Genomic DNA, 41,894 nt, shown 5'->3' on the forward strand with positions numbered 1-41,894 from the left:
CAAGGTCTTAACAGGCTTGATGCGTTGATTGACCTGTTTAACGGAACCCCCTTTATCCCTTCCATGAATTAATTCAGCCCATTTTTATAGGCTGAATAGTTACGAATTAGGTATGTTTACCCACTCACTTAATCGATGTTATGACAGGGGATTCTTTCTACATCAGCGTCAGTTTAACGACAAGTCAGATGCAAAAAAAAATGCTTAATGTTAGCATATTAGAGCATGGTAACCGGCAACCTAACCGAGAACAGTTTAATGACACAACTATCTTCACTTAAAAAAATTGCACAAACACCGTTGAATAAAAAATCTGATAATAAATTGCAAAGCTTGTGGCAAAAGATTGAAAAGCATCAAAAACGCAATGCTTCTTTTACCAAAAAACTGGCCATTAATTATCAGCAATTTGAAGAGGTCGTGTTGCCTTATGAACAAATGCAAATAAGGTGGCTGAGCTCAAAAGTGGATCACCTTGCCAGTTTTCTTCCTCGTAAATCCTTGTCAGAGACCGAGCGCGTAGAGTTGACTGATTGGATCTTAGAAGAGTTGAGTTATTTACAGGATCATCCTTTTAACTCTTCAGAGGAGTTTGAAGCGTTAAATACACGAGTAAAAGCACTGCTAGTGATGAGTCAAGAGCAACAACTTGACAAAATGTCATCAACTGAAGTCGAACTTATGAAAGCCTCACTAAACGCTGAATTTGAGATTGATTTCGACTTGAGTGACGAACAATTAAAAGCATTGATATTAGATCCTCAGAAAATATATGAGTATCTGGATGCGCATGAGGCGTCTGAAGAGGCTGAAGAGATTGATGAACTTGAAGAGGATGATGAAACGCCCTTTGACGACCATTTTTTCGACGATTTCTATCAACGCTTCCATCAAGATGATGAGGAAGACAAGGCAGAGGAACAACTTAAACATAGTGAGTTAGATAAGCTGTTTAAAGGGAGTCAGCTCAATAAGATGTATAAACGGTTAGCGTCTAAATTACATCCTGATAAAGAGCAAGATCTCCAAATAAAGCAACAAAAGCACTTACAAATGCAAGTCCTTGCTGAAGCACGTCGACATAAAGATGTCTTTGCCATATTGCAATTATACCTCACTCACTTTGACGACGATCCGACGTTTGATAAAGCAACATTAGCCAATCTGTTGCCTTTATTAGAGGAAAAAGTACGGAACCTAAATGCAGAATATCGCGCGTTACAACATAATGATCAAATTGAAACCGTAGTTTGGCGCAAGTTTAAAGCGCGTAGTAAAAAATTGGTCCAAGAAGGGATGGAAGCTCATTGTCACGAATTGGACTGTGAGTGCGCAGCAATAGATGGATTTATTCGTGACTGCACCACGGTAAAAAGTCTTAAAGCTGAGTTACGAGCGCGGATCAATGATAAAAATGCTTTTTATGATCCCTTCTCTGATTATGAAGAGATATTTAAGATGTTCGTTTAAGTCTTCAGGTGACGGTATTTACACCGCTATACTTTATTAAAAATGTCTTGTTTGGTTTTGCTAAATTGAATTAATGACCAGAGAAAGCGCGCTGTAAAAGGGGAAAATTCAAAGTGGGGGAAGGTGGATATTGTTGTTGAACGAGGTGTCCACTTTTTTATGGGCTTAGCTTATCGATTTTGTATAGATTGGAACTCTATAAAATCTGAACAGATCAACAAAAAGCATTTGAACAATAGCAAATTTTTTAATAACAGCTATTTGATCACGTATGACGATGATCGAATAGCTGTTTATTAAGCAATAGTTACTCTTAAAAAATAAGCAACTATTACTGTTAAAGAAGTACTACTATTAATCGATATATGACTTACTGACTCGACGGGTTAGACCGCAAAATAAGGTGTAGGAGATGGTATCTGCACATTCTGCAACTTGATTTACGGTAATGTTCTCACCCCAAAGTTCGACATCAAACCCAATACAGCTTTCTTGCTCAAACATTGATAAGTCTACCATCAACATATCCATAGAAACTCGGCCTAATATTTGGCTTTGTTTACCATTGATTAATACCGGCGTTCCAGTTTTAGCATGTCTGGGGTAACCATCTGCATAACCAATTGACACTGTGCCTATTTTAGTTGTTTTATCCGCTGTCCACAGGGCGTTATAACCGACGCTTTCGTCTTTACTGATGGTACGCTCCGAGATCACTTTTGCTTGAAAAGTCATTGCTGGTGCTAATGGCTTTTCTAACTTACTTTCATCAATAGGTGATGCGCCATAAATAACAATACCAGGGCGTACCCATTGGCTTCTGTTGGGGATAGCTTTTCTCAACACTGCCGGTGAATTAGCGATACTGACTTCTCCGGGTAAATCACCAATTGTCTCTATAAATAATTTAGTTTGTTGCTCAGTTAGTGATGACGTTAAATCATCCGCCGATGAAAAGTGACTCATATGGACAATATTATTCACTTGACTCATGGCTGCTAATTGTTGAAAAGCATCTGCATACTCTTCAGGTAAAAAGCCTAAGCGATGCATACCAGAGTCCATTTTTAACCAAGCGTTAATCGGCTGGCTAAGTGTTGCTTGTTTTAAGGCATCTAACTGATACTGATGATGTATTGCGCACCAGATGTTATTTTCACTGATGTAGCTGAGTTCATCAGCGGTAAAGAAACCTTCGAGCAATAAAATAGGTTTTTTAATCCCTGCATCACGTAATTCTTTGGCTTCTTCAATACAGGCGACACCAAATGCATCGGCAACATCGGCTAACGCATTGGCTACTTCAATCGCGCCGTGTCCGTATGCATTAGCTTTGATTGTTGCAATCGCTTTAGCTGGAGCAGCAAGCGATTTTGCATATAAATAATTTTGTTTAATCGCACTTAATTTAATAACTGCTGTTGCTGATCTAGCCATGATTTCCCCTAACGTGCGTATCTATCTACTGATAAACCTTCGCTATCAATATCCGGTGTTTGACTATTGATAACATCACTTACAAACTTCGCTGAACCGACTGACATTGTCCAGCCTAACGTACCGTGACCTGTGTTCAAGAATAAGTTATCAATTTTTGTTTTACCTAAAATAGGTGTGCCGTCTGGTGTCATCGGTCTTAAGCCCGTCCAGAATTCGCCTTTTTGTAAATCACCAGCATGAGGGAATAAATCAGCTATAGAAAACTCGATATTTTTACGACGTTTTTCTAATAATGCTAAGTTATAAGAAGTGATTTCAGCAGTGCCACCTACTCGAATACGTTCACCCAAACGTGTGATTGCTACTTTATAGGTTTCATCCATGATAGTTGATTCAGGTGCTGCAGAGTAATCTTTTATTGGCAGGCTCAGTGAATACCCTTTAATTGGATAAACAGGTACTCTTATGCCTACATTTGCGAGCATGTGTGTTGAGTATGAGCCTAGTGCCATTAAATATGCATCGGCAGTCATTTCACCTTTACTGGTTGAAACACTGGTGATTTGATTTCCTTGTTTATTAATTTTTTCAATCTTAGTATCCATGACAAACTTAACACCTAATTGTTCACACTTTTTCGCTAATTCCGTAACAAATTTGTGGCAATCACCTGTTTCATCATTGGGTAATTGAATACCACCAACGATTTTATGGATAGTATGTTTGAGTGCTGGTTCATAGGCTAAGCAATCGTCGGGTGTCAGTATTTTATGTTCAACGCCACATTCAGCGAGTACTTCGATATCTTTTTTAGAGCTTTTTACTTGGCTGGCGGTACGAAATACTTGTAACGTGCCTTTTGTACGATGGTCATATTGAATATCAATTTCTTTTCTCAACGCACGTAAACAGTCACGGCTGTATTCAGCTACTCTCATCATTCTAGATTTATTGATGTGATAATCTTTAGTATTGCAATTGGCGACCATTTTAGTCATCCAACCTAATGTCTCGGTATCGAGATCTTTAATACTTATTTTTAGCGGAGCAAGTTCTTGCATCAACCATTTCATCGCTTTAACTGGAATGCCTGGCGCTGCCCAAGGTGCTGAATATCCAGGGGATATTTGACCTGCATTGGCAAAACTTGTTTCATTTGCAACACTTGACTGCCTGTCAACCACGGTTACATCATGGCCTGACTTAGCTAAATACCAAGCGCTCGTTACACCTATTACACCAGAACCTAATATTAAAACTTTCATCTTTTATCCTAAAATGATCATGTATGAGAAAATGCATCATAAATGATATTCGCAATTATTAATGATTGTATTTAGTTTACTTTCAGCATAAAAAACTAAAAAAAAGAAAAATTCAGAGTTTTAAACTGAATAGGCTTTTTTAATTTATGGTTATTGTTATGGCTGTGTTCAAGTCGACCGATCTTGCCTATAAATATCAACTGTTTAAAGCCTCGTTTTAGCATTTTAAAAGTACTCGCTTTAATGCTTTTACCTAGTGTTAAAATAGTTAACTTCTAGCAATAGGCGTTATGTTGTGTAATTGTATCGATTGCTGTTGGTGAATGATATCAGCTCTGATATTAAAGCAATCCTTTAAGTTTTTTTGACTTAAAACCTTTACTGGTGAACCATCGGCGACGATGCAAATATCACCCTGTTGATCCTTACCCAATAATATTAACCGTGAGCAATAACGTGCGGCTAAGTTTAGATCATGGATGGCTGTGATTGCTAATTTACCCTGCTTAGTTAATGACTGGATCAAATCTAGCGTTTCAAACTGATGGCAGATATCTAAGCTTGCGATAGGTTCATCCAATAAAATACATTTACATTGTTGCGCCAAAGCGCGTGCAATTATGACGCGTTGTTTTTCACCACCAGATAGTTGATTCACTTTACGATCTTGTAGATGCACTGTATCTGTAATACTTAGTACTTCTTTTACAATGCTTTGGTCATTGTTTGTTGCAAGCTGAAAAGGCCCTAAATAAGGGTTTCTGCCCATCATCACAATTTCTTGAACGGTAAATGCAAAGGGCAGGTCAAATGATTGTGGTACAAATGCGATTTGCTTGGCTATTTCTCGTCGCTTTAGTTTTTTGAGTGTTTGTCCGTTAACTTCAATACTACCTTTATTTACCGGTAGTAATCCAAGTAATAGTTTAAGGAGTGTACTTTTTCCTGCTCCATTAGCGCCAATTAAGCCAATAAATTCGCCCGAATAACAGGTTATGTTAATGTTTGAAAGTTGTGTGTTGCTATCATAGGCAAAACATAGATCTTGAGTTGATAAGAGTGCTGGTTTTACTCCTTGCGGTAATAGGGGCGATTTTTTCAGGATCATTAGTTTATCTCCACACGTTGTCTAATCAGTAGAAATAAGAAAAACGGTGCGCCAAGGCCGGCAGTAATAACTCCCAATGGGATTGCAGATGCTTTAAAAAATAATGTTAAAAATAAATCTGCACTGAGTAAGGTAATTGCACCACCGAATAAGCAGGCGGGTAATAAATAACGATGCGACGGCCCAAGTATCAAGCGTAATATATGTGGCACCACTAAGCCTATGAAGCCGATCCCTCCCACCACAGAAACTGAAGCGCCTACCATTGCAGTACTAATGATCAATAAATTACGACGAGTACGCTTTACATCGACACCGACGGATAAAGCGTGCTGTTCACCAAGCAATAGTAGATCCAGAGGTTTATTGTAAAACAGTAATAATATGAAGCCACTACAGATGATTGGGAGGATGATAAAAACATGATCCCAGGTTCTGCCGTCTAAGCCGCCCATGGTCCAATAAATAATCATTCGTGCAACATCCCAATTACTCAGTGATAACCCTAATAACAAAGAGATAGCAGCGACATTTAATGCGCTGATAGCAACCCCTGCAAGCAACAAGGTGGCGATGTTCGCTTGCCCCTGATTAGATGCGATACGGTAGACAATGCTCAATGAGAGACCCGCACCAATAAATGCAAATAGTGGTATTGCCCATGCTGAAAATAAAGAAAAACCGAAGTAGATGGCAATCACCGCGCCTAATGATGCACCAGATGATACGCCTAATACAGAAGGGGATGCGAGAGGGTTTCGGAACATGCCCTGCATTATTAATCCGCATAGCGCTAAGCTGGCACCGGCAAACATTGCAATGATCACACGTGGTAAGCGAACATCAATAATAATACTTTGTTGCCACTTCAGAATGTGTTCGGGCAAATAATTAACGAGCTGTGCTTTGAGTATTTCGACCACAGTGTTGATATTCAGATCTACAGGACCTTGCAATATAGCCAGTAGCGCTAAAACTAAAAATAAAGCGGCTAATAATCCGATAAAAAGTTGTTTACTGAGGGGACTATTGAGCATGGTTGTTCTCATCATATTGGCTAATATTGGGATGAAGAATAGAAGCTATGGCTTCTACGCCTTTGATTCTATGTTGTGAAACACTACGTAGCCAGGTGCCAGGTACTGCATAAACTTGATTATTTAGGACGGCAGGTACATTTGCCCAGGCTTTTTTGTTGATTAGGATATTTACGGGACTTGCTTGTCCTTGCGATTGATTAAATACCCATTCATTCATAATAATCACATCGGGTTGCAGTGAGATGGCTAACTCTTCACTGATTTTATGTTCTCCATCGGGTATTTGACCCTCTGCGACGTTTATTCCACCTGAAATATTGATGGCCTCATTCATCAAAGCATTTCCACCTACACTATAGCCATTTAAATCATAATATAGCACGCGTGGCTTTGGCAGGGTGCTTACTTGCTGCTTGATAAAGCTTAGTCGAGCGCGTAAGTCTTTGATTATTAAACTTGCTTGCGCTTGGCTTTCGGTAACTGTTGCAACCAACTCAATATTATTAATGATATCGTTAAAGGTATTAAATTCACTGAGTCGCACTACTGCAATCCCTGTTCTTAACAGATAGCGCACTGTTTCTGGATCGCTATAAGAGGCGACAAACACTAAGTCAGGTTGTCTTGATAAAATCGATTCTATTTCTGTTTTGGCACGTACAATAGTTGAGTCATAAAAGTCCACAATATTGGATAGGCTAGGGTAATCTACGTAACTGCTTACCCCGACTAAACGCTGCTGAGGAACTAAATCTGAGAGAATATGATCCGTTGCGAGAGTGGTTGATATTAAACGTTGTGGCGGCGTTGCTAGTGTATATTGAATACCACTTGGATCATGTAATGTTAGTGGAAATTTTTCACCTTCCACTTGGGTGGTAAAGTTAGTTTGTGTAGGATTTAATAATGCAAATAATTGACCCTGCTTTGTATTAGTAAGCACTGCCAATACAATGATAAGGAGAATAAAAATAACGAGCTTTTTGTTGTTCATTTTTATCTCCTTAATTTAGGCCATGATCCTCAACCATTCACTATTTAGTGATAGCTGATTATTAAATGGATAATTAATCATTAATTGACTGTTGAATTACAGTTGTGCGCCTATTGTAAATTGCACTGTTCTGCCTTCCGCATTATACCCATTATGCAGTTGCTTATCATTGTCAGTAATATTGTTTAGATTAACTCCAAGGTTAATATGCTGATTTAACTGATAGGTCATTGCTAAGCTGAGCAGATGCACTTCTTGTAACTCATCAGAGGATGTCGTACGTTTGCCTACGTAGGTGTAGGTAAATTTAGGTTTAAGCTTGTTAGTGAGATAATATTCAACGCTTGAAGAGCCAGACCATTTTGGTACGTTATCTAGTTGCTGATTAGTGTCTTGATCAATACTTTCAGAGTAAGCGACTGCAATATCAAAGGCATAGGCATTGGCACTATACTGTGTATAAAGCTCCGCACCTTTTATTTTAACTTCACCTATGTTAAACGGAGACCAATCCCAAGAGCCCACTGAAATAGGGGCCCACTGAATTTTATTATCTAATGAACCGGTGTAAAAATTAAGTTTTAATGGAATGTAAGCATATTGAGTATCGAAGTCATGTGTTAATGAAAGTTCTAAAATTTCACCTTCTTCTGACTCTAAATCTGGGTTGCCGCTGCCTGGCCAATATAGGTCATTATAAGAGGGAGCGGTGAAAGAAGTTTTATAGTTGATGCTGGCCGTTTCAAATAATGAAAATCCTGCAGAGTAGGTTAGGGCATCACCAAAATCAGAATAATGATCATGACGAATACCGCCTGAAATATTCAAATAATCTGTTAAGTAGTGGCTGAATGCTAAGTATACTGCACCTTGATCACGGTCATTACCATTTTCATTTGATTTGTAGGTGGACTGTATGAACTCACCTCCAAGATTAACCGTTAACCCTTGCCAGTCTCCTTTTAAGTGAAGTTGGAATAAGTTTTCTCGTGTTGAATAATGATCAACATTACTTGCATCCGGGTGGCCGGCCTTCAAATCTACTTCTGCTGTTGATAGCGTAACTTCAGATGATAGGTTTTGTGTATATTGTTGAATATACTTACCGGTAATTTGTAATGTATCTTGTGATGTTTTAGCTTTACCGACAGTAGGATATGACTCATAGATTTCTAGGTCAGAAGTCGCATTATTGATCGCGATTGAGAAGCGGTTTGTCTCAGTAACATAAGCTGCATAACTGTTCATCGAATAAGCGTCATAACCAAAGTCATCATTTGAGTCTTCAATAAAATCGTACCCATCTGACTGATCTCTATCAAATGAAGTCATGAACTGAAAATTATTCCAATTATTAGCATAAGCAGCACCAACTCGCTTAGTATTGTTAGATCCGGCACTGATATTAAGTTGTGTATCTGCCATGTCACCTGTTTTAGTAATGATATTGATCACACCGGTTAAGGAGCTTGAACCGTACAAAGATGCTTGTGCGCCACGGATAACTTCAATTAATGCAATGGATTCCATGGGAATAGTTGGAATGTTCTGGCTACCAAGGGTTGACGTTGGAAACGGCACACCATTTAATAAATACAAAGTATATTTATCAGAAAGGCCACGGTGATAATTGCTGGCATTATGTTTGGCTGTCCCGGAATTGGTATGAACAAATCCTGGCGTATTTTCCGCAATTAATTGATCTAAAGTTTTATTAATATCACTGTCACTAGGCACGATGCTGACAATATTCTCACCACTATAGTTTTGCGTGGTTGCATTAGGTGCACTAAACCCTTTGGTAATTAAAATATTTTTACGTGGGCTAGTTTGTGATGATGTTATTTCGTCATCTGCCAATGAGTTTGCACTGCAGATACTTAATGCGATAACAGCTATCGAAGTATAACGAAGGGTAAACATGTTTCTTCCTTGGGTTTAGTAATGGAGAAAGTTGCTTACACAGTGATAGCAGAAGAGGAATAGGACGAGGGCATTAAAAATGTAGTTATAGGATGGTAATACAATCATTAATAACAGCATTACCTAACAACAATATTTAACAATACCGTTTTACATCATCATTCAACATAACAGTCACTGAGCAGCAAAAACTTTCTTTGGCTCGTCACCATTACGCCCATCTATTATTAATAAATGCGATTTTACGTTCCATAACGGCCGACCCGCAGTATGGACAGTGACGTTATTACGCTGGTATCTGGCTGGGTGATAATCGCTATTCAAATAAATAGTGAGTCATACCTTCACAGTTGCGGGGGCAGCGCATGATTTATTCAACCAATTAGAAATCGAGTGTTGAACATGCTTCCCATTTAAGCTCATTAGACTATCAATTTCATAATCACAAGCACGTAATAAGGAGCGCAATTATAGGGCAATGACATAACCTGTCAATTATTGCGAGGTGTTTTATTAGTTTTATTTTTTTATTAAATGTTGGCTTTCAAATAACTCACATCGCTAGCTAATAAGTGCTTAGAGCATAAGGGGAACTTATGAACGAGGCATACTTAAAGGTATTAAATTAGCCTTAATCTAAATTTTGAGTATCTATTGACGCACACAGCAGTATCTTGTATCTTTGATATTGCATACAATATACAGTATTCGAAATGCAGGTTGCAAAGTAGCTATTTGCTATTAGTCATTAGAAATAGATAGCTAAAGTCCTAATTATTTAAGTAAAAGATTGAGACTATTTTGAGCTTTGCTGAAACTTAAATTATTTTAAAAATTTTAATAATAAACTCATTAACAAAGGATTAAAAAATGAATAAAGATATTTTTTATGGCGTAATACCTGCTCTTATGACCCCTTGTAAAGACGATCGCACACCTGATTTTGATGCTCTGGTAAAAAAAGGCTTGGAAATGATATCGGCTGGAATGTCTGCTGTTGTTTATTGTGGTTCTATGGGGGATTGGCCTTTATTGACTGACGCTGAGCGTATGGAAGGTGTTGAGCGTCTTGTTGATGCTGGTGTACCAGTTATGGTGGGAACTGGAGCTATTAATACCAAATCAGCTGTAGCCCATGCTGCTCATGCTGAGAAAGTCGGAGCTGCAGGGCTAATGGTGATCCCTCGTGTGCTATCCCGAGGTTCAGTGATCACAGCACAAAAAAATCACTTTAAAGCGATTTTATCTGCGGCTCCATCAATACCAGCTATCATTTATAATAGTCCTGTATATGGCTATGAAACTAAAGCTGATTTATTTTTCTCTCTTCGAGAAGAGCACAAAAATCTGATCGGTTTTAAAGAGTTTGGTACTAAAGAAGCTATGCGCTATGCTGCTGAAAATATTACTTCTAAAGATGAAGAAGTTTTATTGATGGTGGGTGTCGACACAAGGGTTTTTCATGGTTTCGTAAATTGTGGTGCTACAGGTTCAATCACTGGAATAGGAACCGCGCTTCCAAAAGAGGTTCTTTTACTTACTCGGTTGTCTATGTTGGCAGCTGAAGGGCATACAGAAGCTCGTATTCGAGCACAAGAACTTGAAGAGGCGATTGCAGTCTTAGCGAGTTTTGATGAAGGTCCTGAACTTGTTCTATTTTTTAAATACCTCTTAGTATTGAATGGTGAAAAAGAATATGACCTCCATTTTAATGAATCAGATAAACTAAATGCTGAGCAGCGCGGATATTGTGAAAAACAGTATAAGTTATTTAAACAATGGTTTGCTCAATGGGTCAAACAAGGTGGAGTTATTGCTGAATGTCGTTAAAAAGCTAATCTAAAATATTAACTTTTTGGAGTATGGCTTGAGACCCTAATACTTAAGCCTTAAACCAACTCTACATACTAAGTTCTATGACTTAAAGTGACCCCTATAAAATTGGAGGATATATGAGTGATAATGTTAGTTTAAGCTTGACTGATATTCGCCAACTCAGTGAACAGATATTAAGACACAATGGTTTTAATCAAGATCACGCCAGAGCTATTGCGGATATTATCTATACATGTCAACGAGACGATTGCCACTCACATGGCCTTTATCGACTACTTATGTGTGTGGAAAGTATTAAATCAGGGCGTGTGAAAGGTGACGCGATACCAACCATCAGCGATGTCAGCTCTTCTATTGTAAAGGTGAATGCAAACCACGGTATTTCGCTACTCGCCTTGCATGCCGCTCTTCCTTTACTGATAGACAAAACAAAAAAAAATGGTATCGCTGCATTAGCAATTAATCGTTGCTATCATTTTTCAGCATTATGGCCCGAGGTGGAAAAATTGTCTGAAGCTGGATTGGTTGCTATTGCTATGGTGCCTAGTCATGCCTGGGTGGCTCCAGCTGGAGGTACTAAGGGATTATTAGGAACTAACCCATTGGCATTTAGTTGGCCTCGTAATGGCAAGCATCCATTTACCTTTGATTTTGCAACTAGCCAGTTTTCTAGAGGTGAGATCGAGTTATATCGACGAGCTGGAAGATCATTACCAGATGGTGTCGCAATAGACAAAAATGGAAACCCAACGATTGATGCTGAAGAGGCGATTGATGGTGCTATGTTGACATTTGGTGGATATAAAGGTTCCGCATTATCTATCATGATTGAGTTATTAGCAGGTCCTTTAATAGACGATCTTACTAGTAAAGAAAGCATGGCTTTTGCCGAGGGCATACCAGAGGCTCCTTTTCATGGAGAGATCTTAATTGCTTTAGACCCTAACTTATTGAGTGGAGGAAATGTAATTGTAAATGATGAAAGAGCTGAACGTCTATTTGCTGATATTGTAGCTCAGGGGGCACGTCTACCTTCACAAAGACGCTATGCAGCAAGGGAACGCAATATTAAAAACAACACCGTGTCAATTCCTAAAGATCTACATGATGATCTTTTGAAATTACTTGAAAATTAGTAGATTAAAATCACTGCCATGATAATGCTAATTGTTATGGGGAACTATGTTTACAAGTATTTTTGCAGTATCTGGTGAATGATTAGAGAATGGTTTATGAATTAAATATGAGCATTTATGGTTTAATCTTTCTATTAATGGTAGTGGTTTTTGTGGCAGATTTTGTGTTGGACTGGATTTCAGTTGTATTGATTTTTGTACCAATCTTTACATCCCTGGCACTATCTATTTTCTATTTAAACAGCCCGTGAGCCCAATCTCGTTCGTTCACGGGCGAGTTAGCGATTAAACTAAATTCTCTTTAATTATTTAGATGTCTTAATTACTTTTTCAGTTGGCGGCTCTTGTTGGTTTTCGATATACTTTTTAATAACATCTAAATTAGCAGCTCCACAAGAAACAACGCAGTAAGATGGACTCCCAAAATGATTGCCCCATAATTTACTTTTTACTTGCTGCCTGTGATTACGCCTTATCATGTATCAAGACTTCACTTTAAGTTTTCCTACTAAGTTAGATACTGCAACCTTTGGGTGGACTGATACCATTAAATGAATGTGATCACCTTCACCTGATAGTTTGGTTTCTGTCTTCCATGGTTTAGGATTATCCTTTTGATGATTGGTCTTATTATTTTTTGCGTTTATAGTCAATAAATTAGTATTTTGCTATAAAAAATTTTACAATAAATCTTAAATTGACATTTTTGTAGAGATAATCAACGCAATGTTTTTATTGCCTTATGCTATTTAGCAATTTCACTCTCATTCATCGCTAATATTTATAGGCGAGCTAGTTTATGCCTAAATAGGCATTTATATCTGTTTTAAGACATTCATTTTTATGAATGTCTTTTTTGTAGGAATTATTAAAATATGAAAATTGCCATCGCGGGTACCGGTTATGTAGGTCTTTCCAATGCAATGCTTTTAGCACAACACAACGAAGTGATTGCAGTTGATATTGTTGCAGAAAAAATCTCCCTGTTAAACAATAAGCAGTCACCTATTGCTGATCTTGAAATAGAAGATTTTTTACAAAATAAAGCACTTAACTTTACTGCGACACTTGATAAGCAAGCCGCTTATGAAAATGCTGAATTTGTTATCATTGCTACGCCAACCGATTACGATGTTGCAACTAACTATTTTAATACTTCTTCTGTAGAAGCTGTGATTAAAGATGTAATGAGCATTAATCCTGACGCGATCATGATTATTAAGTCGACGGTTCCTGTTGGTTACACGCAGGGTATTAAGCAAACAATGGAGTGTGATAATATTATATTCTCTCCTGAGTTTTTACGGGAAGGTCGCGCTTTATATGATAATTTACATCCTTCTCGTATTATAGTTGGTGAGCAAAGTGAACGTGCAAAGGTATTTGCAAACTTACTAGTACAAGGCGCGATAAAAGAAAATATCGATGTGTTATTTACTGACTCAACCGAAGCGGAAGCTGTAAAGCTATTTTCTAATACCTACCTTGCTCTACGTGTTGCTTACTTTAATGAATTGGATACTTATGCTGAATCGCATGGATTAAACTCTCGTCAAATTATCGAAGGGGTAAGTTTAGATCCGCGTATTGGCAATCACTATAATAACCCTTCTTTTGGTTATGGTGGATACTGTTTACCAAAAGATACCAAACAACTACGAGCTAACTTTGCAGACGTACCCAATAATTTGATCGGCGCAATCGTTGATGCCAATACCACTCGTAAAGATTTTGTTGCGGATTCAATTATCGCTAAAAAACCTAAAATAGTGGGAATTTACAGACTGATAATGAAATCTGGGTCTGATAATTTCCGCGCATCTTCAATTCAAGGGATCATGAAACGCATTAAAGCGAAAGGCATTGAGGTGGTCATTTATGAACCTGTTTTTGAGGGAGATGCCTTTTTCAATTCTACTGTTTATAAAGATTTAGCTGAATTTAAAAATATTGCCGATGTGATTGTCTCTAATCGCATGAGTGATGAGTTAGATGATGTCGCTGACAAAGTTTATACGCGAGATTTATTCGGGGCTGATTAAAGGCTGCTGACTTTTATATCTAATTTATTTGAACCTAACTTATTTAAACCAATTTATTAATAAACCGAATAATGGATTATAACAATGACTAGAAAATATTTTGGCACTGATGGTGTCCGTGGCAAGGTAGGGGAGTATCCAATTACTCCTGATTTTGCATTAAAACTTGGCTGGGCTGCGGGAAGAGTATTATCTCGCCTTGGCACAAAAAAAGTCATTATTGGTAAAGATACACGTATTTCTGGCTATATGCTTGAGTCTGCTTTAGAAGCTGGCTTGTCGGCTGCTGGTATTAGCGCTGTATTAACTGGGCCGTTGCCAACTCCTGCTGTAGCTTACTTAACGAAAACTTTCCGTGCTGAAGCTGGTGTAGTGATCAGTGCTTCTCATAATCCCTATTACGATAATGGGATCAAATTCTTTTCAGCGTCTGGTGAAAAATTATCGGATGAGATTGAATTAGCGATTGAAGCCGAACTAGATAAACCAATGGGCTGTGTCAGTTCTGAATTGCTAGGAAAAGCATCGAGAATGCAAGGTGCAGCGGATCGTTATATTGAGTTTTGCAAGGGCACATTCCCTTCTGCATTATCATTATCTGGCCTTAAGTTAGTTGTTGATTGCGCGAATGGAGCTGCATACCACATTGCTCCTTCTGTTTTTGATGAACTCGGTGCAGAAGTCATTGCTATTGGCAACAAACCTGATGGTTTTAATATCAATGATAAGTGTGGTGCAACATCACTTGGGTTATTGCAAAAAACGGTACTTGAAAACAAGGCTGATTTAGGGATTGCACTTGATGGTGATAGTGACCGAATCATGATGGTTGATAGCCAAGGTAATATTGCAGATGGTGACCAGTTGCTTTATATCTTAGCAAAACAGGCACTTATTAATGGGCAACTTAAAGGTGGCGTAGTAGGCACCTTGATGTCAAATATGGGGCTTGAAGTAGCCCTTGGTAAATTAGGTATTCCGTTTGTACGCGCTGGTGTTGGTGACCGTTACGTGATGGAACAGTTGCTGCAACGTGAGTGGTGGTTAGGTGGTGAAAACTCTGGTCATGTTATTTGCCGACATTTGGTCACCACTGGTGATGCTATTGTTGCGGCATTACAAGTATTAGCCGTGATTAAGCAAAGTGAAAAAACACTTGAGCAATTACTTGATGATATGCCGATGATGCCGCAAATATTAATTAACGTACGTTTTGCGGGTGATAATCAACCATTAGAAAGCGAATTAGTGAAAACAGCGGTTATTGAAGCTGAAAAAGCTTTATTAGTAGGCAGTGATACACCTAAAGGACGTATTTTACTGCGTAAATCTGGTACTGAACCCTTAATTCGAGTGATGGTTGAAGCTGAGTCGCAAACCTTGGCTGAAACATGGGCTAACCATATTGCAGATGCCGTTAAAGCGGTATAAAAAGCCTTACTTTTTTAACTAATTTCATTTTACAGAATGAAAATTAATTTTTTAAATCATTATATTTTCAATTAGTTAATTGTTTAGAGTGAACTTTTTAAGTTAAAAACCGTCAATTTGAGGCCATTATTTATGCAAATAATGGCCTTTTTGTTTTAGCTTAAAATGACTTTTTTATGGTAATTTTTGATTAAGTCGGTATCATGCTCACGTTATTTTTCTTTTTTAAAGTTGGTTTTTATGATAAATATCTTAATTGATTTAGCATTTATATTTGTTTTTTCAATGACAACGCTATTTGCTTTGCGAAAGTTTGCTAGGTATATCGGTTTAGTTGATAAGCCGAATGAGCGTAAATTTCATAAAGGTACTATCCCTCTAGTTGGAGGCTTATCTATTTGCCTCTCTATATTATACTTTTTATACAACAACCCAGAAATGCTTCCTTATTCCCATATATATGCACTTTGTATGGCTATTTTAGTTGCTGTTGGTGTAGCAGATGACCGCTGGGATATTAGTTTTAGATTACGTTTATTAGTTCAAGCTGGTTTAGCCTTATTGATGATCCACTTTGCTGGGGCTTTACTTACAAACCTTGGTAATATGTTTGGTTTTGGTGAGGTCTTGTTGCCAAGTGCAATAGCGCAGATAATTACTATATTCGCTGTGATTGGTGCTATTAATGCATTTAATATGGTTGATGGAATTGATGGTTTATTAGGTGGACTTGCATCGGTAACCTTTGCTGCGTTGGGTGTTATTTTCTATTTACATGGAGAAGCTAATTTAGCTTATTTATGTGCAGTATTTATTGTAGCGATGTTGCCATATATATTGTTTAACCTTGGTGCATTTGGCCGTACTCGCAAAGTGTTTATGGGCGATGCAGGCAGTATGTTAATTGGGTTTACTGTTATTTGGTTATTATTATTAGCCTCGCAGTCGGCTACTGGTGATGCTTCAGAGCAAACGGCAATGCGCGCAGTAACTGCGTTATGGATCATTGGTTTACCTTTAAATGATATGGCCGCTATTATGATTAGACGGATACGCCGTGGTGATAGCCCATTTAAACCGGATAGAGAACATTTACATCATATCTGTCAGCGCTTGGGATTAAATCCAACACAAACTTTATTGGCTATTTGTTTTATGGCTAGCTTGTTTGCTGTTATTGGTATTTATGGTGAGTTAGCTAATGTAGCTGCACCGATAATGTTCTATGGATTTATTTTAACGTTTGTTATTTATACGTTATTACTTTCCAATATTTGGAAAATAACAACAAAAATTCGTAGTTATTCCAAATTGAAACGTATTAAAAAAATTCGTTACAAAAAAGTAAACAGCATTCTTTAAATGCTATTTATTTTTTGATATCTATACTACGCGGCATATTAGCCGCGTTTTTTTTATTAAAAATTCCTTTGGATAGTATAGAACTTTTAAAAAAATTGTTTTTAGCTCTTGAAATCAATCTAAGTGTCTCCATCTCTTAATTATCTAAGTAACACCAATAACCACTTGTTTAAGAGAGAAATAGAAATATGGAACATCAACAAAATCATGCGTTCAGTGCTGATACTGGTAAACTTCTTAAATTAATGATCCACTCTTTATATTCAAATAAAGAAATTTTCCTACGTGAGCTTGTTTCAAATGCCGCTGATGCCGCTGACAAACTACGTTTCAAAGCATTATCTGATGGTAGCTTGTTTGAAAACGATGCTGATCTACGAGTTCGTTTAAGCTTTGATGAAGAAGCAAAAACCATCACTATTAGCGATAATGGTATTGGTATGACGCGCGATGAAGTTATTGAGCATTTAGGTACGATTGCTAAGTCTGGTACTAGTGACTTTTTCGAGCAATTATCTGGTGACCAAGTTAAAGATTCACAACTAATCGGTCAATTTGGTGTTGGTTTCTATTCTGCATTTATTGTTGCTGATAAAGTAACCGTTAACACTCGTAAAGCGGGTGATGATGCTTCTCAAGGTACATGTTGGGAGTCTGCAGGTGAAGCAGACTACACTGTTGCTGATATTGAAAAAGCAGATCGTGGTACTGAAATCATTCTACATTTACGTGATGATGAAACTGAATTTTTAAATGATTATAAATTACGTAGTGTCGTTTCCAAATATTCAGATCATATCAGTATTCCTGTGCAAATGTTCAAAGATGCAGTGCCTGAATCTGAAGGTCCTGATGGCGAAAAAGTACCTGCTGTTGAAGCTGCTTGGGAATCAATTAATAAAGCAACGGCTTTATGGAATTGTTCAAAAAGTGATTTAAAAGACGAAGAATACAAAGAGTTCTACAAGCATATCGCTAATGACTTCGAAGACCCTCTAACATGGTCTCATAATAAAGTTGAGGGTGAGCAAGAATACACGAGCTTATTGTACATTCCTAAGCGTGCTCCTTATGATTTATGGAACCGTGAAAAAGCGCATGGCTTAAAATTATACGTGCAACGTGTTTTCATTATGGATGACGCTGAGCAATTCATGCCGACTTACTTGCGTTTTGTTAAAGGTGTGTTGGATTCAAATGATTTACCATTGAATGTATCTCGTGAAATCCTACAAGATACACGTGTTACGACTAAGTTACGTAGTGCTTGTACTAAACGTGCGCTTTCTATGCTAACTAAGTTTGCTAAGAAAAATGAAACTGAATACAACGCATTTTGGGCTGAGTTTGGTCAAGTATTAAAAGAAGGGCCTGCCGAAGATCCAAGTAATAAAGAGCAGATTGCTAAGTTATTCCGTTTTGCATCAACTGAAGCTGATGTAGCGGAACAAACCGTTTCTTTAGATGCGTATATTGAACGCATGAACGAAGAGCAAGATAAAATTTACTACATTACTGCTGATAGCTTTAATGCGGCTAAAAATAGTCCTCACTTAGAGATCTTACGTAAGAAAGGTATCGAAGTACTATTGCTATCAGACCGTGTTGATGAGTGGTTATTAAGCCATTTGCCAGAGTATGATGGTAAAACATTTGTCAGCGTAACTCAGGGTGATTTAGATCTAGGTAAACTTGATTCTGAAGAAGAGAAACAAGAGCAAGAAAAACAAAACACTGAATTTGCTAGCTTCATCGAACGTACTAAAAAAGTGCTTGGTGATAAAGTGAAAGATGTCCGTTTAACACAACGTCTAACTTCTACACCATCTTGTATTGTTGCTGATAATGATGATATGAGTACGCAAATGGCTAAATTGATGGCACAAATGGGTCAACCCGTTCCAGAAAGTAAGCCAATTTTTGAGCTTAACCCTGAACATGTCATGATCACTAAATTAGCGGATATGACTGATGAGGTATTATTTGCAGAGTGGGCTGAGTTGTTATTACAACAAGCAGTACTTTCTGAAAAGGGTAGTTTAGATGACCCATCAGAATTTGTAGCTCGAATTAATAAACTTTTATTAGGATAATCTTCTCATAAATGTGTCGAAGGCCTGCTTATGCAGGCCTTTTTTGTTGATATTCTTGAGAAAATTGCCACAAACGTGTAAATTTCGGTCTGGAATTTATTAATTACATAGGAAGCTATAAATGCGCATTATCTTATTAGGTGCACCAGGTGCTGGTAAAGGTACACAAGCTCAGTTCATGATGGACAAATATGGTATCCCACAAATATCTACGGGTGACATGTTACGTGCAGCTGCGAAAGCGGGCACAGAGCTTGGATTAAAAGCAAAAGAATTAATGGATGCAGGCCAATTAGTCTCTGATGAGCTAATCATTGGTTTGGTTAAAGAACGTATTGCACAAGAAGACTGTGCAAAAGGTTTTTTACTAGATGGTTTCCCTCGCACTATTCCACAAGCTGATGCAATGAAAGAAGCAGGTGTGATTGTTGATTTCGTACTTGAATTTGATGTGCCTGACGAAGAAATCGTTAAGCGTATGGCTGGTCGTCGTGTTCATTCTGGATCTGGCCGCACTTACCACGTTATTTACAATCCACCACAAGTGGAAGGTAAAGATGATGTGACAGGTGATGATTTATCTATCCGCCCTGATGATGAAGAAGCGACAGTACGTAAACGTTTAGATATTTACCATACACAAACAGCGCCTCTTATTGCTTACTACAAGCAAGAAGCTGCACAAGGTAATGGTGCTCATCATAAGTTTGATGGTACTAAAGCCGTTGATGTGATCAGCGCTGAACTTGCCGAAATTTTAGGTTAAGCTTTTAAAGCTTTAAATAGATACTAAACTTTGGGGCGTAAGCCCCATTTTTATTTTTGATAAAAATAACGGTGATGAGTCTATTAGAATGTGAGTTAAACGAGTGGAGTAAGTTTATGCTTTGGGTGTTAAAACGTCATAATTTTCAATCAAGGTCTGATTTTAAGTCCGAACCAACTTCTAGACTGAGCCATAAACTAAGCTGTAAATTAAGTTATAAGTTAAGTTTATTACCTTTATTATGCCTTTTAGCTGCCTGTTCATCAAAAACTGACCATCAAAATAATACCTCACTTAATACTAATACCTCCTCAATAACAAACAATGCCTCTTCTGCCATTACTTCAAGCTCAAATAAAACCTCAGCCGCTAATATGCAGACCGGAGATCTATTATATTTATTGTTACTTAATGAGCATGAGTATTGGGAAGGCAGTCCCTATCGATACGGCGGTAATAGTCTACATGGTATTGACTGCTCAAGCTTAGTGCAAAAAGTCTTTAAAAATAGCTTTAACATCCAATTGCCGCGTACTACTGAATATCAAGTAAGAAAGGGTTTCTCAATTAAAAAAAGCCAGTTGAAAGTGGGTGATTTGGTTTTCTTTAAAACAGGTCGGTCTAGTAGGCACGTAGGTATTTATATGGGAGAAGGGGAGTTTTTTCATGTTTCGACCAGTAAAGGTGTGAAAATATCAAAACTTTCAAATCCATATTGGCGCAAGCATTATTGGCAATCTCGTCGCGTTATTTATTAAATGTAAATAATATGTCGGGATAATTGAATTAGGTTGATTTTTTTCCTCTGAGTTTGTTGTTCGATTTACTCATTATTTTTGTAGCATTCTGGTTCCACATGTTCGGTGTGGGGATTTGTGCTTTTTTATATGAGTTTTATCTCGTCTGCGCTCGTGGTGTTATTTGAATAATTATCAACACAGGTTTCGCCTTGTCGGCGACCCTACTTTCTTTTGTCAGAAAAGAAAGTAGGCAAAGAAACTGACAGCGGAGCGTTTTCTGAACCAACCTAAACCGCCATTTTAAACGCATCATGTCAGGATGACCGTCCATGGTCATTCTGACATTATCGCAAACGTCCTGTTTGCGATTGCTAAAATGACAGTTTAGCTTGGGAAAACTTTACGCTGGGGTTTTACTTCCACCATGATTTAAGTGTTACCGTTATATCTAGTTATATGAATTGATTAAAATTACTTCCTTTGCGTTAATAGATTTAGTTTATTTTCGTTCCACATGTTCGGTGTGGGGATTTGTGCTTTTTTATATGAGTTTTATCTCGTCTGCGCTCGTGGTGTTATTTGAATAATCATCAACACAGGTTTCGCCTTGTCGGCGACCCTACTTTCTTTTGTCAGAAAAGAAACTATACCCAGAGAATTCAAAGAGACTGACAGCGAAGCATTTTCTATTTCAGTAATAAAAGTTAGTTAATCTGGTCGTTTCAAGCTAAATGGGGCGGTGATCGATGCATATTCACCTCCACCTAGTCGTGCTAGTGGTTTGACTTTATCAGCTGCAATATTGATTCGGTCAGGATCTTCTGTATTTAACACCTGATCATTAATATATAAACGTTTAATCTCAACAAAAATCAATGTCTGTGGTAAATCACCTATCTCTTTAATTTCATAAAGTTCACACCCATAAGCAATATGACATTGTTCTAAACGTGGTAATGGAAAGCCATCAAAGGCTGTGGTTGTTAGGTCTGTGGCAAACAACTCTGAATCACCGTAATCTAATGTCGCTGCGGTTTGCGTCACGATCTCAGCTTGATTATCAGAGGCAATATGGATCACCATTTTTTTGTTTTTTAACACATTGGTTAAGGTATCTTTATTATCGCCATTTGGCTTTTTACCCAGTGAAATCATCAGTATCGCAGGATCGCTTGATACGGCTGTAAAGTATGAAAAGGGGGCTAAATTATAGACTTTATTCGGGCTATTATTATCTGATTGGGTTAATACCCAAGCGATTGGGCGAGGCACAATAGTTTGGGTCATTAAGTGGTAACGTTGTGCAGAGGTATAGTTTGAAAAATTTAGTAGCATATTGCATATACCTTCAATGTGATTGGTGATGACGATAACTAAATGCGTTAACAATTTAATTATCGTCATCGACATATATCCGTTAGCAATCAATATCGATTATTTAGCCGTTTATCAAGACTATTTTACCAAGAACCGGTATTTTCCATTGAAGCCCAAGGCTCTGTAGCTGCTAACTTTTTGCCTTTCTGTAATAACTCAATAGAAATATTATCAGGTGACCTTACAAAGGCCATATGACCATCTCTTGGGGGGCGGTTAATAATAACGCCTGCTGCTTGTAGCTTTTCACATAGCGCGTAAATATCATCGACCTCAAACGCTAAGTGTCCAAAATTTCTACCTTCGCTGTAACTTTCAGGTTCCCAATTATAGGTGAGTTCAATAAGTGGACTATCTAAGTCTTTTAACTCAGTGCCCTCTATAATATTTTCGGGAGCTGTCAGATAAATTAATGAGAACTGACCTTTTTCATAATCATTTTTTTTAACAAGGACCAGCCCAAGAAGATCACAATAAAAGTGCATCGATTTTTCTAAATCATTGACTCTGACCATGGTATGTAAAAAGCGCATATTATTTCCTTTTTATAAAGTGAGTTGGCGATAGTATATTTGCTTTAAGCCCCATCAAATCGAATAAGGTTTAAATACTATAAAAAGTAATACTACAAAGCATATCATAGGGTTGCGTTTAGTTTCGATAAACTATTTCAATTCAGTATGTAAGTATTGATGAAAAGTTAATATTGCTTGAGTGTGAGGGCTGTTCGTATTCAAAATAAACAGCTTATAATGCTAAGCTGTTTATTTATAAGTACTTAGATAACTATTCTGCGTACCAATAACCGAGGTTCACTAGTTTGGTAAATAGCGTTAATGCTTCTGGCTCATCCTTAAATAATATGATTAACTCACTGGCTGCTTCATCTTGATCACATAAGTAATGAGCGAGTTCAACAAACCCCGAAACGTCATAAACACCACCATTGATAAATACTTGTTTAGGCGCTTGCTCGAAATATACTGCGCGTAATCCACCTAAGCGTGTAAATATCGCGCCATCTTCTAAAAATTCAATAATATCTTCATTTTCAAGCGGGTATTCAGGTATTGCGATATCTAATTCATGTTTTGCTTCACTGATCATTCGCCCAAACCATGGCATTAAATGCTCCGGTGTTTGGCAGTTTTCTAACATTACTTGATGCAGTTTCTCTAGCTCCGCTTGTTCGATGCAACCAGGGTTTTCACGTACTTGCATTGGAATATCAGTATAACGTAAGGCATTTTCGTAATTATCAATATTATAATCAGTAAAGCTACTGAGTAAGTCATTTTGATCCGGCGCACGGAAACCAACACTATAATTAAGTGAAGGTTCAATTGCATAACCTTCATGTGGGCAACCACTTGGAATATAAAGTATATCGCCCGGTTCCATTTCAACATCAATAGCGGCTTCAAAAGGGCCGCAATGTTTTAATGCACCGTGTGCTGCAAATTCAGGTAATGGTTGACGTGCTCCAACACGCCAATGACGTTTTCCTTGGCCTTGGATAATAAACACATCGTAGTTGTCTATATGTGGCCCTACGCCACCTTTAGGCGTTGAATAGCTAATCATTAAATCATCAATACGCCAGTTTGGTAAAAAGCGAAATGGTCGTACTAACTGCTGTGCATCTGGGTGCCAATGATCCACGGCTTGTACTAATAACGTAGCCCCTTCTTCTTCTAAGCGTTCAAAGGTTTTAAAAGGTCCACATTCTGCTTGCCATTGTTCGTTTTCAAGGTATACCAAGCGGCTTTCTAAGTCTTCTTCCATTGCTAAACCAGCTAATTCATCAGGTGCAATAGGATCTTGAAAATCCACAAAACCTTGTTTGATAAAGGTTGGTTTTTGTTGCCAGTTGTCATCTAAAAACTGGTTAATTTCAAAATTAAGTTCAAACATAGGGGACTGCCTTTGAGATTCAAATAATCTGAAGTGTAACAGGTCACTTGTATGCACGATAGTGATACAAATTATACTTTGTAAGAGGGAGTAAATTAGATTGCTTTAAGGCTAATAGCTTAGTAATGTGATCGGCCGATTTATGATGGCTCATTTTCCTCATAAATCATTAACAGCGTATTTGTTAGTTAAATCACATTCTCTTAGTTAAATCTAGCAAGGAAGTCTCATGGATAGCACGATTAAGTTTGACAAAATCACTGGATTACTTGCTGGCTTGATGATGGTGATGATTTGGTCTGGTTGGATCATTATTTCAAAGTGGGGACTTTCTCGTGCATTAACGGTTTGGGATGTAACAGGAGTTCGCTTTGTCACTGCTGGTGTGGTTGTGTTGGTTTATGCCCTATTAAGTAAAACTTCGATTAAAGCTTTGTTTACACCACAGATCATCATTTGTAGTTTATGCTGCGGAACATTTTATGTGTGCGCTAGTTTGATTGGATTGCTGATGTCTGATGCTGCTAATACCGGGGTGATTATTAATGGCTCATTGCCTATCATGTGTGCCGCGATTGTTTTTGTATGGAAAAAAGTGCGCTTGAATAATGCGCAATATGTGGGTGTTTTTCTTATTTTAGTAGCCAATATACTTTTATTTACCAGTACCGGAGGTGCCACAGTCAGTGCATTATTATGGTTGTTGATAGCGGCCTTTGCGATTGCCTTTTATTCTGTTTCTATGAGGGTATGGGGCTTGAACTTAAAGACCGTTATGATTGCAGTGCCATTGATTAATGCTTTATTCTTTACGCCTATTTGGTATTTTTTACCCAGTAATATCAGCAGTGCACCATTTGATGAAATTGTACTTCAAGGTATTTACCAGGGAATAGTGGTGAGTATCATTGCGTTATTTTGCATGACTTACTCTATTAATAAATTGGGTGCGGTATCAGCTGCAACGATTATGGCTTTAGTTCCGATTGTTTCAGTAATATTAGCGATGATTTTCTTAGAACAGTTGATGACGTTACAAATGTTTATCTCTATCCTTGTGTGTTCCTTTGGTATCGCTTGTTATAGTGGCTTACAACCATTTTTAATGTGGTTAAGTGGAAACAAAAAAGACAGCTCAAAAGTTTGATCCCGGTCAGTAACAACCGCTAGCAGGGGCTTTTAAATACACCGATACCTAACTTATCTTGCGAATAGAAATATTGATCATTTCAGTTGTATTATTCAAGATCTGATAAGCGAGTTTTTGGAAAAGTAACTTTAAATCGGTGTTATTTATATCATCTATTTTTAATAATAAATAATATTCTCTATTAAATTACATTTTTCATTTTTTAAAGTGAAAAAACGGCAAAGATCAATATTTAATCTACACTATACTGTCAATATTGAATACCCAGTAGGGTGAGGTTTTTTGATGAAATTCAGGTTAATTTGTAAAGTTAACATTCTTGATTGAGATGGCTCATTATCGAGTTAATTAATACTTCAAAAATTAAGGGCTTCATCTTAATAGTGTCATGGGCATTTAATTTTCATCGTTTGGTGAGTATTGGCATTCAGGAGTCAATTTGCTGTGTTAATTTTACATTTGAGATAATACTGAAAAATATGAAAAATATTACCTTTAATCAATTGCAGCTTCGTATACTCGCACTTTTGTTTATTTTATTCATGAGTGCAGTATTTAGTTATCGATATTTTGTTGAGTTGCCAAAGCTCGAGGCGAGTATGGTTAAACTATCAGAAAGAGAGTTGAGTACATTAACCTCTAGTATAGGTAGTTCACTAGATATTCTTTCCCGTACTAATTATGATTACGCAGTATGGACATCATCATATGATTTTATGCTCACAAAAGACAACGAATATTTAGAAGAAAATTTTCTTGAGAATACATTTACAAGCCTAAAAGTAGATGGTTTTTTTTATCTAGATGAGTATTTTAGACCTGTTTATACCAAAGGATTTCACCATACAAAACTAACTGATCTGACATTTTCATTCTATGACTTTAAGAAAAACCCAGGCAACTTAAAAATCCTACCTGCTCCCACAATTAAAAATGAAGTACCGTTTAAAAATGGTTTTATTAATACAATCTATGGACCTGCGATGTATAGTGCTACTCAAATTAGGGATACTAGTATGAATGGCGAAAATCGTGGTTATTTGATCATTATCTATTTACTAGAGCAGTACTTTGTTGAAAACATGTCAAAAAACACACAGGTAAATGTCAAGTTTCTGAACAATGAAGTTGATACATATATTATGGAGCCTGATGACTGGAAGTATCAAAAGCATTTGCAAGAAGTTAAACAATATACTGATATTGGTCTTTATGATGAAAATGAAGGACTTGTTACGGTACTTCGTTTGCAATATTCAGAAGGTATTCTTCCAAAGTTGATCAACGCGCAAAGTCTTATCTTTATTTTCTTAATGAGTATATTTATTTATATTATGCATGTTCTCATATCCAATTTCATTATTAAGCCTGTAAAGGGATTTGCATTAGATATAAAAAAACAGAATAGCTGTGATGCATTTGCCCCACTTGATGAAAAACACTCTGTGAGAGAACTTGTAATAGTCGCTAAAAATATCAATCAACTTATAGCGACTGTTCAGCGACAAAATGAAATTTTAGCGATGCAAACTATCACAGATCCACTCACTGGAATAATGAATAAACGTGGTTTAATGAAAGAAATTGAACTGCATTGTGACTTACTTATTCGAGAGAATATTGGGTTTACTCTTGTAATGGCCGATATTGATTATTTTAAAAGTTATAATGATTCAGAAGGGCATTTAGAGGGAGACCTTGCACTTAATGAAGTTGCTAGGGTATTAAATGATGAATGCAAACGCTCTGGTGATATTTGTGCTCGTTATGGCGGAGAAGAATTTACTCTAATATTTAGTAGTATGTCTGATGCTGACTTGAATAAAAAATTAAACGATGTGATGAGCGCGATGAAAAATCTGAGCCGAAATCATCCTTGTTCTCCAATTAGTGAACATATTACGATCAGTATGGGAGCTGCCTCTGTTAAGCCGAGTGATGTTGTAGACTTCAAAGTTTCTGTTAATGATATTCTAAAAGTCGCTGACAATGGGCTTTATCAAGCAAAAAATACCGGGCGTAATAGGTTTGTGATTAATAGTTTATCTGAAAAAAGTTTATGAATGTGTCAGAGGATATTGTAATACCAATCACACTAATTAACTGATCTATTGTACTTTTTAAAATAATTTACTTCTTCGTTGTAACTTCCGTAAAGGAAACAACAATTTAGTTCAATTTACGCCTTGTACTAAGTTACTTTTCCTACGCAAAATTTTGATCACTTATTTAATGTAATCGGTATTATTTTACACGGCGGATGCATTTGTACTAAAAAAACTAAAAGTATTAGAGGTATGCGGAGGAAGAAGGTGTCTTTAAAATAGTGAGGGCTGGAGTTAAAGAATGCCAGTCATTGCTGAAGTGACTGGCATTAAACTCTAAGGCGACTTTTGTAAAATAGGTATAAGTTACCTATTTATTATGCCATTTTATCTACTAATTCAATCGCTTGACCAATGTATGAAGCAGGCGTCATAGCTTTAAGCTCTGTTTTTACGGCTTCTGGTAATTCAAGAGTATCAATAAATTGGCTCATACCTGGGCCGTCTACACGTTTACCGCGCGTTAGTTCTTTTAGTTTCTCGTATGGTTTTTCGATAGCATAACGACGCATCACAGTTTGTATTGGCTCTGCTAATACTTCCCAGTTTGCATCCAAATCTTTTAGCATGTTTGCTTCGTTGGCTTCAAGCTTGCTAATGCCTTTTAAGCTGGCTTCGTAAGCGATAACAGAATAGCCGATTGCAACACCTAAGTTACGAAGTACCGTTGAGTCCGTTAGGTCGCGCTGCCAGCGAGAAACAGGTAGTTTCGCCGCAAGATGATCAAAGATAGCGTTAGCTAGGCCTAAGTTACCTTCAGAGTTTTCAAAATCAATTGGGTTTACTTTATGTGGCATAGTTGAAGAGCCGATTTCACCCGCAATCGTTTTTTGTTTGAAGTGACCAAGGCAGATGTAACCCCATACGTCACGGTCAAAGTCTAAAAGAATGGTATTGAAACGAGCAATCGCATCAAATAATTCTGCGATATAATCATGTGGTTCAATTTGTGTAGTGAACGGGTTAAAGGTAACCCCTAAACTTGTTACAAACTCTTCCGCAAAACCCTGCCAGTTAACTTCTGGGTAAGCACTAATGTGAGCGTTGTAGTTACCAACAGCACCGTTAGTTTTACCTAGTTGCTCAGTTGCTTCAATTTGTTTAACTTGACGTTGTAAACGTGCCACAACGTTAGCCATTTCTTTACCTAGTGTAGTAGGCGAGGCTGGCTGACCATGTGTACGAGACATCATTGGCATTGCTTTGTATTCAATTGCTTTTTCTTTAATCGCATCAACAACACGATTACAGTAAGGCAAAATAACGTCTTTCTTAGCAGTAGAAAGCATTAATGCATGAGACAAGTTATTGATGTCCTCTGAAGTACATGCAAAGTGAATAAATTCAGAGACTGCGTTTAACTCTGCATTATCTGCTACTTTTTCTTTAAGGAAGTATTCAACTGCTTTTACATCGTGGTTGGTTGTTGCTTCGATGTCTTTTACTCGTTGTGCATCTGCTTCACAGAAGTTTGCAACAATTGCATCAAGGTGAGCATTTGCTTCAGCAGAGAAAGCTGGAACTTCAGCGATACCATCTGTTTGTGCTAGTTTTTGTAACCAACGCACTTCAACTTGTACGCGAAATTTGATTAAACCAAATTCACTAAAGATATCGCGTAAAATTGCAGTTTTGCTACCGTAACGGCCGTCAACTGGTGATACAGCTGTTAGTCCTGAAAGTTCCATTTGTTGCTCCTAATGATATGTAGGTTGTTTAAATAGTTGCTTTGTTCCCCGGTTAGGAAACGTCAATTAGTGTTTTAAGTTCGTAGTAAATTTTGCTTTGTTTGATGTACTAAGGCTTTACGCGATAATAATAATTGACGACGTTTACCGCCAATTTGACGCCATAATACGGTCGCGCGAACACCGGCTAGCAATAAAGCGCGGATTTTATGCTGCGTATGTTCTTTTTGCAAGTAAGCAGGGTTACCGTTCACTTGGATTTTAGGACCCAAATTACTGATCAGATCTTTATAGATAGAATCTAAGTTGCTTAATACGCTGCTGTCATCAATTTCAAAGTGTGCTAATTGGCGATTAACTTGATTAATACGTTCGCCGAGCAAGTTTAAAGACCCTGGGTTTGCCGATAGTTTTCGTTCTAACGCCATTAATCCTGCTACATATTTGGTGATTTGCATATTACGGCTACCATCAGCATTATCGAGTTGTGCAATGACTGTTTTATAACCTAATTTTAGTGCGTCATGCCCACCAAAAATATCTAAAGGTGCTGCACTATCAGTGCGCATAATTGAGCGTAAAGAAGCATTAAATGCGACTGCATCAGGACACATACCTTTGTTCGCTATTTTATCAACTAGGTAGGCAGCTTGGCACATTGCTGCAAAAGCAATGCTTCGAGATTCTAACGTATGGAATGACATAATGAATACACTTCTAATTTGAATAACTGTTGAACAAAATACTATCGACTTTTAGTACGTTATTGTCGAATACTCCGTTGCATCTCTTTTTAAAAAGTTTGCATTAACCAAAAAATATTAATCGGTTAATGCTTGCAACTGAGATAACGTTACTTTTGTAAATGTTGGTCGATAATCGCACCACCTAAACACACTTCATCAAGATAAAATACGGCTGATTGCCCTGGTGTTACGGCTGCTTGAGGTTGGTCGAAAATAACCTCTAAGGTATCATCATCTATTGGATTGACTGTGCATGGAATATCAGTTTGGCGATAACGCGTTTTTACTGTACATCTGAAACTTTCTTTTTTAGGCGTTCTATCAACCCAATCACATTTTTTAGCAATCAAACCATAGGAAAACAGAGCTGGGTGATCAGCACCTTGTGCCACTAATAAACGATTATTTTCCATATCTTTGCCCACTACATACCATGGGTTCTCATTGGAATTTTGTAAGCCGCCAATACCAAGACCTTTACGTTGCCCTAAAGTGTGGTACATCAGGCCTTGATGTTGACCGATGACTTCATTATCAGGAGTCACAATATCGCCGGGCTGTGCAGGTAAATAGGTTTGTAGAAAATCAGTGAATTTACGCTCACCGATAAAACAAATGCCAGTACTGTCTTTTTTGTTATGGGTTACCAAATCTTGCTCTTCTGCAATACGACGCACTTCTGGTTTTTCTAATTCACCAACTGGGAATAAGGTTTTTGCGATTTGCTCGCCACCCACTGCGTATAAAAAGTAGCTTTGATCTTTGTTGTTATCTATACCGCGTAGCAGTTGTGCTTGGCCATCTACATCTCGACGTCGACAATAATGACCAGTGGCAATAAAGTCAGCGCCTAAATCTTCAGCAGCAAACTCTAAAAAGGCTTTAAATTTAATTTCTTTATTACACATGATGTCTGGATTTGGGGTACGTCCGGCTTTGTATTCTTCTAAAAAATGCTCAAATACGTTATCCCAATATTCAGCTGCAAAGTTGATAGTATGTAATTTAATACCCAACTTATCACAGACCGCTTGTGCATCTTGCAGATCCTGAGCGGCTGAACAATACTCATCGGTATCATCCTCTTCCCAGTTCTTCATGAATAAGCCTTCTACTTGATAGCCTTGCTGCTGTAATAAATAAGCAGATACTGAGGAATCAACACCACCGGAAATACCGACGATCACTTTAGTTTGGCTATTGTCTTTCATAAATTATTCTCCAACGAATTCAGCGCCAGATTTTAGCAGAATTTAGGCGCAATTAAACTAATAATGTGAGCGAGATAACGCAGGTCAAGTAAACGCTCGGTATTGCTTGATTTTCAGCTGTTTTATTTGGCTATTTAAAAATACTGCTGATTATAAAAAGGAACCAGAGTGAGAGGATTCTCGAGTAATATCAATTTAAGAAGGAGAGTAAGGTAGGCATCGAGTATTTAACTATTAAACTATTTACCTTCAATTATTTAACTTCAACTACCTAACTTCAATACTAATATTGATTATGTTGAAGTTAGGTTAAGTCGTCATTATCGATAAAGCTTATGCTGCACGTTTAGATACTTCAAAGCGCTCAACCAATTTGTTGAGTCGTAACACTGCATTTTGAACCAATGTGGTTTGATGAATTAATTGCTGTGAAGAAGTTTCCATTTCTATGGTTGTGGTTTGGGCTTGTTGCGCTGTTACTCCATGTAGCTCACTGTTACTGGCAATTTGATTCATGGTATTGAACATTGCCTCGACTGCGCTTTGTAATTTTAAGCTTCTTTCTCCGGAATCTAAGGCTAAACTGTTTTGATCAACATTTGTTACCCCTTGCTGCATATACTTAACGGCCATTTCTGACTCACTACTTAATTTCGACATAATATTGCCGATATGCTTTGCTGCTTCTGATGTTCTAGTGGCAAGGTTACGAACTTCATCGGCTACGACAGAGAAACCTCTTCCATGTTCGCCGGCTCTAGCGGCTTCAATTGCTGCATTTAATGCCAGCAGGTTGGTTTGTTCGGTTATTCCTGTAATTAAAGTAACTATCGCTTCTATTTCTTTCATCTGGCCGTTTACATCATTAACGCTTTTAGCTGAGGCTAATACGATATCTTTAATTTGAGCGGTGTTATTCACCGCTTGTGTATATTCCTGCTGCGTTTTACTAACAACATCTAACATCAATTCGTTCATTGCTTGTGCGGAAGCCGTTGCACTGGCTATTTCACCTTGCTGTTCGCTCGATAGTTGTAACATCGAGTCAATAGATACTGTGGTGGTTTTACTTGCTCCATCGACATTAATACTGTGCTGTAACATCGATTCACTGACCGTATTGACTTCACCAGAAGCGTGGATCATTTCACCTAACATATTATCTAAGCGATCGATAAAGCTGTTTATCCAGCGCCCCATATCTCCAGACTCATCGGCACTAAATTTGGAGGTGTCAAAGCGTTGATTTAGGTTTGCATCACCTTCTGCAAGCATTTGTAAAACGCCGACCATATGTTTTAAACGCGATGTGATCGGTTTTAATGCAAAACTACAAAAGCTGGCAAGGCCTATTATTAATGCAATTACAATTAAAATATTATTCTGTAATGTATTTAAAGTCATAAAATAAGAGAGGGCGACGGCAGTAAGAAAGGGCAGCGTCATGCTTAGTAATAGCTTTTTCCCCAAAGTATAAGTGAGTGAACGGTGACGATAAACTTCTTCTAAGTCTGCTTCACACATCATGCCCCATATATCAGGCGAACCGGGTAATTGAAAGGTTACCCCTTTGCCAATCACTGGAATATGTCGGTAGTCAGAATAACCTGGATAATCAACATATAAATTTTCTCCGTGTTTAATCGTTTCTCTGACGCCAGGATGTAATTGTTGGGTGGCAGGATCGGTAAAACGTATTTCAAACTCCGTATGTTGTTGTATTTTTACTGTTCCCCACTGCGTGTGCACTCCTGATTTGAGGTTTTCACCATGAGAAAAAGCATTATCTTCAAAGCGTGAGCGAGAAAGTGCAGTACCGGTGCTAATGGCAGGATCCTGGTTCGATTTAACCATGAAAATATAATTATCACCGGATTCACTGTAAATGTGACCCGCTTCGCGTTGAATAAGGTCCCCCATCACATCATTAGGTACTCGTCCGCATAAACAGCCTATGATTTGATCGTTTTTTAAAATAGGTTGGTAAAACATTAATGTAACTGCATCATGAAAGTTAGAGCTTGAAGGCCCAATCAACTGTGTTTGTGGGTCTAAATAAGGGCCGTGAAGAAAGGGAGCCTGTAGCCCTTTTGTAAGTATTGTTTGATCTACTTTATGTTGTATAGGGTGATGATAAGTGGACGCTACAACTTGCCCGTCAGCCATCATGATAAACAACTCTGAAATATCATTGTTTCGTGTTAATAAGCTTTGTAACGATGTTTTCCATTGTGTTTGAGGTTGAGAGGAGATGTATAAAGCGCCATCATTGAGGAAATTCCATTGTGTGCTAATCCATGATGTTAAAATGTGTACTCGTGTTTCAGCAGTGCTAGTAAAGGTTTGTGCGAGTATTTTTTTACGATTTTTATTCAACCAACAAGCTTTGCCTAATGCTAGTTTGCCAGTTGCGCCAAGCCACGGTAACCAATGTTTTTCTTTAGCGGTTAGATCCATTTTATATCCCTTAATACGATTTTATTAACAGGATAAGCAAATTAAATACCAATTACTCATTATGAGGTATTTAATTTTTTTGTTATTTAAAACATATGGTTACATTTATTTTGTTAGTCATGTTTTATATTAAAGCTATTTTTAGTTAGTTTTATTGTATGACTTAATCGTTTTTCGCTCCAATTTGGGGCGATTGCTTTATTTTAGTGCAGATAAAGTGAGGGGGGAGTTGTCTTATAGCCAGCCAATTTTATTTGACGTTTCTCATTCAACATGTTTTTACGGATGTAAAATTACTATTTAGTGAGCTAAATGACTGGTTTATAATATCTATTTCCTGAGGATTGGTGAGGCTCGTAAAAAGGGACATTTACTTACCTCATTGTCGAAACTTAATGATTGCTTTGTTGAAACTGATTGAGAAGTCAAAGCTATTAAAGTTGTTATTTAAGATACTAACTCTGGCCCCAAACGAAGGCGCGCTTCATCGGCGTCAAAATAGTCTTTTTCAGTTAATAGGTGCGTTAACTGTTGCATTGAAATTTCTTTATTGGCGATTAAATTCAGAATACGCTGTTTACAGTGATTAATGGCCGTTTCTTCATCTAACGCTAAGTATTCACGGCAAAAATAGAGTTGTGGCAAACCTAAAGAGAATGCCGTTAATTGTGCGAATTGCATGGCATTGAGTGTGAGGGTTATTTTTTCGAATTCTACTTGTGTGCTTTTAATATCATTTGACATTTAATTATGCTCATTTAAGGACGTCTTTACAAACTGTACATGAAAAACATTAACTTGTCGTTCACAGTGGCGAGTTACCCTATCAGGGAAGTACTCATTAGTTAATTTTCTATTCTGTATGCATCCCAATAATTTCACTCAGCTCACATTGTTGAACATAGGGGGCTTCTCTGTTTTCAATTTTATGATCGAAAGTTGTGCTAGCTTGAGTGGAATGCAAAAATAGATAGAGTGATACAAGTACCCAATATTTTCCCCATAACGTACAGGCTCGATTATTATCATTGCTTAAGGAGGAGGGTAGCGTTTGCTGAATTCACTGAATTTGTGTTGTAAAAAGTCAATCACCATGCGTAATTGCTTTCTAGGATAATCTGTTTGCAAGTAGACTAACTGCAAAGGAATATCTTCTGTTAAATAGTCGGTTAATAAAACTTTGAGACGACCTTGTTCGGCGTCTTTTGCAATATCAATCCAACTTTTATAAGCAATACCATGCCCTGCAATAGCCCACTCTCTTAGTAGTGCACCATCATTGGTGGTTTTAATCGGTGAAATTGGCACTTGTATACGCTGGTTATCCTTATTAAAGGTCCATTGTTGGTGATTTTTATTACCTAAATTCCAATTTAATAATTTATGTTGTTGCAGTTCGGCAGGACTATTAGGTTGACCAAATGCGTTGATATAATCAGGAGAAGTAACCACATAACGTGGTGATGATGTTAAATAACGACGTTTAAGTGCTGAGTCTGCTAAATGCCCATAACGTATTTTCTGGTCCATTAAATCACTCATGTGATCGCTTAGGTGTAAGGTCAACGTTAAACAGGGAGTCGCAGTTAAAAATTCATCTAACCAAGCCCCGACAATATTTCTGCCTAAATCAGAGGGCATACTTAACCCTAAGTCACCACTTAATTGATCATTATTGTTGTTTAAGGTGTTACTTGCTAACTCTAATATTTTTATCGCTTCGCGACTACTTTCAATAAACAACTGACCTTCTTCGGTTAACTGCATATTTCGTGTCGAGCGAACAAATAACTGGCAGTTTAGCCTTTGTTCTAAGCGCTTTAATGCAGCACTTGCTACGGCTGGTGTTAAGTTGAGTTCACGACTGGCTGCAGAAATATTTTGCAAGTCGGTAATTCTAATTGCTAATTTAAGATCATTTAAGTGATACATATTCAAAAATAATTATCAAGTTATTCAAATTTATCAATGATTATCAAATAAAAAAATCAAGTGTACAATGTGTTTATTCGCAATTAACAATGTCTATGCAATTAATCGCTATTTAAAATGGGGCGAAAGCATCTACATTAACAACCTAACAAATGAGACTCAAACAATGACAACACATGAACAAATTATTAATGATTTAGAAAAACGCTATACAGCTAAAAAATACGACCCAAGTGAAAAGGTTGCACAACAAGATTTAGATATTTTATATCAAGCATTGCGTCTTTCTCCTTCATCAATCAACTCACAACCTTGGAAATTCATTGTGATTGAAAGTGATACAGCTAAGCAAAGAATGTTTGATACTTTTGCTAATAAATTTCAGTTTAATCAACCGCATGTTTTTGCTTGTTCACATATTATTTTATTTGCACATAACCCTGCTTATACGCGTGCTGATTATGAAAAAGTAGTGGACCAAGGCATTGTAGATAATCGCACTAAATTAGAAGACAAAGAAAAAGCATTCGGTGGTTATGCTTTCGCTGATATGAACACTGACGAGCAAGGTCGTAATGCAAGTTGGACTAAATCTCAAACTTATATTGCGTTAGGCAATGCAATGCACACTTTAGCGCGCTTAAAAGTAGATTCAACACCGATGGAAGGTATCGATAGTCAACTAATAGGTGAAATTTTTGCTGATGAGCTAGGGGGATATGAGTGTGATGTTGCATTGGCAATCGGTTACCATCATCCATCCGAAGACTATAATGCCAAATTGGCTAAATCAAGACTGACAATGGAAAAAGTATTAACTGTTATTTAATATCAAATAAACTTTTTAAAAACAAGCAATTACGGTGGTTTATAAGGGTGAGGTAAAACGCTGTATTTGCTTGTTTTTTAGATTAATGCTTTGCCTTATATTCGTTACAATTCATCATTTTTTAAATCTTTGTACCGATTAAATGATCCAAAACAGGCACTAATACTAATGGTTGAGCTGAGCTGATGATTGCGGTTAGCATTTTAACTCGTGCACCTTCGTGTTTATCTTCTAACCCTTGTGCTTTTAAATAATGCTCTTCACTTACCCACTGACTGTAAGAAACCCATTGATTATCTTTAGTTTTATGTAAACGAGAGCCTAAAGCACCGTATTTTTCAATATTTCGTTGTACTAATTCTGTCCAACCTTCTTTAAATACTTTTTCATGTGCTGGATTTATTTCCCAACGAAATAATACAGTAATCATAAACTACTACTCCTAATGACTTGTTTTGTTAGTATTGTCGATAAAGATAATTGTTTATATTATAGCCATGCTTGAATCTTACTTACTGTGAGTTAATTTGATTTTTGCGACAAATTATTTTTATTTTCATGCTTTTTAAGCATTTAGCGTATTTTTTTTCTCTCTTTTTTAGCATATCTCCACATTTTCTTCACAATCTTTGCCTTTTTTTACTTTATGATAGAAGCAATAGTTGAATGCTATTGTCTTTTTCTTGTTACTCGAACCATATCTACTAGAAGATCAAATAATGAATAAATCAAAGAAGGTTTTTATTTTTGCGGGGCTATTATTGAGTGTCGTTAGCAGTTTAGCTTCTGCTCGTGGTCCAGCACCCGCTGTACCTGTTCATAGTGATGTGGTTGCGATGCATGAAGTTGCTCAATCCTTAACCCTGATCGGTAAGTTACAAGCCGAACAATTTGTTAGCATTGCCTCAGAAGTGACTGCCAAAGTCACGCGGATAGCAGTTCAAGCAAACCAAACAGTAAAAAAAGGGCAACTACTTATTCAGTTAGATGACGCTAAAGCAAAAGCTTTATTGGCTGAAGCTAGCGCTTATTTACAAGATGAACAAAGGAAGCTAAAAGATTTTCAGCGTTTAATAAAAAAGCAGGCCGTCACACAAACAGAATTTGATGGACAAGCCTCGGTAGTTGCAATTGCTAAAGCTCGTTTACTCGCTGCACAAGTTTTTGTTGATAACCACCGCCTTGTTGCTCCATTCGCTGGCACCATCGGTTTACTGGACTTTAGTGAAGGTAAAACCGTGACCATAGGAGAAACGCTACTGACCTTAGATGACCTCTCTGAAATGACTTTAGATTTACCTGTCCCTGAGCGTTATTTATCTATGGTCGAAATTGGCATGGATGTTTCAGCTATTAGCCGTGCGTGGTCAGATACTTCGTTTATAGGTAAAGTAGCCGCTGTTGATTCGCGTATCAATCCTGACACCTTGAACCTACGTGTTCGTTTGCTTTTCGATAATAAAAACCAACAATTAAAGCCCGGTATGATGATGAAGTCTCAACTTGTGTTTGCCGCTGTTAATGAGCCTATTATTGAAGTGCAATCGCTGGAGTACTCAGGTACTAAACGCTTTGTGTATGTGATTGATGGTGATAATAAAGTACAGCGTAGAGAGGTGACCCTCGGTGCGCGTATCGGTGACCAAGCTTTAATTGAATCTGGTCTGGAAATTGGAGAGCGTATTGTCGTGCAAGGTTTGGTGAATATGCGTGATGGTCTAGTCATCAATGATTTAGGTAAAGAAGGTTCAGCAGCAGATGTTAATGCGAAAGCAAAGACTGACAAGGACCGTAAATAATGTGGCTATCAGATGTGTCGGTAAAACGGCCGGTAATGGCAATAGTATTAAGCTTATTGCTGTGTGTATTTGGTGCAGTTTCTTTTAATAAGCTATCTGTTCGTGAAATGCCGGATATAGAAAGCCCGGTTGTATCAGTCATGACTCGTTATGAAGGAGCAAGTGCAACCATCATGGAGAGTCAGGTTACTGCTGTTATTGAAGATCAAATCACAGGTATTAGCGGTATTGATGACATTGAGTCAGTCACTCGAAATGGTATGTCACGTATCACGGTGACATTTGATTTAGGTTGGGACTTAACCGAAGGCGTTAGCGATATTCGTGATGCAGTAGCTAAAGCAGAACGTAGTTTACCCGATGAAGCCGATGAGCCTATTGTTTCTAAAAACAACGGTTCAGGTGAGCCTTCCCTTTATATTAATCTCAACTCGACAACCATGGATAGGACTCAGCTTACCGATTATGCAGATCGTATTTTGGTAGATCGATTTAGTTTGATCAGCGGTGTGAGTTCAGTGGATTTATCGGGTGGCTTGTACAAGGTCATGTATGTGAAGTTATATCCAGACATGATGGCTGGCCGGTCTGTGACCACAAGTGATATTGTTAATGCATTACAAACTGAAAATGTTGAAAACCCAGGAGGTGAAGTACGTAATGACACCACGGTAATGTCAGTTAGAACAGCGCGCTTATATGCTGAACCTCAAGACTTTGATTATCTAGTGGTACGTACTGCCAATGATGGGACTCCTATTTATCTAAAAGATGTCGCAAAAGTTTATGTGGGGGCTGAAAATGAAAACTCTGCATTCAAAAGTAATGGAGTGGTTAATTTAAGCTTAGGCATAGTTGCACAATCCGATGCTAATCCATTACAAGTTGCTGCTGCTGTACGCAAAGAAGTAGATAATATTCAACAGTTTTTACCTGAAAATACGACTCTGCTAGTAGATTATGATTCAACTGTTTTTATCGAGCGTTCTATTGAAGAAGTTTATAACACCTTAATGATCACCGGTGGACTGGTGATATTGGTCTTGTATATTTTTATTGGTCAAGCAAGGGCGACCATCATCCCTGCCATTACTGTACCGGTTTCGTTAATTTCCGCTTTTATTGCTGCCTATTATTTTGGATTTTCTATCAATTTAATTACCTTAATGGCGCTAATTTTATCGATAGGGCTGGTGGTTGATGATGCGATAGTGGTGGTTGAAAACATTTTCCACCACCTTGAGCAGGGGGAAAAACCATTGATGGCTGCCTATAAGGGAGCTAGAGAAGTTGGTTTTGCGGTTATCGCAACGACTATGGTGTTAGTGATGGTATTTTTACCCATTTCTTTTATGGACGGCATGGTGGGACTTTTATTTACTGAGTTTTCAGTTTTACTCGCCATGGCAGTAATTTTTTCATCTTTTATCGCTTTAACATTAACGCCTGTATTAGCGAGTAAAATGTTAAAGGAACATCAACAACAAAATAGATTCAACCGCTGGGTGGATAAACAATTTTCTCGACTAGAAAGTGTTTATCGTGGTGGTTTAGTGTATGCAATGAAATTACGTTTAGCAGCTCCTTTAATTATTTTAGCTTGTATCGCGGGGAGTTATTCTTTAATGCAACAAATCCCTTCACAACTAGCACCTAAAGAAGATAGAGGGGTGATCTTTGCTTTTGTGAAAGGAGCCGAAGGTACTAGTTTTAACCGCATGTCAGCTAATATGGATCTAGTACAAGCACGTCTGATGCCATTACTTGGCCAAGGTGTGATTAAGTCTTTTAGTACACAAGCGCCAGCATTTGGTGGTAACGCAGGTGATCAAACCGGTTTCGTTATTATGATTTTAGAAGATTGGAATGAGCGAAGTGTAACGGCTAATCAAGCCCTTGGTTTGGTTAATAAAGCATTAAAAAACTTACCTGATATTAAAGTGCGTCCATTACTCCCAGGTTTCAGAGGGGGATCTGGTGACCAAGTTGAGTTTGTACTTGGAGGCTCCGATTACCCTGAGCTAGCCAAATATGCAGAACTATTAAGACAACATGCTGAAGCGGATGGCATACTCATCAATGGCGATTTAGATTACTCAGAAAAAACACCTGAATTAGTGGTGACCTTAGACAAACAAAGAGCGGCGGAATTAGGTGTCAGTTTGGATGAGCTTTCACAAACCTTAGAAGTGATGCTCGGAGGTCGTAGTGAAACCACTTATATCGACCGTGGTGAAGAGTATGATGTTTATTTACGCGGTGATGAAAATAGCTTCAATAATGTCAGTGATTTGAGTCAGATTTATATGCGCACAAATCGCGGTGAATTGATCACTTTAGATACTATTGCTGATATCGAAGAGGTGGCTTCCGCCAACCGTTTGTCTCATTACAATAAACAAAAATCAATTACCTTAGGGGGCAGTGCGGCGGAAGGGAAATCTTTGGGGCAAGTATTAGATTACCTCGACGCAAAAGCAATAGAGTTGCTGCCAAGTGATATTTCAGTATCGTATAATGGTGAGTCAAAAGAATACAAAGAAAACCGCAGTAGCGTGTTGATTGTATTTGCACTTGCTCTATTGGTCGCCTATTTAGTGCTAGCAGCTCAATTTGAAAGTTTTATCAATCCCTTAGTGGTAATATTAACGGTGCCGATGGGGGTATTGGGGGGCTTTATTGGTATGGTTGTCATGAGTCAGGGATTAAATATCTACAGTCAAATTGGTATGATCATGCTAATTGGTATGGTAACAAAAAATGGTATTTTGATTGTTGAGTTCGCTAACCAATTACGTGATAGAGGTGCAACGCTAGACGTTGCTATCATTGATGCCTCTGCACGTCGTTTACGTCCTATTTTAATGACTGCATTCACTACGCTGGCGGGTTCTATTCCACTTGTTATATCTTCTGGTGCAGGCTCCGAGAGTCGAATTGCGGTGGGGACGGTGGTATTTTTTGGAATGGCATTTGCTACCTTGGTGACCTTGTTTGTTATTCCTGCTATGTACCGCTTAATCTCCGGTAATACACATTCACCGGGCTACGTAGAAAAACAACTTAATGAAGAACTAAGATTGAATGCAATTAAAACAATTGAGGGCGGAAATTAAACGTATTATTTCGACTCTCTATTAAGTTAAACGCTTGATGTAATGTCTGGATTGAATGCATATTATTTAAAAAATAAGAAATCAAAACTTAAGTTAGCAAATGAAAAGCATTGCCAATACAGCTTTTTAAAATTCATCATTAAGCCGAACTCAGGTTAGATAATACCATTCCGCATAATTAGTTGGTCAGACTCATCCAATCTCTAGTACACATTTTTATGACTCTTTGACTATCACTAACAAAGTCATTCCACGCATCACAAACAGCATCTACAATTGATTCATAGCCATTAAAAGTAAGCGTCTAGCGAAGCACACCTAGTATCGATTTTCTGATTGTTTAAAAATATCTGCTCAATAATAAATTCGGAGCAGATAATGGAAACTTACAGAACAAGCGCACAGTGGCAACAACTCTTTCAACAACGTAGCCATTTCAGTGGTACTAATGTTGAATTCTGCCAACACCATAATGTCTCTATTACCACTTACTATAAACAGCGTACTTTATTGACAGAGGGCTTGCCTAAAACATCTTTACCAACACAAACACCAAGCCCCACTGCATCACGCTTTGTCCAGGTAAAACAAACCACTGAAATCAGCGCTCAAACTCATCAAAACAACATACAGTTTGATACGCGTACAGGTCAACTTAACCTGCCAGTCGATTTAGCAACAGCCGACATCGTAGCCATCATTAAAGGGGTAGCAGTATGAGGATGTTTGTCGATGTGCCCACCGTTTATTTATGTGCCGATGCCGTCGATTTTCGTAAATCGATTAATGGCTTAGCGGCCTTGGTGGAAGCTGAGCTTGAATTACCTGTGCTCAGTGGGGCACTATTTGTGTTTTGTAATAAAGGCCGTGACAAACTCAAACTACTTTATTGGGATAATACCGGCTTTGCACTCTGGTATAAGC

The 41,894-nt window shown here is 37.7% G+C and carries 32 protein-coding genes, 1 pseudogene and 1 riboswitch; of the genes and pseudogenes, 16 read left to right on the forward strand and 17 right to left on the reverse strand.

Annotation, left to right across the window (positions count from 1 at the left end; all coding sequences use genetic code 11):
- Positions 1-258: 258 nt before the first annotated feature.
- Positions 259-1,470 carry a hypothetical protein gene (locus H592_RS0108035; RefSeq protein WP_156916095.1) on the forward strand — a complete coding sequence of 404 codons (1,212 nt, stop codon included), beginning with the start codon at positions 259-261 and terminating at the stop codon, positions 1,468-1,470.
- Between the two features lie 354 nt (positions 1,471-1,824).
- Here the strand turns inward: H592_RS0108035 and alr are convergent, their stop codons facing one another.
- The 6 genes from alr to H592_RS0108065 all read right to left on the reverse strand — a co-directional run bounded on the left by alr (position 1,825) and on the right by H592_RS0108065 (position 9,240).
- Positions 1,825-2,907 carry an alanine racemase gene (alr, locus tag H592_RS0108040; RefSeq protein WP_028868318.1) on the reverse strand — a complete coding sequence of 361 codons (1,083 nt, stop codon included), beginning with the start codon at positions 2,905-2,907 and terminating at the stop codon, positions 1,825-1,827.
- An 8-nt stretch (positions 2,908-2,915) separates the two neighbouring features.
- Positions 2,916-4,175: a D-amino acid dehydrogenase gene (locus H592_RS0108045; RefSeq protein WP_028868319.1), complete on the reverse strand. Its 1,260-nt coding sequence runs from the start codon at positions 4,173-4,175 to the stop codon at positions 2,916-2,918.
- A gap of 268 nt (positions 4,176-4,443) precedes the next feature.
- Complete coding sequence (locus H592_RS21780) at positions 4,444-5,283, reverse strand: ABC transporter ATP-binding protein (protein ID WP_051369085.1); 840 nt, start codon at positions 5,281-5,283, stop codon at positions 4,444-4,446.
- Complete coding sequence (locus H592_RS0108055; RefSeq protein ID WP_028868320.1) at positions 5,283-6,320, reverse strand: FecCD family ABC transporter permease; 1,038 nt, start codon at positions 6,318-6,320, stop codon at positions 5,283-5,285. Before H592_RS0108055 ends, H592_RS21780 begins: the two co-directional genes overlap by 1 nt.
- Positions 6,310-7,317, reverse strand: a complete 1,008-nt coding sequence (locus tag H592_RS0108060; RefSeq protein ID WP_028868321.1) for an ABC transporter substrate-binding protein — start codon at positions 7,315-7,317, stop codon at positions 6,310-6,312. The genes H592_RS0108055 and H592_RS0108060 overlap by 11 nt, the downstream gene beginning before the upstream one ends.
- A 96-nt stretch (positions 7,318-7,413) precedes the next feature.
- Positions 7,414-9,240: a TonB-dependent receptor plug domain-containing protein gene (locus H592_RS0108065; RefSeq protein WP_028868322.1), complete on the reverse strand. Its 1,827-nt coding sequence runs from the start codon at positions 9,238-9,240 to the stop codon at positions 7,414-7,416.
- Between the two features lie 272 nt (positions 9,241-9,512).
- A riboswitch (cobalamin riboswitch) is annotated at positions 9,513-9,711 on the reverse strand.
- Positions 9,712-10,110: 399 nt separating this feature from the next.
- Between H592_RS0108065 and H592_RS0108070 the strand changes: the two genes are divergently transcribed.
- Together H592_RS0108070 and H592_RS0108075 are read left to right on the forward strand one after the other, a co-directional pair.
- Positions 10,111-11,070: a dihydrodipicolinate synthase family protein gene (locus tag H592_RS0108070; RefSeq protein ID WP_028868323.1), complete on the forward strand. Its 960-nt coding sequence runs from the start codon at positions 10,111-10,113 to the stop codon at positions 11,068-11,070.
- A gap of 122 nt (positions 11,071-11,192) precedes the next feature.
- Positions 11,193-12,212 (forward strand): Ldh family oxidoreductase, encoded by a 1,020-nt coding sequence (locus tag H592_RS0108075; protein WP_028868324.1) that lies wholly within the window; start codon positions 11,193-11,195, stop codon positions 12,210-12,212.
- Positions 12,213-12,517: 305 nt separating this feature from the next.
- Here the strand turns inward: H592_RS0108075 and tnpA are convergent.
- A pseudogene (gene tnpA, locus H592_RS21785) lies at positions 12,518-12,865 on the reverse strand (IS200/IS605 family transposase).
- 222 nt (positions 12,866-13,087) lie between these two features.
- Here tnpA and H592_RS0108090 point away from each other — a divergent pair.
- The 6 genes from H592_RS0108090 to H592_RS24390 all read left to right on the forward strand — a co-directional run bounded on the left by H592_RS0108090 (position 13,088) and on the right by H592_RS24390 (position 20,664).
- Entirely contained in the window at positions 13,088-14,254 is a 1,167-nt protein-coding gene (locus H592_RS0108090) for a nucleotide sugar dehydrogenase (protein WP_028868325.1), read from the forward strand.
- Between the two features lie 84 nt (positions 14,255-14,338).
- Positions 14,339-15,685 (forward strand): phosphoglucosamine mutase, encoded by a 1,347-nt coding sequence (glmM, locus tag H592_RS0108095; RefSeq protein WP_037071295.1) that lies wholly within the window; start codon positions 14,339-14,341, stop codon positions 15,683-15,685.
- Positions 15,686-15,925: 240 nt separating this feature from the next.
- Positions 15,926-17,047 (forward strand): UDP-N-acetylglucosamine--undecaprenyl-phosphate N-acetylglucosaminephosphotransferase, encoded by a 1,122-nt coding sequence (gene wecA, locus H592_RS0108100; RefSeq protein ID WP_028868327.1) that lies wholly within the window; start codon positions 15,926-15,928, stop codon positions 17,045-17,047.
- 188 nt (positions 17,048-17,235) lie between these two features.
- Complete coding sequence (htpG, locus tag H592_RS0108105) at positions 17,236-19,140, forward strand: molecular chaperone HtpG (protein ID WP_028868328.1); 1,905 nt, start codon at positions 17,236-17,238, stop codon at positions 19,138-19,140.
- Between the two features lie 121 nt (positions 19,141-19,261).
- Positions 19,262-19,906: an adenylate kinase gene (gene adk, locus H592_RS0108110; protein ID WP_028868329.1), complete on the forward strand. Its 645-nt coding sequence runs from the start codon at positions 19,262-19,264 to the stop codon at positions 19,904-19,906.
- A gap of 116 nt (positions 19,907-20,022) precedes the next feature.
- Complete coding sequence (locus H592_RS24390; RefSeq protein ID WP_084296234.1) at positions 20,023-20,664, forward strand: C40 family peptidase; 642 nt, start codon at positions 20,023-20,025, stop codon at positions 20,662-20,664.
- 690 nt (positions 20,665-21,354) lie between these two features.
- On the opposite strand, the gene H592_RS0108120 is transcribed toward H592_RS24390, so the two are convergent.
- From H592_RS0108120 to H592_RS0108130, 3 genes are all read right to left on the reverse strand, one after another.
- On the reverse strand, positions 21,355-22,050 hold the full coding sequence (locus H592_RS0108120; RefSeq protein WP_342665419.1) for a flavin reductase family protein: 696 nt from the start codon (positions 22,048-22,050) through the stop codon (positions 21,355-21,357).
- Between the two features lie 56 nt (positions 22,051-22,106).
- Positions 22,107-22,556 (reverse strand): lactoylglutathione lyase, encoded by a 450-nt coding sequence (gloA, locus tag H592_RS0108125; protein WP_028868332.1) that lies wholly within the window; start codon positions 22,554-22,556, stop codon positions 22,107-22,109.
- 253 nt (positions 22,557-22,809) lie between these two features.
- The gene (locus tag H592_RS0108130) at positions 22,810-23,937 is read right to left on the reverse strand and encodes a ribosomal protein uL16 3-hydroxylase (RefSeq protein WP_028868333.1); all 1,128 of its coding nucleotides are present in this window, start codon (positions 23,935-23,937) and stop codon (positions 22,810-22,812) included.
- A 229-nt stretch (positions 23,938-24,166) separates the two neighbouring features.
- Between H592_RS0108130 and H592_RS0108135 the strand changes: the two genes are divergently transcribed.
- Together H592_RS0108135 and H592_RS0108140 are read left to right on the forward strand one after the other, a co-directional pair.
- A complete protein-coding gene (locus tag H592_RS0108135) occupies positions 24,167-25,084 on the forward strand; it encodes a DMT family transporter (protein WP_028868334.1) in 918 nt (305 codons plus the stop codon).
- A 482-nt stretch (positions 25,085-25,566) separates the two neighbouring features.
- A complete protein-coding gene (locus H592_RS0108140) occupies positions 25,567-27,150 on the forward strand; it encodes a sensor domain-containing diguanylate cyclase (protein WP_037071300.1) in 1,584 nt (527 codons plus the stop codon).
- 359 nt (positions 27,151-27,509) lie between these two features.
- Here H592_RS0108140 and purB read toward each other — a convergent pair whose 3' ends face one another.
- The 6 genes from purB to H592_RS0108170 all read right to left on the reverse strand — a co-directional run bounded on the left by purB (position 27,510) and on the right by H592_RS0108170 (position 35,226).
- Positions 27,510-28,880 (reverse strand): adenylosuccinate lyase, encoded by a 1,371-nt coding sequence (gene purB, locus H592_RS0108145; protein WP_028868336.1) that lies wholly within the window; start codon positions 28,878-28,880, stop codon positions 27,510-27,512.
- 74 nt (positions 28,881-28,954) lie between these two features.
- Positions 28,955-29,584 carry a high frequency lysogenization protein HflD gene (gene hflD / locus H592_RS0108150; protein ID WP_028868337.1) on the reverse strand — a complete coding sequence of 210 codons (630 nt, stop codon included), beginning with the start codon at positions 29,582-29,584 and terminating at the stop codon, positions 28,955-28,957.
- Positions 29,585-29,733: 149 nt separating this feature from the next.
- Positions 29,734-30,837, reverse strand: a complete 1,104-nt coding sequence (gene mnmA / locus H592_RS0108155; protein WP_028868338.1) for a tRNA 2-thiouridine(34) synthase MnmA — start codon at positions 30,835-30,837, stop codon at positions 29,734-29,736.
- Between the two features lie 333 nt (positions 30,838-31,170).
- Complete coding sequence (locus H592_RS0108160; protein ID WP_028868339.1) at positions 31,171-33,294, reverse strand: methyl-accepting chemotaxis protein; 2,124 nt, start codon at positions 33,292-33,294, stop codon at positions 31,171-31,173.
- A 447-nt stretch (positions 33,295-33,741) separates the two neighbouring features.
- Positions 33,742-34,038: a hypothetical protein gene (locus H592_RS0108165; RefSeq protein WP_028868340.1), complete on the reverse strand. Its 297-nt coding sequence runs from the start codon at positions 34,036-34,038 to the stop codon at positions 33,742-33,744.
- A gap of 288 nt (positions 34,039-34,326) precedes the next feature.
- Positions 34,327-35,226: a LysR family transcriptional regulator gene (locus H592_RS0108170; protein ID WP_028868341.1), complete on the reverse strand. Its 900-nt coding sequence runs from the start codon at positions 35,224-35,226 to the stop codon at positions 34,327-34,329.
- Positions 35,227-35,392: 166 nt separating this feature from the next.
- On the opposite strand from H592_RS0108170, the gene H592_RS0108175 reads away from it, so the two are divergent.
- Entirely contained in the window at positions 35,393-36,055 is a 663-nt protein-coding gene (locus H592_RS0108175) for a nitroreductase family protein (RefSeq protein WP_028868342.1), read from the forward strand.
- 121 nt (positions 36,056-36,176) lie between these two features.
- Here H592_RS0108175 and H592_RS0108180 read toward each other — a convergent pair whose 3' ends face one another.
- Entirely contained in the window at positions 36,177-36,485 is a 309-nt protein-coding gene (locus tag H592_RS0108180) for an antibiotic biosynthesis monooxygenase family protein (protein WP_028868343.1), read from the reverse strand.
- 289 nt (positions 36,486-36,774) lie between these two features.
- Here H592_RS0108180 and H592_RS0108185 point away from each other — a divergent pair, with 289 nt between their 5' ends.
- The 4 genes from H592_RS0108185 to tnpB form a co-directional block, all read left to right on the forward strand.
- Positions 36,775-37,854, forward strand: coding sequence for an efflux RND transporter periplasmic adaptor subunit (locus H592_RS0108185; RefSeq protein WP_051369086.1), 1,080 nt, complete (start codon positions 36,775-36,777; stop codon positions 37,852-37,854).
- Entirely contained in the window at positions 37,854-40,970 is a 3,117-nt protein-coding gene (locus tag H592_RS0108190) for a multidrug efflux RND transporter permease subunit (protein ID WP_028868345.1), read from the forward strand. Before H592_RS0108185 ends, H592_RS0108190 begins: the two co-directional genes overlap by 1 nt.
- Positions 40,971-41,348: 378 nt before the next feature.
- Positions 41,349-41,690: a hypothetical protein gene (locus H592_RS0108195; protein ID WP_028868346.1), complete on the forward strand. Its 342-nt coding sequence runs from the start codon at positions 41,349-41,351 to the stop codon at positions 41,688-41,690.
- Positions 41,687-41,894 (forward strand): IS66 family insertion sequence element accessory protein TnpB (tnpB, locus tag H592_RS0108200; RefSeq protein ID WP_037071307.1); only part of this gene is annotated, 208 nt, incomplete at its 3' end. The genes H592_RS0108195 and tnpB, both read left to right, overlap by 4 nt.

The sequence above is a fragment of the Psychromonas arctica DSM 14288 genome (assembly GCF_000482725.1).
GTDB lineage: Bacteria > Pseudomonadota > Gammaproteobacteria > Enterobacterales > Psychromonadaceae > Psychromonas > Psychromonas arctica.

Bases quoted from the DNA above. Each gene is read 5' to 3' on its own strand.
- H592_RS0108130 (WP_028868333.1), bottom strand. From the start codon at position 23,937: ATGTTTGAACTTAATTTTGAAATTAACCAGTTTTTAGATGACAACTGG.
- H592_RS0108060 (WP_028868321.1), bottom strand. From the start codon at position 7,317: ATGAACAACAAAAAGCTCGTTATTTTTATTCTCCTTATCATTGTATTG.
- H592_RS0108175 (WP_028868342.1), top strand. From the start codon at position 35,393: ATGACAACACATGAACAAATTATTAATGATTTAGAAAAACGCTATACA.
- H592_RS0108165 (WP_028868340.1), bottom strand. From the start codon at position 34,038: ATGTCAAATGATATTAAAAGCACACAAGTAGAATTCGAAAAAATAACC.
- hflD (WP_028868337.1), bottom strand. From the start codon at position 29,584: ATGTCATTCCATACGTTAGAATCTCGAAGCATTGCTTTTGCAGCAATG.
- H592_RS0108170 (WP_028868341.1), bottom strand. From the start codon at position 35,226: ATGTATCACTTAAATGATCTTAAATTAGCAATTAGAATTACCGACTTG.
- wecA (WP_028868327.1), top strand. From the start codon at position 15,926: ATGATAAATATCTTAATTGATTTAGCATTTATATTTGTTTTTTCAATG.
- adk (WP_028868329.1), top strand. From the start codon at position 19,262: ATGCGCATTATCTTATTAGGTGCACCAGGTGCTGGTAAAGGTACACAA.
- H592_RS0108120 (WP_342665419.1), bottom strand. From the start codon at position 22,050: ATGACGATAATTAAATTGTTAACGCATTTAGTTATCGTCATCACCAAT.
- purB (WP_028868336.1), bottom strand. From the start codon at position 28,880: ATGGAACTTTCAGGACTAACAGCTGTATCACCAGTTGACGGCCGTTAC.
- H592_RS0108035 (WP_156916095.1), top strand. From the start codon at position 259: ATGACACAACTATCTTCACTTAAAAAAATTGCACAAACACCGTTGAAT.
- htpG (WP_028868328.1), top strand. From the start codon at position 17,236: ATGGAACATCAACAAAATCATGCGTTCAGTGCTGATACTGGTAAACTT.
- H592_RS0108180 (WP_028868343.1), bottom strand. From the start codon at position 36,485: ATGATTACTGTATTATTTCGTTGGGAAATAAATCCAGCACATGAAAAA.
- H592_RS0108160 (WP_028868339.1), bottom strand. From the start codon at position 33,294: ATGGATCTAACCGCTAAAGAAAAACATTGGTTACCGTGGCTTGGCGCA.
- H592_RS0108055 (WP_028868320.1), bottom strand. From the start codon at position 6,320: ATGCTCAATAGTCCCCTCAGTAAACAACTTTTTATCGGATTATTAGCC.
- H592_RS0108185 (WP_051369086.1), top strand. From the start codon at position 36,775: ATGAATAAATCAAAGAAGGTTTTTATTTTTGCGGGGCTATTATTGAGT.
- alr (WP_028868318.1), bottom strand. From the start codon at position 2,907: ATGGCTAGATCAGCAACAGCAGTTATTAAATTAAGTGCGATTAAACAA.
- H592_RS0108065 (WP_028868322.1), bottom strand. From the start codon at position 9,240: ATGTTTACCCTTCGTTATACTTCGATAGCTGTTATCGCATTAAGTATC.
- H592_RS0108090 (WP_028868325.1), top strand. From the start codon at position 13,088: ATGAAAATTGCCATCGCGGGTACCGGTTATGTAGGTCTTTCCAATGCA.
- gloA (WP_028868332.1), bottom strand. From the start codon at position 22,556: ATGCGCTTTTTACATACCATGGTCAGAGTCAATGATTTAGAAAAATCG.
- H592_RS24390 (WP_084296234.1), top strand. From the start codon at position 20,023: ATGCTTTGGGTGTTAAAACGTCATAATTTTCAATCAAGGTCTGATTTT.
- glmM (WP_037071295.1), top strand. From the start codon at position 14,339: ATGACTAGAAAATATTTTGGCACTGATGGTGTCCGTGGCAAGGTAGGG.
- H592_RS21780 (WP_051369085.1), bottom strand. From the start codon at position 5,283: ATGATCCTGAAAAAATCGCCCCTATTACCGCAAGGAGTAAAACCAGCA.
- H592_RS0108195 (WP_028868346.1), top strand. From the start codon at position 41,349: ATGGAAACTTACAGAACAAGCGCACAGTGGCAACAACTCTTTCAACAA.
- H592_RS0108070 (WP_028868323.1), top strand. From the start codon at position 10,111: ATGAATAAAGATATTTTTTATGGCGTAATACCTGCTCTTATGACCCCT.
- H592_RS0108190 (WP_028868345.1), top strand. From the start codon at position 37,854: ATGTGGCTATCAGATGTGTCGGTAAAACGGCCGGTAATGGCAATAGTA.
- H592_RS0108140 (WP_037071300.1), top strand. From the start codon at position 25,567: ATGAAAAATATTACCTTTAATCAATTGCAGCTTCGTATACTCGCACTT.
- H592_RS0108135 (WP_028868334.1), top strand. From the start codon at position 24,167: ATGGATAGCACGATTAAGTTTGACAAAATCACTGGATTACTTGCTGGC.
- mnmA (WP_028868338.1), bottom strand. From the start codon at position 30,837: ATGAAAGACAATAGCCAAACTAAAGTGATCGTCGGTATTTCCGGTGGT.
- H592_RS0108045 (WP_028868319.1), bottom strand. From the start codon at position 4,175: ATGAAAGTTTTAATATTAGGTTCTGGTGTAATAGGTGTAACGAGCGCT.
- H592_RS0108075 (WP_028868324.1), top strand. From the start codon at position 11,193: ATGAGTGATAATGTTAGTTTAAGCTTGACTGATATTCGCCAACTCAGT.